The sequence below is a fragment of the Campylobacter concisus genome (assembly GCF_002092855.1).
Classification (GTDB): domain Bacteria; phylum Campylobacterota; class Campylobacteria; order Campylobacterales; family Campylobacteraceae; genus Campylobacter_A; species Campylobacter_A concisus_AI.
The window spans coordinates 519,043-575,969 of sequence record NZ_LVLC01000001.1 but is presented as its reverse complement, the minus strand read 5'-3'; the positions used below and the strand labels follow the sequence as shown (position 1 = coordinate 575,969).

The window sequence follows — 56,927 nt, the reverse complement described above, 5'->3', positions numbered from 1 at the left end:
TGGCTCACAGCAGTCGCTTTTAAATACCGAGTCTATAACACTAAGCATCTCTCTTTTTGAGCTTAAAAATATGATCGGTCAAGATATTGCTAGAAATGATGTCGTTAAAATTTTAAAGAAACTTGGCTTTGAGATCGCAGTAAATGTTGAGCAAGAAAGCTTTAACGTAAAAGTGCCGTTATTTCGCCATGATATAGTAAATTCTCACGATGTTTGCGAGGAGATCGTAAGGATAGTAGGCATAGACAATATTGCCTCAAAACCACTAAATTTCTCTGAGAAAAATAGGCTAAATAAGACATATTTTGACTATAAAAACGCCCTAAATTTAAGGCGTAGAGCAGCTAATAATGGCTTTTTTGAAAGTGTGCACTATGTCTTTGATAGTGAGGATGAGCTTAGCGAGTTAAATTTTAAATCATGCAAAGTTAAGATACTAAATCCTATAAATAACGAGCTAAACACGCTTAGACCGACACTTGTTAATCACCTTCTAAGCTCAAGCGAGAAAAATATCAAAAACTCGAAACGCTCAGTTAGACTATTTGAGCTTGGAGAAATTTTTGATGAAAATGCAAATCAGGGCTTAAATTTAGGCTTTGTTGTGTCTGGACTTTTAAAAGAGCCGACTCTGATAAACGGTGCAAAAGGTGAGGAGGCAAATTTCTACGCATTTGCATCGATGGTGCAAAACGTCATAGGTAAATTTGAGCTAAAACCTTGCCAGGGCATCTCATATCTTAGCCCATACGAGCAAGCACACATCTATCAAAATGGCGAAAATATCGGCTATATCGGTAGAGTTGACGCAAGAGTTGAGGCAAAGAGAGATCTGCCAAGAACATATGTTTGCGAGATTGATTTTGCTAAGCTTAAATTTGAGCCAATTTTGGCAGTGCCTTACTCTAAATTTCAAAGCACAACAAGGGATCTTAGCCTTATTGTGCCTGAAAATTTCGAGGCTGGACAAATTTATGAGTGCATAAGAGGGCTAAATCTAAAAGAGCTAAAGGAATTTTTACCAGTTGATATCTACAAAGATGCAAAGCTAAATGGCTCGATCAGTCTTAGCCTTAAATTTACATTCCAAGATATGGAAAAAACACTCGAGGATGACGATATAAACGCACTTATGGATAAAATTTTAAGCGAGCTAAAAGAGAAACTAAATATCGGAATAAGATGAGAATTTATCCATTAGAAAAAAGTCTAAATTTAACCATCGACGACATTGCAGCCGATAAGTCTATCTCGCATAGATGCGCGATCTTTTCGCTTTTAAGCGACAAACCATCTCACGTTAGAAACTATCTAAGAGCAGGCGATACGCTAAATACCTTAAAAATAGTCGAGCTTTTAGGCGCAAAAGTTGAGGACAATGGTTTCGAAATAACGATCACACCGCCGCAAAAGATAAAAGAGCCAAATGAAATCTTAGAGTGTGGCAACTCTGGTACGGCGATGAGGCTTTTTATGGGATTATTAGCCGCACAAGAGGGCTTTTTTGTGCTAAGTGGTGATAGATATTTAAACTCGCGTCCAATGGCTAGAATAGCAAAACCTCTAAATGATATGGGTGCAAAGATAGATGGTGCAAACAACGCAAATAACGCTCCGCTTTGCATAAGAGGAACAAAATTTGAAAGATTTAGTTTTGAGAGCAAGATCGCCTCAGCTCAGGTAAAAAGTGCGCTTTTACTAGCGGCTCTTTACTCAAATGGCTGCAAATTTAGTGAGCCAGAGCTAAGCAGAGATCATACTGAGCGTATGCTAGCTGGCATGGGAGCTGATATAAAGCGTGACGACCTAGAGATCACACTGGAACCGATGAACTCGCCACTTGCGCCACTTGATATAGACGTGCCAAATGACCCAAGCTCGGCATTTTTCTTCGCGGTCGCAGCTTTAATCATCCCAAATTCGCATATCATTTTAAAAAATATCTTGCTAAATAAAACTCGCATCGAAGCTTACAGGATTTTAGAAAAAATGGGTGCTGAGATAAAATTTCACAAAACCTCAAGTAAATACGAAGATATCGGTGATATCGAGGTTGAATACTCACCAAATTTAAAAGGTATAGAAGTTAGCGAAAATATTTCGTGGCTTATCGATGAAGCCCCAGCTTTAGCCATCACATTTGCCTGCGCCAAAGGCCAAAGTAAGCTAATAAATGCCAAAGAGCTTCGTGTAAAAGAGAGCGATAGAATTGCTGTCACGATAAATGCTTTAAAGCAGTGCGGCGTTGATGCTAGCGAGCTTGAAGATGGCTTTATCATAAATGGCTCTGAGGCTAAATTTGCCACGATAGATAGCCACGGAGATCACAGGATTGCTATGAGCTTTGCTGTGCTTGGACTAAAATGTGGCATGCAGATAGAAAAGAGCGAATTTATCGCCACCTCATTCCCAAATTTTGCTGAAATTTTAAAGAAAATGGGAGCTAAAATTGAAGATTGAGCTTGCTAGTAGTTATGGATTTTGCTTTGGTGTAAAAAGGGCGATAAAGATTGCTGAAAATGCAGGAGATGCTGCGACCATTGGGCCACTCATTCATAATAACGAAGAGATAAACAGGCTTGAGAAAAACTACAATGTAAAAACACTTGAGGGCATAGATGAGCTAAAAGATGAGAAAAAGGCTATCATCCGCACTCATGGCATCACTAAAAATGACCTTGCGGAGCTAAAAAAAACCGATATAAAAGTGATCGATGCAACTTGCCCATTTGTGACAAAGCCACAACAAATTTGTGAAAAAATGAGTGAAGAGGGCTATGACGTGGTGATCTATGGTGACGTGCACCACCCTGAAGTAAAGGGCGTGAAGTCATATGCCAAGGGTAACGTCTACGTCGTGCTTGAAGAGAGCGAGCTAGAGGGTATTAAATTTAAACAAAAGGTTGCACTTGTTAGCCAAACGACTAGAAAAGTTGAGAAATTTATGCAGATCGCAAACTATCTCATGCTTCATGTAAAAGAAGTGCGCGTTTTTAACACCATCTGCAACGCAACATTTGAAAACCAAGAGGCTGCTAAAAATTTGGCAAAAAGAGCTGATGTGATGATAATAATTGGTGGAAAAAATAGCTCAAATACAAAACAACTCTACCTAATATCTAAAAATTTCTGCGAAGATAGCTACCTGATAGAAAGCGAAGAAGAGCTTGAAAAGTCATGGTTTGATGGCAAAAATTTGTGTGGCATAAGTGCGGGTGCAAGTACGCCTGACTGGATCATACAAAAAGTCGTTGATAGAATCAAAAAAGTATAAAATTTATCCTAGCTAAAGCCACAATTAACTATAATAAGCCAATTTGCCTCTACTGGCATAATAAAATTTAAAGGATCAAGATGGCTGTGAACAAAAGTGTTCAATTAGGAAAAGCAAAAGACGAAGATATCGAAGATATCGATTTTGCTGCGATGTTAGAGGAGTCTTTTAAAAAGACTGAAGAAGATAGTGACGCAAAGATCGTCAGTATCAATGGCGATGAGGTTTTAATCGACGTTGGCAAGAAATCAGAGGGCATTTTAAATGTTTCTGAGATCACTGATGCAAATGGCAACCTGACGCATAAAGTTGGCGATACGATCAAAGTTGTAATAACTGGATCAAGAAATGGAAGACCTATAGTGTCGCACAAAAAAGCACTTAGAAAAGAGAAAGTTAAAGCTTTCATCGAAGCTTACGATCCTGAAAATTCTGGCGAAATCGACGTAAAAGTAGTTGGAAAAAATAAAGGTGGCTTTATCACTCAAGATGTAAATGGCGTGGAATTTTTCTTACCAAAAACTCACAGTGGCTTTAAAAATGCTGAAGGAGTAATTGGTAAAACATATAAAGTAAGAGTTATAAAAATTGATAAAGAAGAAAATAGCATAGTTGTCTCTAGAAAGAAAATTTTAGATGACGACCGCAAAAAGCGTAAAGAAGCTCTATCAAGCATAGTAGAAAATGATAGCGTTATAGAGGGTACAGTTAAAAAAATCACAACTTATGGTATGTTTGTTGATGTTGGTGGAGTCGATGGGCTTGTGCATTACAGTGAGATAAGTTATAAAGGCCCAGTAAATCCTAGTTCACTATATAAAGAAGGCGATAAAGTTTTAGTTAAAGTTATCAGCTATGACAACGAAAAACGTCACTTGTCTTTATCTATCAAGGCAGCTACTCCAGATCCTTGGGAAGAGATCATAAATGATGGACTAGAGGTTGGTGACACTATCAAAGTTACAGTTAGTAATATTGAGCCTTACGGCGCATTTGTTGATCTTGGAAATGATATTGAAGGATTTTTACATATATCTGAAATTTCATGGGACAAAAATATCAAAAATCCAAAAGATCACATCAGCGAAGGCCAAGAGATTGATGTTGAGGTTATTGAGATAGATGCAAAAGGACACCGCCTAAGAGTAAGCCTTAAAAATTTACTTCCAAAGCCATTTGATGAGTTTAAGGCAAAACACAAAGAGGGTGACGTAGTAAAAGGCGTTGTGACAACTATCACAAATTTTGGCGCATTTGTTAGAGTGGGTTGCGTTGAAGGCTTGTTGCATAACGAAGACGCATCTTGGGATAGAAACGATAAATGCAAAGATATGTTTAAAGCTGGTGACGAGCTTGAAGTAAAAATCATCAAAATCGATAGTGCTGAACAAAAAGTTTCACTTAGCCTAAAAGACCTAAAACAAAGTCCAGTTCAAGTATTTGCCGATAAATTTAATGTAGGCGATATCGTAAAAGGAACAATTCGCGACATTAAAGACTTTGGTGTGTTTGTAGAGCTTGGCGATAACGTTGATGCACTAATCCGCAAAGAAGATCTAGGTGGTGTAGATGTTAGCACACTTAAGATCGGCGATGAGATCGAAGCAGCTATCGCATTTATCGATGAGAAGAAAAATAGAATTCGCCTGAGCATACGTCGTTTAGCAAAACAAAAAGAGCGTGAAGTGTTAAATGAGATCAATGATAATGATGATAAAGTAACACTTGGCGATATCATAAAAGAACAATTACTTTAGTTTAAATGGGCAGACGCGTACTTTTATTAGTAGTTGTCCTGCTATTTGTAATATTGGGATTGGTTGGAATTTCTCTTGTTAAATTTGCAAGTGTAAATTTCAGCCAGATACATGAAGAAAATATCACAAATGAGCAAAATTTAACCAAAAATACAACCAGCAATATTAACTGGATGAGTGAGCTAGCAACTATTAGAAAAAGAGATTATGTGCTGCCTGTAAATGAAATTTTTATAGAATACAACCGACCCAAAATAGAAAAACCAAAGATTACTGCATATGAGCTTTTGATAGATAAAAATGATATCTATTCAATGTTTTGTTTGATGCAGACTTTAAGAAAAAGTGAGGTTGATTTTACTGTTGTAAAAGATGGTGCAAAAAGCCAGATATTTTTAAATACTCAAGACTCTAAGCTTCTACAAAATATCATTTTAGAACTAAGAGTTTATGATATCCACTCAAGTGTGAGAGAGGTAAAATTATGAAGACTATCATTGTTTGCGATGCGATACATCCAGTAGGTTTTGAACTTTTAAAGAAAGAGCAAGATATAAACGTAATAGACGCAGTTAATACGCCCAAAGATGAACTTTTAAAAATTTTAGGCGAGGCTGATGTTGCTATAACAAGAAGCTCAACTGAAGTAAACGAGGCCTTTTTAAACGCTGGTAAAAAACTAAAAGCTATCGTTAGAGCTGGTGTTGGTGTAGATAATGTCGATATAGAAGGATGCTCAAGGCGTGGCATAATAGCTATGAACGTTCCAACTGCAAACACTATTGCCGCGGTTGAGCTAACAATGGCGCATATGCTAGCTTCAGCTAGATCCCTTGAATACGCTCACAACGATCTAAAACTAGATAGAATTTGGAAACGCGAGAAGTGGTATGGGGTTGAGCTTTTTAAGAAAAAGCTTGGTGTGATCGGCTTTGGAAATATTGGCTCAAGGGTAGCCGTTCGTGCAAAAGCTTTTGGTATGGAGATCATTGCTTATGATCCATATATTGACCCATCTAAAGTTATCGATATGGGCGGTACTTACACTAAAAATTTTGATGATATTTTAGCATGTGATTTTATCACGATCCATACACCAAAGACTAAAGAGACAACCAATATGATAGGCGCTAAAGAGATCGCAAAAATGAAAGATGGTGTAAGACTTATAAACTGTGCTAGAGGTGGTCTTTATAATGAAGAAGCGCTTTATGAAGGACTAAAAAGTGGCAAGATAGCATTTGCTGGTATTGATGTTTTCACAAGAGAGCCAGCAACTGATCATCTACTTCTTGATCTAAACAATGTAAGCGTCACCCCACACCTTGGAGCAAATACGCTTGAATCACAGCGAAATATCGCAGTTGAGGCAGTCGAACAAGCTATTTTAGCAGCTCGCGGTATAAGCTATCCAAATGCGTTAAATTTACCTATAAAAACAGAAGATCTACCGCCATTTGTTGAGCCTTATATCGATCTTACAAGTAAGATGGCATTTCTTGCTGCACAGATAAATAAAAGCGTTATCAAGGCTATCCGTATAGAAACTCACGGTCAGATTAGCGAATATGCAAATTCAATGCTAACTTTTGCAATCGTGGGCGCCTTAAAAGAGAGTCTTGGTGATGCGATAAATTATGTAAATGCTAAATTTTTATGCGATGAAAAAGGCATAGTGACCGAAACTAGCCTTGGCGGAGATAGCATTTTTAAAAATAAAATCACAGTTCGCTTAACTACTGAAAATGGCATTGTAACCGTTGGTGGAACGGTATTTGGTGAAAATCAGCAACGCATCGTAACGATAAATGGTTTTAAGACTGACTTTAAACCAAAAGGTAAGATGATCATCTTTAAAAATCATGACGTGCCAGGCGTTATCGCTCAGATTAGTAAAATTTTAGCTGATGAAAAGATCAATATCGCAGACTTCCGCCTTGGTAGAGATGATCACAATATGGCACTTGCTGTCATCTTGGTTGATGAACATATAAAAGCAGAAACGTTAGAGAGGCTAAACGCACTTGAAGCTTGCGTTTGGGCTCAATACGCAGTTATATAAAATTTTGAAAGGATAAAAAATGGCTTCATATTCAATGGGCGATCTAAAAAAAGGGCTAAAGATCGAGATCGATGGCGTTCCTTATAAAATCGTAGAATATCAACACGTTAAACCGGGCAAGGGTGCAGCTTTTGTTCGTGCAAAAATCAAATCTTTTATCGATGGAAAGGTGCTTGAAAAGACTTTTCATGCAGGCGATAAATGCGAGCAACCACATCTTGAAGAAAAAGAGATGCAGTATCTTTATGATGATGGTGAGTATTGTCAGTTTATGGATACGGTTACTTATGAACAAGTTGCTATTAGCGATGAGGATGTGGGTGATGTTAAAAAATGGATGATCGATGGCATGATGGTTGAAATTTTATTTCACAATGGCAATGCAATCGGCGTTGAAGTACCGCAAGTAGTTGAGCTAAAGATAGTTGAGACTCCACCAAATTTCAAGGGTGATACACAAGGCGGTAAAAAGCCAGCTACTCTTGAGAGTGGTGCGGTAGTTCAGATACCATTTCACGTACTTGAAGGCGAAGTTATCCGTGTGGATACTGTTCGCGGCGAGTATATCGAGCGTGCGAATAAATAAAGCAGTTTAATCTTTCTTACTAAATTTACGTTTAGTAAGCCTAATTCTTAGCTAAAGTCACTATTTAAAAAGTATTGGCTTTAGCAAAAAACTTCATTTCATACATTGTAAAATTTCAAATAGTGTTAGCTTAGAATACACAAAATTTTTATATTTTATAAAAATCCAAATATAGTCAAACATCGGCTCGTAAAATCTTTAAGAATCAAAAAATATATAAAATAATGAAAATTCTTAGCGAGATAGGCTAACGCTTTAACTATAAAATTTTTATATTAGGATAGTAGAACCATAAGTCAAAAATAGGGAAAAACGAGACGGTTTCCCGTCTCGGTAGCTAGCATTAAGCCGACTTTTCTTTGAGATATTTGTTTATAAGAGTTGTGATCTCTTCACCGTGAGGAAATCTCGCTTCATCATTTCCGATGCGATCTTTCTTAGAAAATATAACATCTCCATCAATCTCGACGATGAAATTTCCACCATCACCTATAACCTTTTCGACTCTTGCATCACTAAAGTTCGCTTTTATTTCATCTTCTACACGAGAAGCTACCGGACGATAGTTTCAAGAGTTGCAGTAAATAATTTTTACTTGCATGCTCTGTCCTTTCTTGTGAAATAAGCCAATATTATATAAAATTTTACTTAACAAATAAAACATATTATTGTAAAGGATAAATTTATGAAAAAAGTTGCTGTGATTTTAGCTGATGGATTTGAGGAGATAGAAGCACTAACTTCTGTTGATGTTTTACGTAGAGCTGGAGCGATAGCTTCTATTGTTGGGCTAAATGACGTAAACATCAAAGGATGTCACAATATAAGTGTAAAGGCTGATGTGACACTTCGCGAGATGAAGGAGCTAGACTACGATGCGATCGTCCTTCCTGGGGGACTTCCAGGAGCTAGCAATCTAGCAAACGATACAAGGCTCAAAGCAATTTTGCAAAATTTTGATAAAAGCAATAAGCTTATTTGTGCCATTTGTGCTGCTCCTATGGTACTTGAGAGTGCTGGTGTGCTAAAAGATCATTTTGTTTGTTATCCAGGATTTGAAGAAAATGTAAGAAGTGATAAAAGGGGCTATGATAACGGCAAGAGTGTATTGAGGGATCAAAATATTATTACAGCAAAAGGTCCTGCTGTTTCAATGGAATTTGCACTTTTTATAGTTAAAAATTTACTTGGCGATGAAGCCTATCTTCAAGTAAAGAATGATTTACTTTATAAATAGCTTATAAAGATAAAATAATTTTTTATTTAATTATTCTTTTTAAACTTAAAATTAGATTTTGTTTAGTGATAGTTATAGAAGCTCTATATATACGAGTTTGTATCTTTTAAGAATATTTTTCAAAAAAATATAATAAATTTTTGATTTTTTACATCTTTTTGACGAAAATTAGCTATTATCACACTAACCGAATAAATCGGTAATTTTTTTAAGGAACACTCCTGTGAATATTTATGTAGGAAATTTGTCGTATAGAACGACAGAGGCAGAATTAAAGGAAGCCTTTGCACAATTTGGTGAAGTAAGGCGAGCAAAAATAGTAAAAGATAGAGAAACTGATCGTTCAAAAGGCTTTGGATTTGTTGAAATGGACGATGCAAATGAGGGACAAAAGGCTATAGACGCGCTAAATGAAAAAGAACTAGGCGGACGTACTTTAAGGGTAAATGAGGCTAGACCAAGAGATTAATGACTATTTGCCACCAAATGGTGGCATAGCATCCCGCATAGCTCCTACTCCTAGTGGTTTTTTGCATGCTGGCAATGCTTATAACTTCATCCTGACTTATCTTTTGACACGTTCGGCAAGCGGCGTTTTGCACTTACGTATTGATGACTATGACCTTGGTAGATACCGGCAAGAATTTGTTCAAAATATCTTTGATGTTTTAGAATTTTTAGGGCTTGAATATGATAAAGGGCCAATTAGCGTAAGTGACTTTGAGCGTAATTTTAGCTTTAAAGTAAGAGCTAAAAGATACGAAGATGTACTTGAAAAATTAGATGAAATTTATATCTGCGAGTGTTCAAGAACTACAAAAAATGCCTATAAAAACGGCATTTACACTAAAATTTGTAAAAATAAAAACCTAAAATTTATAAAAGACAAGACCGCGATTAGACTAAGCGTGAATGAGGGCGACCCTCTTGGTAGGCTTTTGACAGAGCAAATGGGCGATTTTGTGATTTATAAAAAAGATTTTACTCCGGCTTACAACTTTGCAAGTGTGATAGATGATGAAGATATGGGCGTAAATTTGGTTATTAGAGGGGAAGACCTGCTATCTTGCACGCTAGCTCAAAGATACCTTGCAAAAAGGCTAAATTTTAGATTTTTTAATGCTAATTTTATTCATCATAAGCTACTTTTAAAAGATGGCAAAAAGCTCTCAAAAAGCTCAAAATCACCGCCAATTAATCTAAAAGATAGCCCGCAAATTTATTACAAAATTTTGGCAAATGATCTTGGTTTAGATATAAAATCAGCGGACAAAATCCAAAATCTACTTTATGAGTTTAAGCTAAAAAATATTGCAAAAAATTTTTGCAAAGTATGAGCTAAATTTATACTATATATGCAGTTTGTCCCCGCCTTAATATTTTGCTTTGATTATCTAAGCTTTGTCTCGAAAAATGCGTTAAAAAGCGAGTTTATGCCTTGCTTTGTAAATTTCTCCATTATCTTTTCGATCTGCGGTTTTTCTTGCCAAACTGGCTCATCTACGAGGCTCATTTTTACTAGCTCGTTTTGAGCGTCCATGTAGCTACCGAGGCTATCAATTAGTCCCATTTTTAGGGCGTTGTGTGCCAAAAAGACCCTTGCATTTGCCCACTCATCTTTTTTCTTGATATCTAAATTTCTAGCCTCTGCCACGTCACTTACAAAGAGCATGTAAGCGTCATTTACGAGCCCTTGTAAGCTCTCACGCTCTTGCTTGCTCCAGCTCCTCATAAAGGTGCCAGCCTCTTTAAACTCGCCAACCTTCACCACCTGCTCGCTCACTCCTAAATTTTTGGCTAAATTTTCGATGTTTGCCCCTTGCATGATGACGCCAATGGAGCCGATGAAAGCGCCTGGGTTTGCGACGATAGTATTAGCATTTACGCCAGCGTAGTAGCTGCCGCTTGCCATGTTTCCAGCTGCGTATGCGAGTACTTTTTTGCTCTCTTTTAGTCGCTTGACCGCCATGGCTAGCTCCACGCTAGGACTTAGCGCGCCGCCTGGACTATCGATGTAGAGTAGCACGCCTTTGATGTTGCTATCAAGCCTTGCTTTTTCTAGCGCATCTAAAATTTCGCTTGTGTCCATTATCGTGCCGGTGATGTCTATGCGGGCTAAATTTGGCTCTTTCATCTTGCCATCTGGCGCGAAAATCAAAAATAAGATCAGCAAAAATACGAGCGCCTTAAAGTAGTTATTGATAAATTTAAAAATTCCCAAAAATCCTTTAAAAATAAGCCTTAAAATTTGCAAATTTTACCTCCGATATATAGTTTTTTTGCTTCATTTGTGTGAAGTATGAGCTGAAGTATTAGCTCGCTATCATCGCACTCTTGATCGCTATAGACTGCAAGATTAGCAGCAAGCCCAGCCTTTATCTCGCCGTTATTTGTCCTAAGTGCCTTTGCTCCACCATGCGTTGCAGCAACAAAAAGCCTAGTGGCAAGCTCGTTTAGATCAAGGCTGGCGTGGGTAAATAGGGCAGCTCTTAGTTCATGCCAAAAATTTAGGCTGATATTTGAGCTAAGGCCGTCTGTGCCGATATTTAAGTTGACATCATTTTTAAAAATTTCTTTTAAATTTAGCGCCTTTTTGCCAAGTAACCTATTTGAAACGGCGCAGTGCGTCACGCTGTGATGCGGCTTAAATTTAGCAAAATCGCTCACATAAACGCAGTGCGTAAATAGAGTATTTATCTCACGAAACATCGCAAAGTAGCCATTTGCGTCATACATCGGCTTTGGATCTTGGCTAAATCTTAAAAGATGCTTTTTAAAGCCACCGCTGCCGTGCTCTAGCCACTGCTTTTCAGCATTGCTCTCTAAAAAGTGCGTGCTAACAAGAAGATCGTCTTTTTTGGCTATCTCAAGGGCGGCTTTAGCGAGCTTTGGGTGCACAGAGTAGGGCGAGTGCAGCGAGATAGCTGGGGTAAAATTTTTACTTTTATAGCCCTTTGTTTTTTCAAATTTAGCTAAGAAATTTTGCAAATTTTGCTGAACCATTTGCTCGCTTGAGCCTAAAATTTCACTAAAAAGTACGACTTTTAGAGGGCTAGCGGCTAAAATTTCAAGCTCCGAGCCAAAGCTAGATATCTCGCCAATGGTGCAAACTCCACTTTTTAGCAGAGAATTTATGGCCTCATTCATTGCTTTTTTAGCGTCCATTTTGGCTAGCTCGCCACCTTTATCGATGATAGAGCCAAGCCACTTTATAAAATCGCCATATTTTAGTGTGCTAACGTTTGAGCTAAACTCCAAATGAACGTGCGTATTTACAAAGGCTGGGGCGATCACACTATCACCAAAGTTAAAAATTTTCGCCTCTTTAAATTTCTTTTGCGCCTCTTTTTCGCTTGTAATTTCTAAAATTTTATCATTATCAATGACGACACAAGAATTTCTTAAAATTTTTGGATTTTCTCCGCCAGTGATGATCTTTTTTGCTTTTAAAATTTCCATTTCTAGCCTTAAATTTTTGTTATTGTAGCGAAAATTTAGGAACGAAAATGTATAATTTGGGCTATTTAATCAAAAAGGAGTGACATGGATAAGAAGCTAAAAATAATGGTTATCCAAGGCCCAAATATCAATATGCTTGGTGCTAGAGAGCCAGGAATTTACGGCGTTATGAAGATGGAGGATATCCACTCTCAAATGAAGATCGTTGCCGATCAGAATGACGTTGAGATCGAGTTTTTTCAAAGCAACCTTGAGGGCGAGCTAGTCGATAAGATCCAAGAGTGCTTGGGCGATGCTGATGGCATCATCATAAACCCAGCTGCTTACACTCACACATCTATCGCTATCCGTGACGCGCTAAGTGCGGTTGCGCTGCCAGTTATCGAGGTGCATATCAGCAACGTTTATAGAAGAGAAGAGTTTCGCCACAAAAGCCTCATTGCACCAGTTGCAGCAGGCCAGATCGTGGGCTTTGGACCAGTTGGCTATCATTTGGCGATGATAGGCATGCTTCAAATTTTTGAGCAAATCAAAGCAGTAAGAGCAAATCAAAAAGCACAATGAATTTCATCTTAAAGGACGAAAACGCCGTATTTTATGAGTGCGGTTACAGCTGCGATAATGAGTTTTTGCTATGCCTTGATGGCGTAAAATACTTTTTTACGGATGCGAGGTACTATTTTGAGGCAAAAAGCTGTGTAAATACAGGTGTAGTCGTTCTTTTAGCGCAGAGAAATTTAATAAGCGAGGTGCGGGCATTTTTAAGAAAGATGAAGCCAAGCAGCCTTGTTTTTAACCCTGATGAGCTAAGTTTAAGTGAATTTAACGCGCTTAGCAAGGGCTTTAAGATAAATTTCAAGCCAAAGGCAAATTTCTCTAGGCTAAAGAGAATTTGCAAAAGCGAAGATGAGATAAAAATTTTAAAAAAAGCTAGCGAATTTGGAGCTAAATGCTTTGATGAATTTGCTAAATTTGTGCGTGAAAATGGCGAGGGGATGAGCGAAAAAGAGCTTCATTTTAACGCCTCGCTCATCTTTAGACAAAAAAACGAGCTAGGTCTTAGCTTTGATCCGATCGTAGCTATAAACGAAAATGCCGCAAAGGCGCACGCGCTGCCCGGGGATAAAATTTTAAAAAAAGGCGATTTGCTATTACTTGACGCTGGGGTGAAATTTAAGCGTTACTGCTCTGACCGCACCAGAACTGCTTGCTTTGATGAAAATTTTAACTTCTCAAAGGAGCAAAAATTTAAAAACGCAAAGATGCAAGAAATTTACGAGATCGTAAAAGAGGCTCAGGCTGCTGCGATAAAGGTCGCTAGAGCTGGCGTTAGGGCGTGTGAGATAGACCTTGCAGCAAGAAGCGTGATAGCAAGGGCTGGATATGAAAAGGCTTTTTTTCACTCGACAGGACACGGCGTGGGTGTCGATATACACGAGCTTCCAGTCATCTCAGCAAGGAGCGAAACGCTCATAAAAAAGGGTATGGTCTTTAGCGTGGAGCCTGGAATTTATCTTGAAAATGAATTTGGCGTGCGTATCGAGGACGTGGTGGTCGCAAGAGAAGGTGGGTGCGAGATTTTATGAGGCTAGCTGGAGCAAGAAAGATCGTAAAAAGCCGTTTTTGCCCTAGTTTTTTTCATAAAAGAGATGAGTTTAAGTATGAGGCGCTAGTTGGCATGGGTGGCAACATCGGTGATAGCGCAAAGAGGTTTGATAAATTTATAAGAGCGATTAGCGAAGATAGGCGTTTTCACGTAGTTGAAGTCTCACCTATCCTTATAAATGCAGCTTTTGGCTACGAAGCGCAGGATGATTTTAGTAACGCTGTTATAAATTTACAAACATCTATGAGCCCTCGGGATTTACTAAAAATTTTGGGGCACTATGAGAGTAAATTTAAGCGCGTGAGGATGTTTAAAAATGCACCACGCACGCTTGATCTGGACATTTTGTATTTTAGTAAAAAAGTCTATAAGACGCCGCACCTTATCGTTCCACACCCAGGAGCCGATAAGAGGCTTAGCGTGATCGTGCCACTAGGGCTTATGAGAGGTTAAAAGGATATAAATGGCTACAAAATTTCATACTTTTACAGGCGAGAGCACCATCGAGGCTTTGAAAAAGGCTCAAGAAACGTGCGGTGAAAAAGCCATACTAGTTACTACAAAGCAGATTCAAGCCAAAACGATAAATAAAAAGCCGCTTTATGAAATTTTAGTAAGCGTCGAAGAGGACGATGTAAAGCAGCCCACAAAACCAAATACAAAAGCCATAAATTACGAAAATGCCTATTCTAAATTTAATAAAAACTATGAACCTACTAAGCCAAAATTTGAGATAAAAGAAGAACCGGCTAAATTTGAGGCAAAGACAGCATCACCAGAGCCTTATGATCCAAACGAGAGCGTGCTTTTAAATATCTCAGCTGCTGCAAAAGAGATAAGCACTATCGCAAATGTAAATATCGATGACGTCAAAGATAAAGAGTCAAGCATACCAAACGGCATGAATAAAAAAATAGACGATGTGGCAAAGCAAGTAAGCGCGCTAAGCGAGAAAATAGGGCTCATAACTGACATGATCTGGGACGAAAAAGCCCCAAATCGCAATAATCTCTCGATCCCGCCGGAGTTTGCTAGCATCTATAAACTCGCAAAACAAAGCGGCATGAAAGAGGAGCATTTAGAGGCGATCATGCAAACGACGCTTGAAAATTTGCCAGTCTCGATGAAGAGCAATCCAACCGCAGTAAAGAGATACTTCTACTCACTTTTGCGGAATATGCTACCTTGCAGAAAAGAGCCAAGCGATAAAAAACAACGTATTATGATGCTAGTTGGCCCAACCGGAGTTGGTAAGACGACGACTCTTGCAAAGCTAGCTGCTCGTTTTGCATACGGCAATGAAAAGCGCTATAAAACAGGTATCATCACGCTTGATACATATCGTATTGGAGCGGTTGAGCAGCTATTTCAATACGCTAAAATGATGAAGCTACCTATTCTCGATGTCATTGAGATAGATGACTTTCAAAATGCTATCAAACAGCTTAATTATTGTGATGTGATACTTATTGATACGACTGGAAATTCGCAGTATGACAAAGAAAAGCTTGAAAGGCTTGATAAATTTTTAAAGCATAGCGGCGCAAAGATCGATGTAAATTTGGTCCTTTCGGCTGGCTCAAAGGTTGAGGATCTAATAGAAATTTATAATGGATTTTCATTTTTGGATATTGACACGCTGATAATCACAAAATTTGATGAGACAAAAATTTTTGGCAATGTCTTTTCGCTGATATATGAGACAAACACGCCAGTTAGCTACTTTAGCGTGGGTCAAGAGGTGCCTGATGATCTTGTGGAGGCAAAGAGCGAATTTTTAGTAGAGTGCGTGTTTGACGGCTTTACAAAGCAAAAGGCTAGAGATGAATAATCAAGCGCAAAAATTACAAAGTTTAGTCCAGTCTCAAAGCAAGAGTAAAAATACGCATTTTATTGCGATTACTAGTGGTAAAGGCGGTGTTGGCAAGAGTACGATAAGTGCAAATTTGGCAAATGTTTTATCAAAAAATGGCTACAAAGTAGGGCTTTTTGACGCTGATATCGGCCTTGCAAACCTTGACGTCATCTTAAATGTAAAAATGGGTAAAAACCTGCTTCACGTGCTAAAAGGCGAGTGCAGCCTAAAAGATATCTTGATACCTATAAATAAAAATTTGATCCTCATTCCTGGCGAAAGCGGCGATGAAATTTTGAAATTTAACAATCAATTTTTATTTGAAAGATTTTTAGATGAGGCGAGCGAGCTTGATGAGCTTGATTTTTTGATCATTGACACCGGAGCTGGCATAGGTGGTAGCACGCAGCTGTTTTTAGAGGCAGCTGATGAGGTCGTGGTGGTGACTGTGCCTGATCCTGCGGCGATAACCGATGCATACGCTGTCATAAAGATCGTCTCAAGGTTTAAAAATAGCGAGCTTTTGCTCTTAAATATGGTAAAAAATGAAGCAGAAGCGACTAGAATTTATGAAAATATCAAACGTGTTGCTAATGCAAATATCGGGCCTAGCTTAAATTTAGAGCTTATAGGATTTGTGACTTCTGATAAGAATGTTTCAAGAAGCATAAAACAACGAACACTTTTTACAGACGATGCTGCTTATGCTGAGCCTAGTGCTCAGATAAAACAAATAGCTTCGAATTTACTTTATAGGTTGGAACGAAAAGTGCTTAACGATGAGCAAAGCAGGAGCTTTGGGGGCTTCTTTAAGCGTTTGATAGAACAATTTTAATGGAGATTGAGCTTTGCGTGCAGAAAATTTTATAGCATTTTTTACGGTTTGTGGTTTTTTTGTAGGTATAGTTTTTACCTTGCTAAAGGTGAGTGAGCCTATCGAAATGCTTGTTTATACACTAGTTATTACTTTGTTTTTTTATCTTATAATTCACATTGTTATCATGAACTACATCGATGTAAAAAGGGCTTTAACTAAAATTTTTGACAAACAAAAACACGAAGAGATCGCAGACTATCTCATCTCTGAGCTAAATACTAGAGAAAAGCGTATGGAAAATATAATGGTAAAAATGACTGCTGAAAATTTTGATTCTGGTAAACGAAATGCACGAGTTAAAGCAAAAGCAGCTTAACGCTTATAAAAACACGATAAAAAAGGAACAAGACGAAATCGTCTTAAAATATATGCCAGCACTGCGTGCAATGGCGTTTAGGCTTAAAGAGAGGCTACCATCAAGTATAGATACAAATGACCTAATAAGCATTGGTGTTGAAGAGATGATAAAACTTAGCAGGAAGTATGACAAGGAGCAAAATGACTCTTTTTGGGGTTATGGCAAAAAGAGAATTTATGGCTCTATGCTTGATTATCTAAGGACGCTTGATGTTGTTAGCAGAAGCGATAGAAAGCTAGTAAAGAGCATAAATAGCGAGATAGATAACTACTTTAATGAATTTGAAGAAGAGCCAAGCGATGAGTATTTGGCCGAAAAGCTTAATGAAGATATTGAGAAGATAAGAGAGGCAAGAGGCGTTAGCGGTATCATTACTATTTTGCCAATAGACGAGCAAATGGAGCTAATTGGTCAAAATGATGTCGAGAAAAGTATTGAGAGAGAGGATCTCATTTTAAAAATAGAAGAAGCTTTAAAAGATTTTGACGAAAGAGATCAGATGTTGGTTCAGCTTTACTATTATGAAGAGCTAAATTTAAAAGAGATAAGCCAGATCATGAATATCAGCGAGAGTAGAATTTCACAAATTCATAAACGTTTGCTTGATCGTATCAGGCGCAGCTTGGGGGTTTAATGGCTGATATTTTAAGTCAAGAAGAGATAGACGCGCTACTTGAAGTTGTTGATGAAGACGGCGATACGAGTAATATCGAGGTTGAAGAGAGATCGCAAGGCGAACAAAAGCAGATTATTATTTATGATTTTAAGCGTCCAAATCGCGTTAGTAAAGAGCAGCTTCGTGCGATAAAAGGCATCCATGATAAGCTTGCTAGAAATTTAGCTAGTCAAATTTCTAGTGTTATGAGAAGTATTGTCGAGATCAGACTTCACAGTGTTGATCAGATGACTTATGGCGAATTTTTGATGAGCTTGCCAAGTCCAACGAGCTTTAACGTCTTTTCTATAAAACCGCTTGATGGAAACTGTGTTTTGGAGATAAATCCAAGTATTGCCTTTCCGATGATAGATCGTTTGCTTGGGGGAACTGGTGAAAATTTTGAGGCAAATAGAGAGCTAACCGACATCGAAGTAAATTTGCTTGATGCGGTGCTTAGAATGATCATGCAGCGTCTAAAAGAGAGCTGGTCGATGATAACTGATATGTATCCAAATGTGGAAGCTAAAGAGAGCAGTCCAAATGTCGTACAGATCGTCTCTCAAAACGAAATCGTCATCATGGTCGTTATGGAGATCATAGTTGGTGGCTCAAGCGGTATGATAAATTTATGCTATCCAGTCATCTATCTTGAACCGATACTCTCACGCCTTGCAAATAGAGACATTATGCTTGGCGAAACAAGTGCAAAAAAAAGTAGAAATAAAGAGCTAAAAACACTTATCGGACGAGCAGAAATTTTATATGAAGCCATACTTGGCAAATCGATCATCAGCGTAAATGAGTTTTTAAATTTAAAAGAAGGCGATATTTTAAGGCTTGATAGAGGAGCTGATGATAAGGCGATCGTTTGTATCGATAAAAAAGAAGTTTTCTTAGCTGAAGTTGGGCTTCATAGATTTAGAAAATCTATAAGGATTGAACAATTAATACGCTCTGATAAAGATGAGATCAAAAATATCTTAGAAAAATACGAAGAAGAGCGAAAAGCAAAGCTAATGGCGTATGAAGCTAATGAGCGCAAAATGGAAGAAGAAGAGGACGATGAAGATGATGAATGATTTTTTTAATATATTTTCTAACGAATTAAAAGCTACTATCGAAGGACTTACGGGTAGAGCTCCAGAGGTTGGTGAAAGAAATGAATTTGACGCACCAACACAAAATGGCATAAAGCCACCAGTAGTGATGGCCAATATCTCTTTAAGTGGCGATATCAATGCTAAAACAGAGATAGTATGTACTCCAGTTTTAATAAGTGCCATTAGCGAATGGATGATGGGCGAAGAGGAAATTTCAAAGAATGAAAATTTAGGCAGTGATGAGCTTGACGCCGCAAAAGAGATATTTTCAAATCTTTTTAGTGCTTTTAGTACATCCTTGGGCGCTCAAAAGGGCATGCCAAAGATAAATTTTGAAGTAATAAATGTAAATTTTTTAGATGAAAATTCTTCGCTTGATTTTAGTGTTTATGAAAAGCTATTTTTATTTAATGTCAAAATCGAAGATTTAAGTGAGCATATCGGTTTTGCTTGCGATCATTCGTTGATGAAATTTTTTGAGCCAACAAAGACTGAAGCCCCAGCTGCACCAGCGAGCACTCCTCATGCAGCTAAGGGCGATTTTAGCGCTGAAGAGATGAGAAATATCGGACTTATAATGGATGTTAGACTACCTATTCGTGTTCGTATCGGCTCAAAAAGAATGCTCTTAAAAGATGTACTTACCATGGATATTGGCTCAGTTATTGAGCTAAATCAATTAGCAAACGATCCACTAGAAATTTTGATCGGTGATAAGGTAATAGCTCTTGGCGAAGTTGTCATAATCGATGGAAACTTTGGCATCCAGATCACTCAGATAGGCTCAAAACGTGAGAGGCTTCAACAATTAAAATAATGAATAATGAATTAGTTAGCGATCTTTTAAATTTTCCAAACGTCTTAAAATATAAAAATAAAAATGTTACCTTCTTTGGCTCGGCTAGATTTGATGAAGAAAATTTCTACTGCAAAAAGGCTTATGAATTAGCTTATAGGCTAAACGAGCTGGGATATGCCATCTTAACTGGTGGCGGGGACGGCATAATGAGAGCTGCAAACAAGGGCGCGTTTGACAGTGCAAAATCGCCAAGCATAGCCCTAAATGTGAGGCTTCCGTTTGAACAAAATACAAACCCTTACGTTACGGCAAAATATCTCTTTTCAAATTTAAGCCCAAGAAAATTTGCACTTACCGATCGGTCAGTCGCATTTGTCGTCTTTCCGGGTGGCTTTGGCACTCTTGATGAACTTTTTGAAATTTTAGTACTTGCTCAAGTTGGTAGCAAAAAAGTAAAAATTTTTCTTTTTGGGAGCGAGTTTTGGCAAGGGCTTGATGAGTTTATAAAAAATACGCTAGTTAGCCAAAAAACAATAAAAAAAGAAGATATAAATTTATACAAAATCACCGATGATTTAGAGTTTATTGCAAACGAAATTTTGGCTATTTAAAAATAAGATATAAAATATCCCCTTTTAAATTTCAAAGAGGTAAAAAATATGAAAGTAATGGTCGCAATGAGCGGTGGTGTAGATAGCACTATGACGGCTAAATTTCTGCAAGAAGCTGGTCATGAAGTGCAAGGTTGCTATATGATGCTACATCAAAAGCCAGGATATCACGAAGAAAATATCAGAAAAGTAAAAAAAGTAGGCGAGTATCTTGGCATAAAGGTGCATATTTTGGATCTGCAGGATAAATTTAATGAGTTTGTCTATGATCCTTTTGTGAAGCTCTATAAAGAGGGCAAGACGCCAAATCCTTGTGCTTTGTGTAATAAATTTATAAAACTGGGTGCGTTGCTTGATTTTGCAAAGGCAAATGGCTGTGAGAAGCTTGCTACTGGGCATTATGTGCAAGTTATTGATGGATTTATCACATGTGCAAAAGATCCTAGCAAAGATCAAAGCTACTTTTTAGCCCAAGTGCCAAAAGAGATATTAAAAGATGTTATTTTCCCGCTTGGTGATAAATTTAAAAAAGATATAAAAGAGCTTGCAAGAAGTGTAAAAGTGCTTGAAGAATTTGCTACGCAGGCAGAAAGTAGTGAAATTTGCTTTGTGGAAGATACTTATATCGAGGTTTTAAATAAGCATTACAATACAAATTTGCCAGGAAACGTAGTTGATAAAGACGGCAAAATAATCGGTCGCCACCAAGGCTATATGCACTATACTATCGGCAAGCGCCGTGGTTTTGAGGTTTTTGGCGCCCATGAGCCACATTTTGTTATAAAGATAAATGCCGATAAAAACGAGATCGTCGTAGGAACAAAAGATGACTTGGCTCAAAAGGTAGTCGAGCTTGAAAACGTAAATTTATTTATAGATAAAGATAAATTTGAGTGCGAAACCAAGATAAGATATAGAAGCCCTAAACTTGATGCTTTTGTTGAGGTTGATAAAGAGAATAAAACGGCAAAATTAACGCTAAATCAAAATGCACTTGGTGTGGCGCAAGGTCAGCTTTGTGTTATGTATGATGGCGATAAGGTTATTGCAAGTGGATTTATAAAAGGCTAGTTTTAGCCTTTTATAAAAATTTATTGGGCTCTGTACAATTTTTTATAAATTAAGCTAAAATTTATTGACAAAACATATCTTTTCGTCTATAATACGAGCTCTTTTCAAGTGTTCCGGATTAGCTCAGCGGTAGAGTAGGTGACTGTTAATCACTTGGTCGCTGGTTCGAACCCAGCATCCGGAGCCATTTATATTCAAAAATCCTTTTAAAACCCCGATTTTAACGATGTTTTAAGAACTTTAAGTTTTCTTAGTTTTATAAAATTTGTTCCCTATTTGTTCCCGAAATTTTTTAATATTCCAATTTCTCGCCATGTTTTCTAAGTCAATCTAAGATGCTTTATTTTTGTTTTTAAAAACAAGAAAACATTTTTTATCCTAAATTACTCTAAAATACCCTAAGGAATCATAGGGTATTAAAAATTTTTCAAAAACTATCCAAAAACTACTCAAAATAGCAAGAGTAAATGAAAAGTACATATAATTAGTTATATAAGAATAAGCATAAGGAGAAAATGGGATGCTTAACGAACTATATAACGATGTAGAGTACAAAACGCTTCTTGAGCACATATCTAGCCAATATAAAGGAAAGGTAGTTCTAGACAGAAAGCAAACCGCAGGGGTTCTTGGCATCGGCGTATCTACTCTTGATCTTCGTATATCGCAGAGCAGAGATATTCCGCGTTATATAAAGATGGGAGATGCAAAGAATTCTCGCATAGCGTTTGCGATAACGGACATTGCGACTTATATTTTTCAAAAAAGGGTTAAAACATGCTCTTAATTTCTATAGTAGATAATAAAGAAAAGGACTAAAAATGAGTGATGCTCTTCAAATAGGCGGACACAGCCTAGTTCTTTGTGTAAGAAGCGAATTCTTGACGCTCAAAAAGGCTATTATAAGGTATGAGCACAATGTTAGAGAGGTTAAGCACGCCTCTAAGATCGGATATCTTAGAGGCAACAGCCGTAATAATAGATACATAGTGCTTAGCGAATATAACGATAACGGCAATATGCGAGAGATGCCTAATAGCGATAGGGAATTTAGCGATAGAAAGTATATAAAAGCACTCTTGAAAAAATACCACGAAAAAATGAAGGCCGACTACGAAGCCTAAACTAAAATCTATAAAAACGGCAAGGTGGTAAAGAATCGTTGGCGAGAAAATATGGTTGGGTTTTCCGAAATAGTCATAAGTTTCGGCAACGATCGGAATAAAGAATCCAAAGAAGGGCTAAATAAAACCGAAGTAAATTTTATCAACGCTCAGGTCTCGCTCGACAGAGTTAGAAGATTTGCAAACGATTATTGCGCTAAATACGGCGTTAAATGCCTGCTAATCGCTGAGCACAACGATGAGAAAACTAAGCATTATCAGCTTATTTTTACGAATTACCAATTTGAAAACCATAAAAATCTTAGGTTTAACGGCAAGGGCGAAACGCTAAAATTCGGCAGAAGTATGCAAGAAATGGGAGGGGCGGCGTTTAAGGGCATAGCATTGCGCGGCGAGCTAGGCTCTAAGATGAGGCATAAAAATATAAAACAAATGCACAAAACCGAAAAAGAGTATAGTAATGAGCAAAAGTTTAAAAATAAAATTAGACAATCCATAGTCGATGAAGCAAGAAAGTATATAAAAAAGAAAGAGTCTATGTTCGGCAAAGACTATTTGAGATTGGAAATCGAGGACGATAAGACTTTTATAACGAGTCTTACGAATTTAGTATTAGATCAAATGCAAAATAATATAAGTATAGTTACCGACGTAGAACTAAAACAAAGGGTTTACGAGCTAACGAATCAACTAATAAACAAGGGTGAGATAATTGCAAAAAATAACGAGCTGGATCAATCCAATGAAAATCTAATCCAAGAAAATAAAAATCTAAAAGAGATTAACGCAAACCTAAACAATCAAGACAATATTATAAAAGATAGGAATTTGCAAATAAGCAACCTCTCGGCCGAGCTAATCCAAAAAGAAGATGAAAACAATAAATTAAAAAGCCGATTAGAAAATATTGAAGCTGATGTAGCGCAAATAGATAAACTAAAACAAAAAGCCGATCAAAGCGATGCCCTACAAATCAAGCTCGAAGAAGCTAATACAGATCTAGAAAGCAAAGAAAAAACAAATCAGTCTTTGAAACAAAGAAACGAAGAGCTGGAGGCGTCGTTAAGTAACGAGAATGCCTTAAAGGAAGACGATGATAGCAAGCTACTACAAATCGTTAAACTACAAACTTCTTATAAATGGCAAAGTTCAAAGAATATCTGAGCTAGAAGAAGAAGTAAAAGTTAAAGACGAAAGGATAGAAAATTTACAGGATAAGTTAACTATATTAGAAAGCTTTAAAACGAAGGTTATTAATTTTATCTCAAAAATAAGCAATTTAATACCGAATTTTAGTAAGCTACTGGATGATGAGCCTACAGAGATAAAAAATGAGATAAAAGGCAAGGCATACAGTAGGGATGGGATGGAGATATAAGCAAGTTATCGGCAGCGAGAAATCTTTAATAGATTGTTATAGAGTGGGTACCGGTAGGACAAATTTTATCAAAATGACTAATATGTGATTTTTGCTTTCAAAATACGATTTTAAAGGCAAATTTAGCCAAAAAAGGAATATTCTAAATTTACATATTACTTAAATAATTCTTAAAAAAATATACTAATTTTAAAACTAAATTTATATTTGCAGTTGTATAATAATCTCATAATTTTCAGTAATACTAGAAAGGAGCAAAAATGGAAGAGATCGTAAAGACTACCTGTCCATATTGCGGTACGGGCTGCGGCATCGATCTTATCGTGCAAAACGGTAGAATCGTAGACGCCAAACCTAGCAAAGACCACCACGTAAACGACGGCGAGCTTTGCCTAAAAGGAATGTTCGGATGGGAGTTCGTAAACTCTCCTAAACGCTTAAGCCGTCCGATGATGAGAAAGCTAAACGGCGTCTACGACAAGCACGGAGAGCTTGAAGAAGTGAGTTTTGAGGAGGTTTATGATTTCCTCGCGGATAAATTTAAATCCACCGTCGCAAAATACGGCCCAAGCTCGATCATGGGCTTTAGCTCTGCGCGCTCAAATAACGAAGATAACTACGTTTTCCAGAAATTTTTCCGCGCCCAGGACAGTAACAACGTCGATCACTGCGCCCGTCTTTGACACGCTCCTACAGTGGCAGGTCTTGCCAGCACGCTAGGAAACGGAACGATGACGAACGATTTAGTCGAATTTGCGACCGATACGGACGTATTTTTACTCATCGGTACCAACACAAGCGAGTGCCACCCGATCATCGCTATGCAGATGCAGCGCGGACTTCAGCGCGGCGCAAAGATGATCGTCGTAGATCCAAAGCGCACCGATATGGCCAAAAAAGCCGATATTTTCTTGCAAATCCCGATCGGAGCGAATATCAAAACGCTAAATACGATGATGCACGTAATCATCGCCGAAAATTTGCAAGATAGCGAATTTATCGAGAAGTACTCCGAGGGATTTGAATATCTAAAAGAAGCGGTTAAGGACTTTACGCCTGAGCGTTTCGAGCGCGAAACCGGCATAAAAAAAGAGCTCATCATAGAGGCAGCTAGGATGTATGCTAAAGCAGGCGCGGCGGCGATTTGCTACACGATGGGTATCACGCAGTTTAGCGACGGCACGTCAAACGTCTTTTCACTATCAAATTTAGCCGTTTTAACGGGAAATTTAGGCAAAAAGGGTGCGGGCGTAAATCCACTGCGCGGTCAAAACAACGTCCAAGGCGCATGCGACATGGGCGCGCTGCCTAACGTAATCCCGGCCGGCGCGGTAAATAGCCCTTACGCGCAGGAGCAAGCGCGCAAAGTATGGCACTTTGAGCTAAATCCGGTTCCGGGCTTTAAGCTAACGCAAGCACCCGATAAAATGGATAGCGGCGAGCTAAAAGTTCTCTACGTCTACGGCGAAAACCCCGTAATGAGCGACCCTTGGACCGAGCACTTCGCCCACGCCGTGCATCATCTAGACTGCTTTATAGTGCAGGATTTGTTTTTCACAGAAAGCGCGCACAAGGCCGACGTTGTATTACCTGCCGCTGGCTGGGGCGAAAAGGACGGAACGTTTATCAACACCTCTCGCCGCGTCCAACGCACGCGAAAGGCTAGCGAGCCCGTTAGCGGCGTGGAGCCTGACTGGAAAGTCGTTTGCAACATCGCAAACCGCATGGGACTAGAGGGATTTGACTTTGCGAGCCCTGAGCAAATTTGGAACGAGCTAAGGGAGCTCATGCCTAAATTTTTCGGCGGCATAAGCTATTATAGGCTAGGCAAGCTAGGCGGTATCAGCTGGCCGTGCCCAGACGAGGAACACCCTGGCACGCCGGTGCTTTACGCAGATCGCAAGTCCATGCTGCCGGGCGGCAAATTCCGCTTCGCGCCGGTGCTTTACGTAGACGATAAAGAGGAGCGCGCAAAGGCCGAGGCCGAATTTAGAGCCAAGATGAATATCCCGGACGGCTACCCAGTCGGTAGCGGCGCGCTTAGCGAGGTGCCTGATGAGGTATATCCGTGCCTATTTACGACCGGACGCAAGGTCTATCACTACCACACCGGCACGATGACTAGAGAGTGTCCGGCTCTTGAATACGGTGCTGGCATCGAGGGCGCGCTCATCGAGGTAAGCCCCGATATCGCTCGCGAGAGGGAGCTAGAGGAGGGCTGCTACGCGCTCGTGCAAAACAAACGCGGACAGATCGCGGCAAAACTGCGCGTAAATCCGGATCTAAAAGAAGGCACGATATTTACGACCTTCCACTACAGCGAGGCCGACGGTAACGAGCTAGCAAACGCCGGCGATCCCGATCCGCTCTCAGGCATCACGCCGCTAAAGATGACGATAGCAAACATCAGGCGTCTAAGCGAAGAGGAATTTATCAAATTTAGAGAGCAAAACGAGATGTCGATGCACTCGGCAAATCCGTATTTGTCTCCTATTAGAGCGTAAATTTAGGGCGGGAGACCGCCCTTTCTACTTAAATTTATCCATTTTTATTTTAAATTTACCCGCATTCAAATTTGACGAACTACCCATGTAAAATTTAATGAAATCAAAGAAGCGTGAGTCAAATTTGACGCAGACAAACCGCGTCAAATTTGATGAGATTGCTCGCTCCCGCAATCTCGGCAAGAGCGAGCTAAATTTTAAGATTTTATTTTAAGCCTATCGCCAGCATAGTAGGCGAGCTTCCAGGTCAGAGTTTGTTTTAGGTCTTTAAAGCCGTAGCCGCGAGCCTTGACTCTATCGCCGTAGATTTTTTCTATCATTGCAGATTCGCCTACTAGCAGCGCCTTTGTCGAGCACATCGCCGCACAAACCGGCACTTTGCCTTCGGAAATTCTATCCTGGCCGTACTCTTCGCGCTCGGCTTCGCTATTCGTCGGTAGCGGACCGCCTGCGCACATCGTGCACTTATCCATCGAACCTTTGGCGCCAAAAACTCCCTCGCGCGGGAACTGAGGCGCACCGAACGGACACGCGTATAGACAGTATCCGCAGCCGATACAGATATCTTTGTCGTGTAGTACGATACCATCGCTCCTGATATAAAAGCAATCAACCGGGCAAACCAGCGAGCACGGCGCGTCCTCGCAGTGCATGCAGGCTATCGAGGTTGAAATTTCCTTACCTGGTACGCCTTCGTTTAGCGTGATGACGCGGCGGCGGCGAATGCCAAGAGGCAGCTCGTGAGCCTCGTCGCAAGCTACCGCACAGCCGTTACAGTCGATACATCTATCGTCGTCGCAGTAAAATTTAAGTCTATTGTTATCGTTAAATTCGCTCATTTTACGCCTTTTCTATGCGGCATAGACCGCTTTTGGTTTCAGGTATTTGAGTGACTATATCGTAGCCGTAGTTAGCGACGGTATTTGCGCTCTCGCCTACCGCATAAGGCTTGGTGCCTTCTGGGAAATTACCAGTCATATCGATGCCTTGCATGTATCCAGCCCAGTGAAACGGCAAGAATATAGTATCTAGTTTGACCGACGGTACGACTCTAGCTCGTACCTTGATTTTCGTGCCTTCAGGCGAATGAATCCATACGAAATCCCAGTTTTTAATGCCGTGTTTAGCCGCAAGCTCAGGATGGATATCCGCAAACATCTCAGGCGTGATACGCGATAGATACATACTAGCGCGTGTCTCCATACCCGCGCCGCTAAAGTTTACAAGGCGTCCCGTAGTCAAATTTATCGGGAATTCTTTCGAGAAGTCCTTACTTAGCTGCAAGCTCTTGTATTTCGTAAATACGCGGTAGTGATTCGGCTTATCCTCAAAGCTCGGATACTTCTGCGCAAGGTCTTGGCGAGGCGTATGTAGCGGCTCTCTGTGCTGCGGTATCTGATCGACGAAGGTCCAAACTACCGCTCTAGCTCTTGCGTTGCCGTACGGTGCAATACCCTTTTCCATACATTTTTCTGCGATTATACCGCTACCGTCCGTGGCCCAAGTAGCGCCCATTTTTTCGCGCTCTTCATCCGTTAGCTTGATGCCTAGTATCTTTTCGATGTTATCTTTTTTGATCTCCGGATATCCGCCGCTTTGAGCGCCGCCTACAGGCGCGCTACCGTCGGCGGCTAGCTGATTTACGCCGTTGTGCTCTAGGCCGAAGCGGTTTCTAAAGCCCATGCCGCCTTGCATTACCGGTCTACTTATATCGTATAAATTTGGACTGCCAGGGTGTTTTTCCGTCCAGCAAGGCCACGGCAAGCCGTAGTATTCGCCCGCTACCTCGGTGCCCTCTTTGCCCATTAGCGTTTTTTCGTCAAATTTATCCCAGTTAGCCTGATGGCGTTTTAGACGCTCCGGCGTCCAGCCAGTTAGGCCGATGCTTTTTACGATGCTAGCGATCTCGCGAGTAGCAGCCTCCGGCCACTCGATCTTACCCTCGGAGTCTCTGATCGTGCGAGTTAGCTCGTCGTAAAAGCCTATTCTCTTTGCTAGCTCAAATAAAATTTCGTGATCGGGCATACTCTCAAACAAAGGCTCTACGACCTGGCTTCTCCACTGGCCGCTGCGGTTTGTGGCTACGACCGTGCCGCTACCCTCAAACTGAGTCGCCGCAGGCAGTAGATAGACGCCATCTTTTTTATTTGTTATAACGCCGGCGTCGTTTACAAAAGGATCAAGCAGTACCAAAAGCTCAAGGCCGTCAAGACCCTCTTGAACTTTTACTTGTTGAGCTGTCGAGGTGATACCGTTGCCGATGACGATTAGCGCTTTTAGGCTATCGCCTGCGTTTTCAACCGGGTCATTGCCGTTTTTACCGTCAAGTACGCCAGCCCACCAGCGAGCTAGGGTAAATCCCGGCTTAAACATCCACTCTGGTTTTACGAAATTTCCTTGTAGCCACTCGTAGTCTACTTTCCACATCTTAGCGAAGTATTTCCAGGTGGCTTCGTTTTTAGCGTAGTATCCAGGCAAGCTATCGGGCGCGTTTGCCATATCGCTAGCGCCTTGGACGTTGTCGTGACCGCGCAGGATGTTGCAGCCGCCGCCTGATACGCCCATATTTCCTAGTACTAGTTGCAGGATCGGAGCGATACGAGTGTTTGAGCTACCTATGGTGTGCTGAGTTAGACCCATCGCCCAAACGACCGAACCAGGGCGGTTTTTTGCAAAAACTTCGGTTATCTCTTTTAGCGTCGCAGCCGGTACTCCGGTTACGTCTTCTACCACTTCAGGCGTCCATTTTGCAGCCTCTTTGCGGATCTCATCGATACCGTATGTGCGGTCTTCTATAAATTTCTTATCTTCCCAGCCGTTTTCAAAGATGAGATTCATCATGCCATACATAAAAGGTATGTCCGTACCTGGGCGAATTTGAGCGAAATAATCAGCCTTAGCCGCAGTTCTCGTGTATCTTGGATCGACCACGATCAGCTTCGCGCCGTTATTTTCTTTCGCTTTTAGAAAATGCCTAAATCCTACCGGGTGGTTTACAGCCGGATTTGCGCCGATTATAAAGATAGACTTCGCGTTTTGGATATCTCCAAGGTGATTAGTCATAGCTCCATAACCCCACGTATTCGCCACACCGGCGACTGTTGCGCTATGTCAAATTCTAGCTTGGTGATCTAGGTTGTTCGTCCCAAACATCGCGGAAAATTTGCTGATGTAGTAGCTTTGCTCGTTGCTGTCTTTTGCAGAGCCTAGAAACATCACTTGTTCAGGGTTTTTCTCGCGATACGCCTTTAGTTTGGCGCCGATCTCGTCAAGCGCGTCTTTGTAGCTGATGCGTTTCCATTTGCCGCCTACTTTTTTCATCGGGTATTTCACGCGGCAGTGAGAGCGCACCATATCGATGACGTCGCTGCCCTTACAGCAGTGGCCGCCCGCGCTTACCGGGTGATCTTGGGCTACTTCTTGGCGTACCCAAACGCCGTTTTCTACCTCGGCGCGCACTCCGCATCCAACGGAGCAAACCGTACAAACGGTTTTTACGATTTTAGAGTTTGGAAACGGATTTGCCATTTCTTCTTTTGTGGCGCTTCTAGTTACGCCGCTAGCGGCCAGCCCGCTCATGCCGCCCGCTACGCCTGCTAGCGCGGCCATTTTTAAAAACGATCTTCGCCCGACTGCGTTTGAGTGGGGCATAAGACGTAAATTTGCCTCAGACATATTTATCCTTTCTTAAATTTTATTATTTCGCTTGTTCGTAGTATAGATCCCAGTTTTTGCTTCTTTTATAAAGCACTTCGGTCTTTTTGCTTTTACCGTATTTTAGGTTTGACGCCGCTGCCGTCGCTACTCCGGCCGTAGCCGCTGCCGCGCCGACTAGCCCCGCCTTTTTTAAAAATTCTCGCCTATTTTTTTGCATTTTCTTCCTCCATAGCTTTTAGCTTTCTCACTCGGTTTTTTTGCCTTCTTATGGCCTCGGATCTTGAAACTCCGTCCAAGGTCTTTTTGTTTTTACCTTGATTTATAGGACGCGGCGCGCTTAAAACTACGCGTTCAAACTCTATAAATCCTTGCAGAAGTACCGCTACGTCTTTGTAAATTTCGCTGCTTTTGTGATTAAAAAGATTCTCTATAAACTCGTCGATGTTTGGATTTATGATCTCTTTAAAGAGCTGCTCCTCAAGCTCGCCGTATAGCTCCAGCTCGCTCTCTCTCGCGATAAATTCGCTCATTAGCGCAAACACGAAACCCACGTTGTCTTCGTTTTCTTTAAATTTAGCCTCGTCGCGCCTAATGTCTGTGCGGGCTAAAATTTTACGCACTTTTGCGCAGGCGTGTCCGACCTCGTAGCCCTCGTCGTAGTAGGATAGCGAGTTTCTGAGCGGACTTGGTAGAGCGTGGAAAATTTCATCGAATTCATCCGCTAAATTTTGCGAATTTTTCTCGTCGAATTTTACCTGTATGCGCATTATCGCGGCGGCCGATTCCTCGTTTAGAGCGTGCGCCGAGGCAAGGCCTAACATCGCGTTTACGCCGCTAAATCTATCGGCTTCTTGGCTAAAAACGAAAAAACGCGAAAATAGCGAGTAGTAAAGCCCACGTCCCGCCGCAAATTCGCCCTTGCTAGTCATCGCCTTCCTTTATCATTTTTGTCTATTTTTTGAGATTTTTCTCGATTGTGAAACTATACTACTTTTTGGCTTATTTCTTATACTTAAAAAAAAATAAATCAAAAAAATTAATATATGCTTAAATATGCCTTAGTTGCATATTGCTTACGGCGAATTTTAGGAGGTAAAATAAATATGAAATTTCAGCATATATATTGCATTTACGCTTCATTTTGATATTTACTTTTAACTAGGCTATTTTAACGGGCGTTAAACGAGCCTAAATTTAAAATCAGGAGCGAAATTTGCAAAATTTCGGGGCTCACTCAAGCCCCAAAAACGCTCCTTCGTCAAATTTAAAATAAATCCTCTCGCCGACATTAAAATTTTGCGAATTAGGCGCCAGGGTTTTTATCAAAAAGTCGCCGATTTTGATTTTTACCAAAAGCTCTTTGCCAAGATAGAGCGAAACCGAGTGCAAGATGCCGCCCAAATACCCATCTATCGGCGTTTTGCTTAGCGTTATTTTGCTTGGATTTACGGCGATCTTTACGGCGTTACGTAAATTTTGCGGCAAATTTACGCTTGCGTTTTCGTCAAATTTTAAAACCCCGTCCCGCGCGTCGAAAATATTTTTGTACTCAAATTCGCACACGCGACCTTTGTGTAAAAAGACGTTTTCTTCGGCGACCGCGCTTAGCCATTTGTCGTCGTGGCTAGCGATCACAAAGCCGCAGCCGTATCTTTGCCGCATATAAAGTACCGCCTTGCCAAACAGCTTTGAGGTGCCAACGTCCACGCTATTTGTCGGCTCGTCGAGTAGATAAAGCCGCGATCTGAGCGCCAAATTTAACGCAAAGCTAACGCGCTGCGTCTGTCCCGAGCTAAGCTCAAAGTGGCGCTTGTTTAAAAAGCTCTCGTCAAGTCCGACCAAATTTAACGCCTCGCTCGCCCTTTGCTCAAATTCCGCCAGCACTCCGCGGCTTTTTAAAATGGCTCTAAAATTTTCCCTCACGGAGCGTTTTAAAAGCGCGGGTTCCGGCAACAAAACGCTAACGTCGCGCAGCAAATTTAGACTCGGCACGCTGCTCCCCCACAGCCGCACTTCGCCGCTAGTGGGCTTTTGCAAAAACGACATCACTCGCATCAGCGTGCTTTTGCCGCTGCCGTTGCTACCAGTTAGCGCGGTGATTTTGCTAACGTCGATATCAAGGCGCGGGATGTTTAAAATCTCGCTCGCTCCGTAGTTTAGGCGTAAATTTCTAACGTTTATCACTTTGCGCATTTCTCGTTAAATTTACGAAAAGACTCAAGTTTGACGCGCCTAGCGCGCTTTTTGCGAGCGTAAATTTTTCAAATTTGTCAAATTTCATCGGTCAAGCCTTTTTAGCGCGTGTATCGCCAAATTTACGGCAAACGCGATAAAGATGAGCACCAAAGCCAGCGCGATACCCATGGCAAACTCGCCTTTGTTCGTCTCCAGCGACACTGCAGTCGTGATCGTGCGGGTGAAGTATTTGATATTTCCGCCGATCATCATCGCCACGCCGACTTCGGCTACTATGCGCCCGTACGCCGTCGCTACGACCACCATCAAAGCGTATCTTAGCTCGTAAAGCACGCAGCCAACGAGCCTAGGCGCGCTCAGACGTAAATTTAGGATGGTTAGATAGTGCTTTTTGTCCATGTTTTCCACGACGCTAGCGCTTAGCGAGATGATGATAGGTAGTGCTAGCACAAACTGCCCCAGCATCACGGCCTTTAGCGTAAAAAGCAGCCCAAACTCGCCAAATGGGCCGTTTCGCGTGATAAAGGCATACAAAATAAGCCCAATCGCAACTGTCGGCATCGCAAGCGCCGTATCGCTAAGCAATCGTAATACTCGCCGTCCGTGAAAATCGTAAAATCCCAGCGTAAATCCGAGCGGAAAGCCGACTAAAATCGCAAAAAATATCGAAATGCTCGAAGTGTAAAGCGTCGCCCTGATCGCCGAATACGTTTCCTCATCGCCGCTAAAAAGCAGCCTAAAGGCCTCTAAGAATCCGTTTAGTAGAAAGTCCAAATATTATTTCTCCGTATGTTTATATGGTTAATTTAATATGCTATAATAGCATACTTTTAAAAAAGGAGAAAAATGAAAAAAGTAATATTAGGCTCGCTAATCGCGAGCGTTTTGGCGTTTGCGGGCGATAGCGAACTCATCATGGCTACCACCACCAGCACCGATAACACTGGGCTACTAGACGCGATCTACCCTGTGTATAAGGCAAAAACCGGCGTCGATATCAAATGGACCGCCGTAGGCACGGGCGCTGCTTTAAAACTTGGCGAAAACTGCGATGCGGACATACTTTTCGTGCATTCGCCAAAAGTTGAGAAAGAATTCGTAGAAAAAGGCTTTGGCGTCGAAAGAAAAGCCGTAATGTACAATGATTTCGTCGTTATCGCCGATAAATCTATCGCCGATAAATTTAAAGGCAAAGACATAAAAGAGAGCTTTGAGCTGATCAAAAAAGAGAATATCAAATTTTTCTCTCGCGGCGATAAATCAGGCACTGACAACAAAGAAAAAGGTATCTGGAAAAAAATCATCGGCGAAGTGCCTGAAAAAGACGGCTGGTATATGCAAACCGGCCAAGGCATGCTAGCTACCATCAACGCTGCAGCCGAGCAAAAGGGCGTGACGTTCACCGATCGCGGCACCTACATCAAGTACGAGGACACCAAAAAAGGCGCGCCTGAGATGGTCATCATCAACGAGGGCGACAACGACCTAAAGAACTTCTACTCGCTAATCGCGGTAAATCCGAAGCACTGCGCTAAGGCCGACATCGAAAATGCAAATAAATTTATAGAGTGGGCGACGAGCGAAGAGGGTCAGAAATTTATCGGCGACTTTAAGCTGCTAGATAAGCCGCTTTTCACGCCTGACGCGAATACTCGCAAAAACTAATTTTATTTACGCGCAAATTTGAGTCGAATTTATGGCTTAAATTTGCGTGATTCGGGCGCGCTTTGCGCCCTTTTTTATAAATCAAAATCTATTTTACCTCTTATTCAAATTTAAACTCACCGACGTTATTTTTAAATATTTCAAAACACTTATTACTAACCACCTCGTCTTTAGTATATGCTTGATATAATTTTAGTAATTCTAAAGTCGTTATTATTAATATACCTTCACTTTTTGCATAACTTATTTGATTGGCATGTATCGGCTCTCTTTTGCTAGGATCTATGTCGCGTTGAGGATTAATTATCAGTAGTCCCTTTACGTTATCAGGAGACATAGTATTATCTTCGGCTATTAAAAAATCAGTTACATGTTTCTTGCATTGTGCTATATTGCTATTTTTAACGTTTGTGTTTATCCCTTTTATTTCTACTATAAAGTTCATATCTCCACATTCGAATCTAAAATCTTCTTTTTTTACATCTATAAAATAATCATCTTGCAACTTAAAAATATCTACTAAAATTTCCTTTACCACACCAATCAACTCATCTCCATTTGAATATAGGATTGATTTAAATCTATTATTTTTATCAATTTGCCCGTCTATATCTTCAATTTGCCGATACATATCCAATAATTCACTACGCTTATTTTTTAACGCAGCATCATCAAAGTATTCCAAACTGTTAAACCAATCAGGAACATCGGATTTTTTAAATCTAGAAAGAATAAATGATATTAAAATTCCTAAATCGTTGGCTGTATTTTTTATGAGAAGGGTAGTAGAATATAGTCTTTCATTATGTTTTATTATTGTGCTTTTACCACCATTAGACCGCTTGATAGTTTCGTAATCTACATCGTCAAATACAAAATCCGAATAAAAATCCTGTTCGTCTATGGTTGTTGTACTTATTTCATATCTTAGCCGCACGTCAGACAAAGTTAATTCACGCAATCCATAATTAATTTGATTGATAATATCTTTAATTAAAATAGTTTGAGTAGTTAAGCCTCCAGAACGAAGCAATGATACTTTTGTGTTCGTAGGCATTAATATGATAGACATGCTTTTTTTAGAGTTCTCCATAATTTCTTTTAATGTTTTAATACAATATATGGCCCTGTTGCATTTTTGGTCTTCAAGACTGAAACTCCACAATTTGGGACTATTTAAATCTATAATATTTAGATCAAACTCATCAAAGCTTCTCGGACGATCAAAAGTACTAATGGTCTGAGATATATGCGGATCATTTATTTTAAATATTGTGGAGTAAGATATTATTTGAATTTTCATTAGTTGCGCCTCTTTAAATTTATTTATTTTGCTTCTAATTAACCACTATCATAAGGCTAAATCTTCCCGCTGAACATCTCATACATCGCCTTTTCCTCGCCCCAAAGGTCACGGTGCTTTTTGATGCAGGATTTTATCGCGCCCGTGAGATATAGCACGTCCTGCTCGGTGTGCGTGTAGTGCAGGCTTACGCGCACAAAGCCGGGCTTGCTTTCCGGCATACGCCCCTCCTTGATACCCAGCAGATCGTGAGCGTACGGCCCCGCGCACATCACGCCCGCGCGCGTCTGGATACCGAAGTCATTGCTAAGGCTCGCGGCGAGATCATACGCCGAGACGCCGCGCACGTTAAAAGAAATTATCGGCAGCCGCGGCGCGCCCTTTGGAGCGTAGTTTATGACCTCATCTATACTATCAAGCTCGCTCTCAAAAAGCCGCGCTAGCTCGTCCTCGGCGCTTTTTATCCTCTCAAAACCGATCTCGTTTCGCAGAGTGTAGGCTAAATTTGCCCGCATAAGCCCGATAATAGGCGGCGTACCGCCTTCTTCTAGCTGCTCGGGATTTTTCAAAAACACGTGCCCTTCGCGGCTAGCGTAGGCGACCGTTCCGCCCGCGGCAAATGTTGGCACATCGCTGTTAAACAGCTCCTTTTTGATCGCCAAAAGCCCGCAGCTAGCAGGTCCGCCGAGCAATTTATGCGGCGAGAGAAAAATCGCGTCGAAGTAATCGCAATCTAAATTTGCGTGAGAGCTCAGCGCCGCGCAGTCAAAGGCCACGATACCGCCCGCGGCTCTGATTAGCTCGCTGATCTTTTTATAGTCGCTAATGACGCCCGTGACGTTTGATGCGGCGCTAAACGAGCCGATGATGCGGCGTCCGGCATTTAGCTTCAGGATGCGCTCAAGCGCTAGCAGATCGATCTTGCCTGATTCACTAAGCGGCACGCGCAGGTAGTCGCAAAGCCCCTCGCGAAAGCTAAGTTCGTTTGAGTGGTGTTCGTAGGGCGAAACGAGTACGAGCGGAAGCTGTGCGGCGCGTAAATTTGCCTCGCCGATCGCGCCTCTGGTCGCAGGCGGCAGGTAGATGCCTAGTAGCTCCTGAAATTTCTTGATCGCAGTCGTCGCGCCCTGCCCGCAGGCGATGAGGCAAAACCGCTCGTCAAGGCCTAGCAGCTTTTTTAGGCTCTCGCGCGCACCCTCGTAGCACCGCTGCGTGATGATGGCGCTCGAGCTACTGTCGGAGTGTGTGTTGGCGTAGGTTTTGAGAACATCTGCTATCTCGCGCTCTACGGGCTCATAAGCAAGCCCGGAAGCCGCGAAATCAAAATAATGCACGCCCGGTTTTAGGATGATATTTTTTCTTATTTCGTCTAAATTTGCCATTTTTTACTCTTTAAATTTGATACAGTAATTATAGTAAATTTTCACAAATTTCGGGCTTTTGCTGTGGAAATGATTTAGTAAATTTGGAGGTTAAATTTGAACAAGCTAAATTTAACCGCAAAGCGGCAAATTTAACTTGATAAAGCACAGAAGCGCGAGCCACAGAGGCTCACGACCATTTTATTATTTGTTTATAAAATTTTTCTCTAGCCACTCAATGGCTTTTGCCTCGGTTTCGAAGCGTCCGCTTTTAGCGACCTGATTTTGCCCCTCGTAGAAGCGAATCCTGATACCGTCTTGGACGCTATCTACCTTTATTCTAGTGATCTTGTCTTTGTTTAGATAGACCCTATCGTTTAGTTTTACGTACATTTTTTCTCCCTTAAATTGATTTTTTTATCTTTTTTGTCGTCTTTAGTTGCGTCATTTTTTTCGCCGTCTTTTTTCAAGAACAACTCCTTAAAGCGCTTATCCGCAAAATCCTCGATGTCGTTTTGAAGCTGCCTATAGGCGTTTATGAGCTCATGCGCGCGCTCGTTTAGCGTCGTACCGGCATTTTCGCCGCCGCCTTGCCTAGTCGTAAAAAGCTCCTCTTTTAGATTTTTTTGCAAAATTTGCAGATGAGTCCAGCATTTTTTATAGTTCATTCCTAGGATTTCGGCGGCCTTTGAGATCGAGCCGACCTCGGCGATGACGTCTAGGACTTCGGTTTTGCCCTTACCGAATATCAGCTCGCCCTCGTCGTTTTCTATCCAAGTTTTGGTTTTTACTCTCATCTTTTTTCCTTTTTTCTCCTTAAAACACCTCAGCTGGCAGTATTTTACGTCGATTTTATAGTCTTTTAGCGTAGAGCGGATCGTCTTTAGCCCTACGCCCGCAGCTGCGTCTCTAGCGTCTTTGCACAGTATTCTGCCCTTTTCGTCGGTCATTTGTTTTAGCTGCGTCATCACGGTGTATTTGCTGCGTCCGTTTTCTAGCCCGCCAAACTGTCCCAGCTCGCAGTTGTCGATCTTTACGCCCATTTTTTCAGCCTCGTCGCTAACCTCGCCGATCTCTACGCCTAGCTTTGCGGCGATCTTAAACGCCGCGCCGCAGTCTAGCCTGCCCTTTGGATTTAACAGTTTTGTTATCAGTTCGCGGATTTGCTCACTCATAGATTCTCTCTGCGCCGCTATACACGTTTATGTTTTCGCCGCGAGCAAAGCCGCACAGCGTTAGGTTAAATTTACGCGCTATCACGACGCCAAGACTAGTCGGAGCCGTACGCGAGACGAGCACTGGGATGCCGTGCATGACGGCTTTTGCGACCATTTCGGAGCTGAGCCTGCCGCTCACCATCAAAAACGAATTTTGCAGCTGCGCGCCGGCTAGTATAGCTTTGCCGACGGCTTTGTCTATGGTGTTATGCTGAGCGATATCCTCGCCGATGTAAAACTGCTCACCGCTAACAAAAAGCCTGGCCGTGTGCACGCAGCCAGTCATCTCGTAAAGCTCGCACTGCGTGTAAAACTGCCCCATCTGGCGCAAAATTTCGTCTTTATTAAATTTAACGTCGCCCTTTATCGAGCGCGCCGCCATAGCCTCAGGATCGATGTTTGCCGTCGAGCTGCGTCCACAGCCACTGATTATCACCTTTTCCTCATCAAACTGCTCGAGGCGTTTTTCGTTTATTTTAGCCTTTACCCGCACGCTTAAAGCGTCGCCTGAAAGCTCTATACTCTCGATATCCTCAGGACTTGCGATCAAATTTTCGCTGATGAGATAGCCAGCAGCCAGCGCCTCCTGATCGGTCGGAGTCGCCATGAGCGCGCCGAAACGCTTGCCGTTTATGTAGATCTCAAGCTTGATCTCGCGCACCAAAATATCATCAACGGCGCTTTTTTGCGCGCCTTTAAATTTGGTGATTTGGGTCGTAAAAATAGGTTGCATGATTTTCCTTAATTTTTGCGAAATGATAGCTTGAAAATCTAAATTTAAGATTTGATTGTAGTGAATTCTTGCTTAAATCAAGCAAAAACTTAAACGTATTTTAGCGCGTTTTTATCGGTATCTGATGATGATTTGTATATGCGAATTTAGCATATATCTTAAGATATTTTTGACCACGATTTTATCATTATCTATCATTTGAATAAGAAATGAAGGAATGATAAAAAAAATAGTATAAGGCTAGAATTAGATCGCACATAACTTGCCGCATATGTAGGTTAAATCTTGAAAAATCATAAATATAATTTGCGGCCTGACGTAAGACCGAGAAGGAAATTTATATTATAGAGTCGAGTCAAAAAACTAATTTTATCAAGCCGTATTTTACTGTTATATGGCCCGTGCATGACTCAAACACGCCGACCGTATATAAAAAGTCCTTAATTATATTCATTAAGGGCTTTTTATATGAAAACTTAGACATTTTGCCGATGAAAAATCATTTTCGAGCGATAAAGTTTCGTCTAAGTTTTTATATTTTTCTTTTGCCTAGACAAAGAAAAATATCGGCCGTCTGCCAAGACCTTACAGCAAACTCATTTGAGTTTGCTAAGTAAGTATTAACATATTGTCCTATGTAGAGGTTATTTATTCTTGATGTTTTGATAAATGATATTAAGTTCTAAAACTGTACGATGGAATTAGAAACTGTTATTTTTTATTAAGTTAAAGTAAATTTTGGTTTATATGGAAATTTACTTTTGTTTTTTTATTTGGTATTTTAGCACAAATTTTAAAATTGAGATTTTGTTGGTTTTTATATAGCATAAATAAAGATTAAAGTAGAGATTGTTTTTTGAGCAAGAAATAAAAATCAAAAAGAAGAGTATTTTTGTGTGGGATTAAGATTATTTAATAAAACAAGCATCGTTATAATATAGCCGTATTTATTTTTGTAGACGTATTAAAAATCTCGATTTTATCGTGTTAAAAATATATTTATACCATAACGATCTTATTTTTTCCAAATTACTAACAGTCGTATTTGCAAAAAAGCCCCGATTTGATAATCAACAAAGCTTAATATTTTCTTCTGTATTGACTTGAGTATTTGCTAGATAATTAATCTCACTCAAACTATCGCCACTCTTTTACCGCAAGCTTTTATGTAGTTAAAGAATGTTTTATACTTGATATTATACGCTCCGCTTTCTATCCTAGCTACGGCTGATTGGGTTATGCCCATCCTTTTAGCTACCTCGCTTTGAGTTAGCCCGGCTTCGCTTCTGGCGTCTATTAAAGCTTCTATGGCTTTATATTCGTCCTCTAACGCATCGTATTGCGCTTTAAATTCCGGATTTTTTAGCTCTTCTTTTAAAACTTCTCTAAAATTAACGGTTCTCATCTTTAAACTCCCTTAATCTTTGTTCCGCCAAATTTAGTATGCTTTTTGGCGTTTTTTGCGTTTTTTTGACAAAAGTTAGCAGGATTATTATCCTTTTGCCGATTTCATAACAATATATGCTTTTAGCTATACCTTCATCCGACTTTATACGTATCTCAAATAGTCCGTCATTTACGATCATTAGCGCCGTAAGCGCGGTGGTAAAAGAGAAAATGGACTCAAATCCAGCCTTTTATAAATCAATAGCGCAGCAGATACAAGATATCATCGACGAGTATAAAGCAAAAAGGCTAAGTGAGGAAGAAAAACTTGCCAAAGCAAAACTGCTAAAAGACCTTATAACTGGTGCTTTAAAGCCAAATGAAGACAGGTATCCAAAAGAATTTAATGGTAAGAAAATTTTATTTGCCATTTATGATAATTTGCTTGACATTTTGGCAGATGTGGAGCTTATGGATGTTGAAACGGTCGCTAAAAATTTGAGCATGAAATTTTATGAAATTTACGAAGAGGCCTCAAAAAAACCAGAATGGCACAAAAATAAAGACGTAGAAAATGAGATAACAAGCGCTATGGAAGACGCTCTTTGGGAGATAGAGGACGAATATGACGTTTCTATCGATGAGAAGGAGAAAATTTACCAAACTATCCGTGGAATAGGGATAAGCTTTTATGTCAAATGAGGTGAAAATCATCAAAAAAGAGGTGAAAAATATCACCTTAAAAGTTAGACCAAATGGCGAAGCTATCCTAACCGCGCCAAAGTCGGCAAGCGATGAGCATATAAAATTTATCATAAAAAAAAGAGCTAAATGGATAGCGCAAAAGCGCGCTTTTTTTGCAGCATTTAAGACGAGCCAAAAAGAGTATGTAAGTGGCGAGGACTTTAAATATCTTGGGCGAAGCTACCGGCTTAAAGTGGTGCAGTCTAAAGAGGAGCACGTAAAGCTTCAAAGGGGCTATCTTGAGCTCTTTGTGAAAGATAAAAGCAACCTAGAGCGAAAAGAAAATTTAGTCTATGAGTGGTATCATGAAAAGGCGACGTTATATTTTTTTAATATCTTGCAAGAATTTAACAAGATAGTAAAACAAGATATCAAAAGCGTAAAAATAAGGCAGATGAAGACGAGATGGGGGAGTTGCAATCCTTATAAATCATATATAAATTTAAACATAGAGCTCATCAAAAAGCCAAAAGCATGCATCGAGTATGTCGTATTTCACGAGCTTACTCACCTGCTGTATCCAAATCACTCAAAGAAATTTTATGACTATCTAACGCTTTATATGCCTGACTGGCAAAAACGCAAGGAAATTTTAGAGAGAGTTTAGAAAATTTGGCTTAAATTTTGGACTATTAAACATTTTTGTATTTTAAAAGTATTTTAAAATCTAAGGAAAAGTGATGAAAAATTTTTAATTTTTTAATGTTGATAAAGTAGCTGGTGGGTTCACCAGGACTCGAACCTGGGACCATCCGGTTATGAGCCGGATGCTCTAACCAACTGAGCTATGAACCCGCAGTTGAAAGAAAATCGTATTATACAAGAAAAAGCTTATCTAAATATAAAAAATAGTCTTTTTTATGTGGAGTGTAAAACGAATAAATTTAAAAAGAAAAAGCCCTAAAATAGGGCTTATAAATTATTTATAATTTTTTATCGCAGCGTCTAAAATCTCTTTTGCAGCATTTGCATCTTTAAATTCTTTCACCTTAACCCATTTGTTTGGCTCAAGAATTTTATAAGTTTCAAAGAAATTTTTGATCTTATTTAGTGTCGCAGTTGGCAAATCTTCGTAGCTTTTTATCGCCTCATATCTTGGATCGATCTTTGTAACTGGCACAGCCAAAAGCTTCTCATCCATACCTGCTTCATCCTCCATCACTAAAACGCCTATCAAACGGCAAGGGATAACGCAACCAGCTTGGAGTGGATACTCGTTTAGCACCAAAATATCAGCTGGATCGCCGTCAGCTGCAAGTGTGTTTGGCACAAAGCCGTAGTTTGCTGGGTAGAACATCGCTGAGTAAAGCACGCGATCAACTACGACTGCACCGCTATCTTTATCGATCTCGTATTTGATATTTGAGCCATAAGGTATTTCTATTACAGCATTGATTTTGTCTGGGTTTGAGCCAAATTTGATCTTTGAAACGTCCATATATTTGTCCTTTACGTTAGAATTTTTCGTGATTTTAGTATTTTTTGCATTAAATGCGTGTAAATTTTTAACTACCTTATGATTTCTACTCTATCTACGTCGATTTCTGTTTTTGCGAAGTCTTTATCCACTTCGCCTCTTATCCTTAAAGGCGTATCTTCGTTGGCTTTTATGTCACCCCATTTTTTGTCGTCAATCTCAACAACGATGACATCTCCATTTTTATCAACAAATTCATACTTATCTGATTTGATGTGTGACTTTATTTTGCCCTCAAGCACGACCTTTGCGTCATCATTTAACTTTAATGCCTCTTTTGCACTTATCGTTTCACTTGAGTGCTTTGATGTGAAGCCTCCAGCCATCGCAATGCTAACAGATATTGCAGCGATTATGATCTTTTTCATTTTTATCCTTTAAAATTGGTTGTGAAATTTTAAGGGATAGTACATTTATGATATTAATAAAAGGTAAGTTTTTACATAAAATCTTTTGTAACAATCTTATAGATGTTTTTAGCGGTAATCGGTAGCGCTCTATCTGCGCTACCACCAAGAAAGCCATATCTAATCTCGACAGTAACGTTAAATTTGGCTACCTCTTTACCATTTTGATCAACTAAATTTATGACTGCGAGAGTTTCAGATTTACCTGCACCACCTATACCTAGGGTTAAGTGCCTAAGGATCCTAACTCCATTTTTTGTTATTTGTATATCGCATTTTATGATTAGGTCGTCACCGTATTGGTTTTTCTTTTTTAAAAATGTATTTATGTGTCCTTCTAGCTTTTTATCAAGTTCAGTTTCGCCACAAACCGCTTTAGCACTGCTGTACTTATATGTGGTATCCTTTTCAACCATTTCTATATACTTTTTTGCACATCCTGTAAAAGTAAAAATGGCTATGATCGCAAGTAGTATTGTAAATTTAAATTTATGCATAATTTTATCTTTGTTTAGGTCTGTTAAAAATAGGTTTAGAATTGTAGGGAAGTTACATTTAAAATAAAATTAAAAATAAGTATATTTGAATGATATTTATTTGGGACCTTGCACATTTTTATGCAAGGTCTGTAAATTTATAAAAGTTTAGCTAGTAAATTTTTGATATCAGCCACGATCTCGTCAATGCTACGCTCGCCATTTACTACGTGAAGTAGCTCTTTTTCGCTATAAAATTTGCGGATAGGTTTGATCGGATCAAGATATACTTTCATGCGGTTGTTAAAGACTTCGTTATTATCGTCAGCGCCTCTTGCACGGCCAAGCACTCTTGCTCTTGCCACATCTTCGCTAACATCTACTTCGATGACGCCTTTTAGAGAAATTTCTTTTTGCTCGCTTAATACCTTGTCAAGCTCTGTCATTTGTTCAACGCTTCTTGGGTAGCCATCTATTATGATATTTGATTTATTTGAGCTTTTGATAGCTGAGACGATCGCATTTACGACGACGTCAAGTGGGACCAAATTTCCTTTTGAGATAAAGCCGTCTATTAGTTTGCCAAGCTCGCTACCACTTGCGACTTCAGCTCTTAAAAGGTCGCCAGTTGAAAAGTGAGCAAATTTCTCATCTTGCTGTGCGATGATCGATGCGTCTGTCGTTTTTCCGCTACCTGGAGCGCCAATGATTAAAAATAAATTTTTCATTCTTTCCCTTTTTTATATTTTTTGAGCACCTTTGAATGAGTTTGAAAATTTCACCCTGTAGCAGACTATATGTCTAGCTTTGGGATGAAATTTTCTGTACAACATCCAAAATCATCTCAAAAATTTAATCTTTAAATAAAATAACTCAAATTTAGACATCTAAAAGTCTAAATTTATTGCAAAAATTTTAATTCTTTTGCTCTTTTTCTCTTATCCTTAGTCCTAGCTCCCTAAGCTGTTCATTGCTAGCGTGGCTTGGTGCCTTTGTTAGTGGGCACTGAGCACGTTGTGTTTTAGGGAATGCTATGACGTCACGGATCGAGCCTGCTTTATTTACGAGCATATTTAGCCTGTCAAAGCCGATCGCGATACCACCATGTGGAGGCGCGCCAAATGTCAAGGCATCAAGCAAGAAGCCAAATTTCTCACGCTGCTCCGCTTCATCTATGCCAAGAAGTTTAAAGACCTTTTGTTGGATGTCGTTTTTGTGAATTCTTATACTTCCGCCGCCAAGCTCAAAGCCGTTTAGTACGACGTCGTGAGCGATAGAAAGGATATCCTCAAGATCAGGCTCGTCTATATTTTTTGGCATAGTAAATGGATGGTGCATCGCAGAGTAGCTTCCATCGTCATTTTGCTCAAACATTGGGAAGTCAAGCACCCATAAAAACTCAAGCTTGTCTTGGTCGATGATGCCCATTTGCTCAGCTAGAAAAATTCTAAATCTTCCCATATAATCAAGCACGATCTTTTTCTTGCCAGCACCAAAGAATACAACGTCGCCAACTTTTAGTTCACATCTTGAGACGATCTCGTCAAGATCGCTTTGCTCGAAAAATTTGCAAAGTGGGCCTTTTAAACCATCTTCTTTCATCTGGAAGTAGCCAAGACCTTGCGCGCCAAATTTACGTACAAATTCCTCAAATCTATTCATCTCGCGCTTGCTAAAGATGTTGTCGCCATTTGGCACTTTTAGCGCTTTGATACGATTTTTCTTCTTATCTTTTGCGATAGAGCTAAAAATTTCATTGCTTGAGCGTTCAAAAATATCGATCACATCGATCATTTTTAGATCGTATCTAAGATCAGGCTTATCTGAGCCATAAGTCTCAGTCGCCTCTTTGTAGCTCATACGTCTAAATGGCGTTTTGATATCGTATCCGCAGGCTTTAAATATATCTTTTAGCATCGTTTCAGCCATATTTATGATATCTTCTTGTTCGACAAAGCTCATTTCGATATCTATTTGAGTAAATTCTGGTTGGCGATCAGCCCTTAAATCTTCGTCGCGGAAGCATTTTGCGATTTGGAAATATTTATCAAAGCCCGAGCACATCAAAAGCTGCTTAAATAGCTGTGGGCTTTGTGGGAGCGCATAAAATTGACCCGGATATACACGGCTTGGCACTAGGTAGTCTCTCGCTCCTTCTGGGGTTGCGCGTGTTAAAACTGGAGTTTCAAACTCGATAAAGCCCATTTTATCTAGGCTGTTTCTAGCTGCGATCGCTGCGCGGGAACGCATTTTAAAGATATTTTGCAAACGCTCGCTTCTAAGGTCTAAAAAGCGGTATTTTAGCCTAATGTCCTCATTTACGCTCTCATCGCCTATCATAAATGGTAGCGGCTCGCTTGGATTTTCGATGATGAGCTCGCTTACTATCACCTCTATCTCGCCAGTTTTTAGCTTTAGGTTGGTTAGTCCTTCGCCTCTAGCTCTTACTTTTCCTTTTGCTTTTAAGACATATTCATCTCTTACTTTTGCAGCAATATCATGTGCTTCTTTGCTATCAGCCGGATCGCAAACTAGTTGTATAAGCCCACTAACGTCTCTTAAGTCGATGAAAACAACACCGCCGTGGTCTCTATATGTGTTTGCCCAGCCACAAAGTATTACTTCTTTGCCGATATCAGCTTTGCTAAGATCGGTGCAATAATGACTTCGCATAAAATGCTCCTTTGCAATGTTTTTTAGGCAATTATAATCGCTTTTTTCTTTTGAAAAGCTTTGTTAAAATAAAATATGTTACAATCATTTACATGAAAAATGAACAAAAATTTAATACTTTTTGCACAAAAAAAGTAGGACTTATTGCTAAAGATTATCCATTATTTAGGCAAGATTTAGAAAAATTAGAAAAAATTTTAAAAAAGTATAACGCAGAAATTTTGCTTGAAAAAAACTGTGCAAAACAGGTAGAAAAAAGTGGCTTTGAGCTGATAAAACTGGCCAAAGAGTGCGAATTTCTTATCACGCTTGGTGGCGATGGCACGATCATCTCAACTTGTAGAAAGCTAGCTTACATCTCGCCGCTAATACTAGGCATACACGCTGGCAGGCTCGGCTTTTTGACAGATATCACGATAAATGAGAGTGAGAAGTTTTTTAAAGACTTTTTTGATGATAAATTTGAGATAGAAACGCCTTTTATGCTTGATGTGACGCTTCATAAAAATGATGGCAAAACTGAGCAAAAGATAGCTTTTAATGACGCGGTCATCGTTAGTAAAAATGGCGGCTCGATGACGCATATCGAGGCACTTTTAAATGAAAAGTATTTTAACTCATATTACGGAGACGGCGTCATAGTGGCAACACCAGCAGGAACTACGGCATATAATATGAGCGCAAATGGCCCTATCATATATCCGCTAAGCGAGGTCTTTGCGCTAACTCCCATCTGCTCGCACTCACTCACGCAACGTCCAGTCGTGCTTACCAAAAATCACACGGTTAAATTTAAAACAAAAAGCGATGCGATTTTGGTACTTGATGGTCAAGATAGGTTTGATATGAGTAAAATTTCAGCCGTCAGCATGAGCCTTAGCAACAAAAAAGCTAGACTGATACGTCATATTGGTAGGGATTATTTTCAAATTTTAAAAGAGAAACTTCACTGGGGTTATAATGATTGATCGAATTTTGATTAAGGATTATCTAAATTTTAAAAATGTCGAGCTAAATTTCAAAGAAGGACTTAGCGTATTTACGGGCGTTAGCGGCGCTGGCAAGTCTGTGCTAATGAGCGCTATAATGGCTGTTTTTGGGCTAAAAGACAGCGAGGCAAGGCTGATAGAAGCTGACGTGGAGCATAAATTTGAGCTTGACGAGTTTGGCATAGAAAATGAAGAGGTCAATATTTTCAAGCTTTTAAAAGATAAAAGCACGAGATATTTTATAAATCAGCAAGCCATCTCAAAGAAAAATTTAGCCCAAGTGGCGCGCGAGCACATCAAATACCTCTCAGCAAAAGAGGCAAATGAATTTGAAAATGAGAAATTCCTAAATTTGCTTGATAGGCTGGAAATTTCGAAAAATGAGAAATTTAAAGAGATAAAGCAGGAATTTGAAGAAGCGTTTTTGGAATTTTCTAAAATTTCAAAAGAGCTAGCCACTATAAAAGAGGAAGAGAAAAAGGTTGAGGAGCTAAAGGAGCTTGCTAGCTTTGAGATCGAGAAGATAAGAAGCGTGGGGCCTAAAAAAGGCGAGTTTGAAGAGCTTATGGAGACTAAAAAAAGGCTTAGTAAAAAGGATAAGATAAATGAGGCGTGGGCTAGAGCTGAGCGGATATTTGAGCTAGAGCACAGCGTAAATGAGGCTCTAAGTATCAGTGACCTTGACAATGGCTTTTTTGAAGATGCGATGAATGAGCTTAGGGTCGCAAGAGATAGCCTAAATATGGAGGAGCTTGACGATATCGACGTAGAGAGCGTGCTTGATAGAATAGAAGCTCTTAATGCCATCATTAGGCGATACGGCAGCGAGGAAGAGGCATTAGAAGCGCTTGATAAAAAGGAAAAAGAGCTTGCCAGATATGAAAATTTAAGCTTTGAAAAGAGCGAGCTTGAGAAGAAATTTGAAATTTTAAGCAAAAAGGCAAATGCGCTAGCCAGCACTTTAAGCAAGGCAAGGGGCGTAAATTTAAAAGAGCTTGAGGCGATGATAAATTTATACCTAAAAGAGCTTTATATGCCAGATATCACGCTAAGGATCGAGGGCAAAAAGCTTGATATCTTGGGAGTTGATGAAATTTGTCTAAATTTAAATGAGACTTCGCTTAAAAATTTAAGTTCAGGTGAGCTAAACCGTCTAAGACTGGCCTTTATAGCTGCCTCTAGTGAGATCACAAAAACGGGCGGTGATGTCATCATACTTGATGAAATAGATGCAAATTTAAGCGGAAAAGAGGCGATGAGTATCGCAAATGTTTTGCTTAAGCTTGCAAATTTTTATCAAATTTTTGCCATTTCACATCAGCCGCAGCTTAGCTCAAAGGCAAATTCTCACTTTTTGGTAGAGCGTCACGAGGAAAACTCGGTCGTAAGAGAGCTTGATAAAGATGAACGAGTGAGCGAATTAGCACGTATGATAAGTGGTGAGCACATAAGTGAAGAGGCAATAAATTTTGCGAAAGGGCTTTTAAAGTAGCTTAATTTAAATTATTAATTTAAGCTTTATAAATAAATTTATTTGATAAAATTGCCACTAATTTGATAAAAATTTTTGTAGGAATAATATGGAAAGAATCCTTGTAGTTGATGATAATAAGGCGTTAGCAAAGCTGATTGTTATGCAAATGGAAAAGACTATTGATGAGATGGCAATTGATGTCGCATATAGTTTTGCCGAGGCTCAAATGCTAATTAATGAGCATGACAAAGATTATTTTATGACTATTTTGGATTTAAATTTGCCAGATGCTCCAAATGGAGAGATCGTTGATTATGCACTTTCCAAAGGACTTTCAGCTATTGTTTTAACAGGTAGCATTGATGATGAAACAAGGCAAAATTTTATAAATAAAGATATTGTTGATTATGTTTATAAAGGGAATATGGACGATATCAACTATATCTTTCAAATGATAAATAGACTGAGCAAAAATAGACAATACAAGGTTTTGGTTGTCGAAGACTCGCTCCCTTTTAGAAATATGATAAAAAAGATATTAACTAGCCTTCAGTTTAAAGTTTTGGCTGCGGCTCATGGCGAAGAGGCAATGAGTTATTTTGCAGATAATCCTGATATAAATCTTATAATAACTGATTATAGAATGCCAGTAAAAGATGGCCTTGAAGTTTTAAAGGAGGTTAGAAAAGAAAAAGATAAAAATAGTCTTGGCGTAATCGTTATGACATCTCCTAGCGAAAAGACTGACGCATCAATATTTTTAAAAAATGGTGCGAGCGATTTTATAGCAAAACCATTTTCAAAAGAAGAGCTAATATGCCGTGTTAATAATACGATCGAAGCGATGGAAAATATAAACAAGATAGCAAATTTTGCAAATCGCGACTTCTTAACAGGAGTTTATAATAGAAGATTTTTTTATTCTGACGTAGAAGAGTATGTTCAAGTAGCTGAAGAGACTAATGAGCCTTACGCTTTTGCAATGATTGATGTTGATTATTTTAAGAAAATAAATGATAAATATGGCCATGATGGCGGAGATAAGGTACTAAAATCAATCGCAAAAATTTTAAATGACAATACAAAAGGAAGCGATATCGTTGCTAGATTTGGTGGCGAAGAATTTTGCGTTGTCCTTAAAAAGATAAATAAAGAAGAAGCTGTTAAATTTTTTGTAAATTTGCGAGCCAAAGTAGCTGAAAATAAAGTAACTATAAAAAAGGAAAAAGTAAAAGTTACTATATCAATAGGCGTATCTTTTGGCAATGGGTATTGCGAGATAGACGATATGCTTGAGGCTTGCGATTCAGCGCTTTACACCGCAAAAGAAAATGGTAGAAACAGAGTAGAAATAGCTTTATGATTATAGATACACATTGTCATTTGGATAGTAAAGTTTATGATCCTGACCTTGATAAAATTTTAGATGAAGCTAGAAATTTAGGGCTAAAAGGCTTTATTATCCCGGGAGCTGATATCAATGATTTACCAAAAGCGGCTAAAATAGCGCATGAAAATTCTGACATTTTCTTTGCCACCGGAGTTCATCCATATGATAAAGAGAGTTTTGATATTGAAATTTTAAGAAATTTTGCTAAAGATGAAAAGTGTGTGGCGATTGGTGAATGCGGTCTAGACTACTTTCGCTTACCGAAAGATGAAAATGAAAAAATAAAAGAAAAAGAGGATCAAAAACGTATTTTTTTAGCTCAACTTGATTTGGCTGTTGAGTTAAAAAAACCCGTTATTCTTCACATTAGGGAGGCTAATGAGGACTCTTTTAATATCTTAAAAGAGTATGCACCAAAGCTTGAAGCTGGAGCGATTTTGCACTGTTATAATGCTTCGCCACTCCTTTTAGAGCTTTGTAAATTTGGGAATTTTTACTTTGGCATAGGCGGTGTTTTAACATTTAAAAATGCTAAAAATTTAGTCGAAATTTTGCCAAAAATCCCATTTGATAGGATAGTTATTGAAACTGACGCTCCTTATCTCACGCCAGAACCGAATCGTGGCAAGAGAAATGAGCCAGCGTTTACGACATTTGTTGCTAAAAAGATAGCTGAAATTTTAAACCTTGAGTTTGAAGTTGTTTGTGAAAAAACTTCAAATAATGCCAAAAGGTTGTTTAAGTGCTTTGCTTAAATTTTGGGCATTGCGCTTGTTTAAGATGCTAGCATCTTAAGTTTTGACACGAAAAAGGATAGAAATGAAAGCAATGCTTAAAATATTTTTAATGTTTGCATGTAGTACCTTGCTACTAGCAAATACACCTGAAAAGAGCTCATACGATACTCAGGTAAAAATTTTAAAAGAGCTGGATATTGACGCTAGCTTTATGAAGACTTCTCACTATGCAAAGATGAGACAAGGTATCAAACAATCACAACTTGAAACATTTACAGAAGCTCTAAAAAATGGTTATATGTATATACCGATGGTAAAAGAGCAGATCAAAAAATCCGGCGTACCTGAGTCATTCTTTTATCTAGCTATGATAGAATCAGGCTTTTCAAATCACACAGTCTCAAACGCAAAAGCTACTGGCATGTGGCAGTTTATGGAGCAAACGGCTAGACTGCATGGTCTAAAGGTAGGACAGTATGTCGATGAGAGAAAAGATCCAGTAGAGTCTACTATTGCAGCAACAAATTATCTAAAGTCGCTTAAAAATCAATTTGGCAAGTGGTATCTAGCAGCTATGGCCTATAACTGTGGCGATGGAGCCTTAAAAAGAGCTATACAAAAAGCTGGTACAGATGACCTTGTAACGCTTCTTGACGCAGAGAAAAAATACCTTCCAGCCGAAACTAGAAATTTTGTTATTAAAATTTTAAGAGCAGCATATACCGCAAAAGACGCAGACTTCTTGATGTCTAAAGATTCATCTTTGTTAAACATAAACGGAGGACTAAAGCTTGTAAAAGTAAAAGTGCCTGGCGGTACAAATTTAGCTCAAATAGGCGATAGTATCGGTCTTAGTACAAAAAAGATGAAAAATAACAACCCGCATTTAAAATTTGTATTTACTCCGCCAACTCTAAAAGATTATTATGTTTATATCCCTGAAAACAAAAAACAGCTTTTTGCAGAAAATTTCAAGCCATTTAATGGCAAAAATAATTTTTATACCTACGTTGTAAAAAAAGGCGAAACATTACTTTCTATCTCTAAAAAAACAGGTGTTAGCCATAGAGCGATCAAGGACTACAACGAGCTTAGCACAAATGCCGTAAGCTATAATCAAAAACTAATTATTCCATTTTCCGCACAAAATAAATCTCAGAACTATATAGTCCAAACTGGTGACACGATAGCTTCTTTATCTAAAAAATTTAATGTGAGTGAAAAAGATTTAAAAGATGCAAATTCTTTTGCTAGTTCAAATTTAAATGTTGGAGCAAATATTGTCATACCATAAGAGCCTAAAATTTTATATAGGACTAAGTTTTACGCTTCTAGTTACTGGTTGCTCTTGGAGCGGGGCACCATTTACACCAAGTGGCCCAACTAATGTAAGGGGCAACAATTCAGCTTCTATCCAAAAAGCAACAATGAGACCTTACACGATAAATGGCAAAACATACTACCCAACCGTTGTAAGCGTGGGTGATAGGGCAAGTGGCACAGCAAGCTGGTATGGTCCAAATTTTCATGGTAAAACAACCTCAAACGGCGAAATTTATAATATGTACAACATGACCGCAGCACACAAAACTTTGCCGATGAATACGATCCTTAAAGTAACAAATTTAAGAAATCAAAAAAGCGTCATTGTTCGTGTAAATGATCGTGGACCTTTTGTGGCTGATAGAGTTTTAGATCTTTCAAAGGCGGCTGCAACTAAACTTGATATTATCGGTACAGGCACAGCTCCAGTTAGTATGGAAGTCATAGGCTTTAATGAAGATATAAATGCTATTGCAAGCATTAACGCTCAAGCAAAACCGACAAGCACTGGCATAAAAGTGCCAAATCCAGTCTCTCCGACAGCTCCAACTGGAGGCATTATTATTTCGTCAGAGCAACGAGTCGTGGGTGGAGATTTTATGGTACAAATTGGCTCATTTAAAAACCTTGAGGGCGCAAATAGATATCAAAGAGAGCATCAAAGCATAGATGGTTACAAGTCGGTAGTCAGGACATTTACTATAGATGGCTCGACCATTTATAGAGTATTTTTAAATGGCTTTAGAAGTGAGGACGAGGCTAGGGATTATGCAAGAAGTGGTAAATTCCAAGGTGCATTTATAGTAAGAGGTTAGGGCGTGAGAGAAGAAATTTTAGAACTAACTAGAAACACAAAAGAGACGCAAATTTCTATGAAGCTTAAAATTTATGGCTCTGGTGTTGCAAAGATAGATACTGGCATTGGCTTTTTTGACCATATGCTTGAAGCTTTTACAAAGCATTCTTTGCTTGATCTTGAAATTTCATGCAAGGGCGACACGCATGTGGATTTTCATCACAGCGTTGAGGATGTCGGCATAGTTTTGGGTCAGCTTTTAAAAGAGGCCTTGTATCCTTTAAGTGGCGTTGAGAGATTTGGTGAGGCAAGCGTCGTTATGGACGAAGCTGCTGTTTTTTGTGCGCTAGATCTTAGCAATAGAGCCTACCTTGTCTATGAAAATTTTAATGAAAATGCCAAAGTAGGGGAGTTTGACACTGAGCTTGTGGAGGAATTTTTTAGGGCAGTTGCTGTAAATTCTGGTATCACTCTTCATCTAAATCAAATTCGTGGCAAAAACACTCACCATATCATAGAAGCAACTTTTAAATCATTTGCTGTAGCACTTCGCAGAGCGCTTGCTAAAAATGCAAGGATCGGCACACCAAGTACAAAAGGTGTTTTATGATAGAGATTATATTTTTAGATGTTGATGGTTGCCTCACTGATGGCAAGATCATCTACAATGCAAACGGCGAAGAGCTTAAATTTTTTGATGTAAAAGATGGCTACGCGATAGAAAGCTGGCTAAAGCTTGGTAAAAAAGTAGCTATCATTACAGGCAGAAAGTCAGCCATCGTTGAGCGAAGGGCTGAAGATCTAAAGATAAATCACGTCTATCAAGGTGTTAGCGATAAATTTGAAGTGGCGAGTGAGATATTAAAATTTGAAGGGCTTAGCTTTAAAAACGCAGCAGCTATCGGTGATGACTACAATGACTATAAAATTTTAAATGCAGTTTCTTGGAGCTTTAAGCCAAAAGATGCGATAAAAGAGCTTGATGTAAAGACAAAGCTAAAGCACAAAGGTGGCAATGGCGCGGTTAGAGAGATGATCGAGCTTATTATAAAATCAGAAAATTTATATGACGAGTGGTCGAAGCGTTGGTTGTAAAAATTTTTTACTTCGTCGTGGCCATTTTTAGTGTCGTGATGATATTTTTGGCGGCTCAAGATCCATACCTTGCAAATGTTTTAAAGATCGACACAAAGATATCAAATATGCAGATAAATGACGTGATAGATTATGAGATAAATTCCACGAAAATAAGCGGAGTCTACGAGGCTGATGAGCTAAATAGATACAATGATAAAGATGAATTTTTGAGTTTTAAAGCAAAAATTTTAAGAGGAAATTTAAAACATTTTCTAAGCTCAGACAAAGCAATCTCACAAAATGATGAAATCATCTTTCAAAAGAATGCGAACTATGAAAACAACGATAGTTTGAGATTTATAAGTGACGAAGTGATATATGGAACAAAAACAAAAATAGTAAGATCTGAAGCAAATTTCACGCTCATAAGAAATAATGATAAGGCACTGGGCGAGAGTGGAAGCTATGATCTTGCTAAAAAACAAACGCAGGTAAAAGGGCTAAGGGCATGGGTAGAAGAAAATCAGCGATTTTAGCGGTGATATTGGGTTTTACATTTTTAAATGCAGAGCAAGTTGAAATCACATCAAATGATTTTTTTGCAGATGAGAATAAGCAAACTAGTGAATTCATAGGTAATGTAAATATCAAAAAGGGTTCATTTGATGAGCTTAAGGCAGATAAGGTGGTTGTCTATTTTGACAAAAAACGCCAGCCTATAAAATATGTGGCCACTGGCAATGCTAGAGCTAAAATTTTTATAAAAGATAAGCACTACGACGGCAAAGGCAATACTCTTACATACGAGCCAGCAAAACAGGTCTATACTGTTAGTGGAAATGGCTATTTGCATGAGGTAGAAACTGATAAGAATGTTTATGGTGAAAAGATCGTTGTCAACCAAAAAGATGGCACATATAGTGTAAATAGTGATGAAAAAAAGCCTGTTAAGTTTATCTTTCAGGTAGAGGAAAAAGATAAGTGATAAGGCCACTAGGTGCTAAATTTATCACATCAAGTCCAAGTATAAAAGAGGCTCCAAGCTTCGTAACAAGCGAAGTTGTCTTTTTGGGTAGATCAAATGTTGGTAAAAGCAGCCTCATAAATACACTTGTAAATCAAAAAAATCTAGCCAAAAGCTCATCGACTCCTGGCAAAACTCAGCTTATAAATTTTTTTGAGGCCGAGTTTTGTGAGCAAAAAGATGAGCAGGAAGAAAAAGATAAATTTAAGCTCATTTTTGTTGATTTGCCAGGCTTTGGCTATGCAAAAGTGGCAAAGTCAAAGCATGATGAATGGCGTAAAAATTTAGATGAGTTTTTGAAATTTAGAAGCGACATTAGACTTTTTATACACCTAATTGATGCTAGACATTTTGATTTAGACATAGACGTAAATGTGGATGCTTATCTAAAAAGCTTTTTAAGAGCTGATCAGAAAATTTTAAATTTATATACAAAAAGCGATAAGCTAAATCAAAGCCAAAAGAGTGCGGTAATGAAATTTGACCCAAGCGGCATCTTGGTCTCAACTCTTAATAAAAGCGGTATCGAAAAGGCTAGAGAAGCTATCATAAATAACGCTCTTGGTAGATAAAATGCAAACCATAAGCAGCTTAGATATTAAAATTTTTAAAGAATTTTGGTGGGCTGTTTTTTTATTCTCATATGAGATCGCAACTACGCAATTTGGCTTTTTGCCACCACTCATTGGTATTTTTTTTACTTATATGATTTTGGAGTATTCAAGAAAACAAAAGCAATACGACGAGTTTAAGCACAATTGGTACTTTGCGATAATTTTTATAATATTTGCTGAGCAAATTCATGGATTTCATCTTTTTTCAACGATTATTGCTTTTTTACTTTTTTATAATTTTATTTTAGACTGGCTCTATACCACGATGAAGTGGCGAAACTGCCTACTTATCATCTTTGTAGCAGCTGGATACGCTTTAACATTTCTTGTAAATAATCTATTTGCTTACGTTTTAAATGAGCAAAATTTAGCATTTTCGACTGAATATCTATTTTTTATAGCATTTGAAAGTATCCTTGCTATCGTTCTTTTTAGGGATAAAGTGCTATGAGGATGCGCATCGTCTTTAGTGTAATCGCTCTTTTTTGGATTATACTTTTGGGACGAATTTATCATCTAAGCATAAACTCAAATACTTACTACAACGAAATTGCAGAACAAAACGCGATAAAAACTATTTATACTCCGCCAGTTAGGGGTATCATCTTTGACGCACATGATAAGCCAATGGCTGTTAATCGTCTTGGCTTTTCAGTATCCATTAGACCTCATTTAAGTGCTAATAAAAAGGTAAAAATTTTAGATGATGAGCTAGCTTACATTGGCTCACTATTTAGTGATCTAAATGTTACAAAGCTTAAAAATGAATACATAAAAAATGACTCAGCTTATAACCAAGATTTTATAAATGTGGTCGAATTTATTGATTATGATAAATTTTTGCCATTTTTTGCATCACTTTCTTTGCGTGAAAATTTAGAGATAAGGCCCGCTTCAAAACGCCACTATCCGTATAACGATCTGGCTTCTCACATTATCGGCTACGTCGGTAGGGCAAATCAAAAAGATATGGACAATGATCCTTTGACAAAGCTTACAAACTACATTGGAAGAAGTGGTGTGGAGAGGTTTTATAATCCGATCTTACAAGGAATTCAGGGATTTAAAAAGATAAAGGTAAATGCCTTAAATGAAGAGATAGAGCAGATAAGCTATCAAGCGCCACAAAGTCAAAACATAAAGCTCGCCGTCGATCTTGAGCTTCAGCAGTTTGTCTCTGATGTCTTTGGTAAGGATGCAGGAAGCGTCATAGTTATGAGTCTAAAAGACGGTGCTATCATAGCTGCTGGTAGCTTTCCAGAGTACGATCTAAACCCATTTGTGCTTGGAATTTCTCAGCCTGAATGGGAAGAGCTTGTAAAAAATGTCGATCATCCTTTTACAAATAAGCTAATAAACGGCCTTTATCCGCCAGGATCTGTCGTAAAAATGGGTATGGCACTTGCGTTTTTGGATAATGGCATGAGCAAATACGATAGCTTTTTTTGTAGTGGCTCGTATGAGCTTGGAGGGCGTAAATTCCGCTGCTGGAACTCTCACGGACATGGAAATGTTAATATGAATACGGCAATTAGAGAGAGCTGTGATGATTATTTTTATAAAGGTAGTCAAAAGATAGGGATTGACGCTATCGTGCCGATACTTGAGCGTATGGGATTTGGTAGAAAAACCGAGGTTGATTTGCCAAATGAGTTTGTGGGGACTTTGCCAAGCAGAGAGTGGAAGATGAGAAAGTATGGCAAAGCGTGGTTTCAAGGTGAGACCCTCATCACTTCTATCGGCCAGGGAAATTTCTTAGTCACGCCTATGCAAGTGGCAAAATATACAGCAGGCCTTGCAACTGGGCTAAATGTGACTCCACATTTTTTAAAGAGCATTGATGACAAGGATGTTGATTTTACACCAACAGATGATGCTTTTACGCCGTTTGA

General features: G+C 39.4%; 63 protein-coding genes and 2 tRNA genes (2 of these 65 only partly in view). 43 read left to right on the top strand and 22 right to left on the bottom strand.

The genetic code is table 11. The annotated features are described in order from the left end of the window. The 7 genes from pheT to efp all read left to right on the top strand — a co-directional run. Positions 1–1,186 carry the 3' portion of a phenylalanine--tRNA ligase subunit beta gene (gene pheT / locus A3223_RS02930; protein ID WP_084108697.1) on the top strand. It extends 1,151 nt beyond the left edge of the window, so 1,186 of the gene's 2,337 nt are visible here — the last part of the coding sequence; its start codon lies beyond the left edge, outside the window; its stop codon occupies positions 1,184–1,186. After that, a complete protein-coding gene (aroA, locus tag A3223_RS02925; RefSeq protein ID WP_084108695.1) occupies positions 1,183–2,460 on the top strand; it encodes a 3-phosphoshikimate 1-carboxyvinyltransferase in 1,278 nt (425 codons plus the stop codon). Before pheT ends, aroA begins: the two co-directional genes overlap by 4 nt. Next, positions 2,450–3,274 carry a 4-hydroxy-3-methylbut-2-enyl diphosphate reductase gene (locus A3223_RS02920; RefSeq protein ID WP_084108692.1) on the top strand — a complete coding sequence of 275 codons (825 nt, stop codon included), beginning with the start codon at positions 2,450–2,452 and terminating at the stop codon, positions 3,272–3,274. The genes aroA and A3223_RS02920 overlap by 11 nt, the downstream gene beginning before the upstream one ends. An 80-nt stretch (positions 3,275–3,354) precedes the next feature. Continuing rightward, positions 3,355–5,031 (top strand): 30S ribosomal protein S1, encoded by a 1,677-nt coding sequence (locus A3223_RS02915; protein ID WP_084108689.1) that lies wholly within the window; start codon positions 3,355–3,357, stop codon positions 5,029–5,031. Between the two features lie 59 nt (positions 5,032–5,090). Continuing rightward, positions 5,091–5,519, top strand: a complete 429-nt coding sequence (locus tag A3223_RS02910; RefSeq protein WP_257639231.1) for a hypothetical protein — start codon at positions 5,091–5,093, stop codon at positions 5,517–5,519. Further along, entirely contained in the window at positions 5,513–7,093 is a 1,581-nt protein-coding gene (serA, locus tag A3223_RS02905) for a phosphoglycerate dehydrogenase (RefSeq protein ID WP_257639249.1), read from the top strand. The genes A3223_RS02910 and serA overlap by 7 nt, the downstream gene beginning before the upstream one ends. Before the next feature lie 19 nt (positions 7,094–7,112). After that, a complete protein-coding gene (gene efp / locus A3223_RS02900; protein WP_021090997.1) occupies positions 7,113–7,679 on the top strand; it encodes an elongation factor P in 567 nt (188 codons plus the stop codon). 343 nt (positions 7,680–8,022) lie between these two features. Here efp and A3223_RS02895 read toward each other — a convergent pair whose 3' ends face one another. Then, positions 8,023–8,280 carry a SelT/SelW/SelH family (seleno)protein gene (locus tag A3223_RS02895; RefSeq protein ID WP_257639230.1) on the bottom strand — a complete coding sequence of 86 codons (258 nt, stop codon included), beginning with the start codon at positions 8,278–8,280 and terminating at the stop codon, positions 8,023–8,025. Between the two features lie 84 nt (positions 8,281–8,364). On the opposite strand from A3223_RS02895, the gene A3223_RS02890 reads away from it, so the two are divergent. From A3223_RS02890 to A3223_RS02880, 3 genes are all read left to right on the top strand, one after another. Beyond that, entirely contained in the window at positions 8,365–8,916 is a 552-nt protein-coding gene (locus tag A3223_RS02890) for a DJ-1 family glyoxalase III (RefSeq protein ID WP_084108684.1), read from the top strand. Between the two features lie 223 nt (positions 8,917–9,139). Then, positions 9,140–9,385, top strand: coding sequence for an RNA recognition motif domain-containing protein (locus tag A3223_RS02885; RefSeq protein WP_009294719.1), 246 nt, complete (start codon positions 9,140–9,142; stop codon positions 9,383–9,385). After that, positions 9,363–10,253, top strand: coding sequence for a glutamate--tRNA ligase family protein (locus tag A3223_RS02880; RefSeq protein ID WP_084108681.1), 891 nt, complete (start codon positions 9,363–9,365; stop codon positions 10,251–10,253). The genes A3223_RS02885 and A3223_RS02880 overlap by 23 nt, the downstream gene beginning before the upstream one ends. A gap of 53 nt (positions 10,254–10,306) precedes the next feature. Here the strand turns inward: A3223_RS02880 and sppA are convergent, their stop codons facing one another. Both sppA and mqnF read right to left on the bottom strand, forming a co-directional pair. Beyond that, complete coding sequence (gene sppA, locus A3223_RS02875) at positions 10,307–11,170, bottom strand: signal peptide peptidase SppA (RefSeq protein WP_084108678.1); 864 nt, start codon at positions 11,168–11,170, stop codon at positions 10,307–10,309. Next, on the bottom strand, positions 11,158–12,375 hold the full coding sequence (mqnF, locus tag A3223_RS02870) for an aminofutalosine deaminase family hydrolase (RefSeq protein ID WP_084108675.1): 1,218 nt from the start codon (positions 12,373–12,375) through the stop codon (positions 11,158–11,160). The genes sppA and mqnF overlap by 13 nt, the downstream gene beginning before the upstream one ends. An 84-nt stretch (positions 12,376–12,459) precedes the next feature. Between mqnF and aroQ the strand changes: the two genes are divergently transcribed. The 17 genes from aroQ to A3223_RS02790 all read left to right on the top strand — a co-directional run bounded on the left by aroQ (position 12,460) and on the right by A3223_RS02790 (position 26,316). After that, positions 12,460–12,939, top strand: coding sequence for a type II 3-dehydroquinate dehydratase (gene aroQ / locus A3223_RS02865; RefSeq protein ID WP_004317604.1), 480 nt, complete (start codon positions 12,460–12,462; stop codon positions 12,937–12,939). Further along, on the top strand, positions 12,936–13,961 hold the full coding sequence (locus tag A3223_RS02860) for a M24 family metallopeptidase (RefSeq protein ID WP_084108672.1): 1,026 nt from the start codon (positions 12,936–12,938) through the stop codon (positions 13,959–13,961). Before aroQ ends, A3223_RS02860 begins: the two co-directional genes overlap by 4 nt. Continuing rightward, positions 13,958–14,434 (top strand): 2-amino-4-hydroxy-6-hydroxymethyldihydropteridine diphosphokinase, encoded by a 477-nt coding sequence (gene folK / locus A3223_RS02855; protein ID WP_084108669.1) that lies wholly within the window; start codon positions 13,958–13,960, stop codon positions 14,432–14,434. The genes A3223_RS02860 and folK overlap by 4 nt, the downstream gene beginning before the upstream one ends. 10 nt (positions 14,435–14,444) lie before the next feature. Further along, positions 14,445–15,812: a flagellar biosynthesis protein FlhF gene (flhF, locus tag A3223_RS02850; protein ID WP_084108666.1), complete on the top strand. Its 1,368-nt coding sequence runs from the start codon at positions 14,445–14,447 to the stop codon at positions 15,810–15,812. Further along, positions 15,805–16,671, top strand: a complete 867-nt coding sequence (locus tag A3223_RS02845) for a P-loop NTPase (RefSeq protein WP_084108663.1) — start codon at positions 15,805–15,807, stop codon at positions 16,669–16,671. The genes flhF and A3223_RS02845 overlap by 8 nt, the downstream gene beginning before the upstream one ends. Before the next feature lie 13 nt (positions 16,672–16,684). Then, entirely contained in the window at positions 16,685–17,029 is a 345-nt protein-coding gene (locus tag A3223_RS02840; RefSeq protein WP_021090750.1) for a hypothetical protein, read from the top strand. Beyond that, entirely contained in the window at positions 17,001–17,705 is a 705-nt protein-coding gene (locus A3223_RS02835; protein WP_021090868.1) for an RNA polymerase sigma factor FliA, read from the top strand. Before A3223_RS02840 ends, A3223_RS02835 begins: the two co-directional genes overlap by 29 nt. Then, a complete protein-coding gene (gene fliM / locus A3223_RS02830) occupies positions 17,705–18,808 on the top strand; it encodes a flagellar motor switch protein FliM (RefSeq protein WP_054196277.1) in 1,104 nt (367 codons plus the stop codon). Before A3223_RS02835 ends, fliM begins: the two co-directional genes overlap by 1 nt. Then, the gene (gene fliY, locus A3223_RS02825; protein ID WP_084109271.1) at positions 18,798–19,646 is read left to right on the top strand and encodes a flagellar motor switch protein FliY; all 849 of its coding nucleotides are present in this window, start codon (positions 18,798–18,800) and stop codon (positions 19,644–19,646) included. The genes fliM and fliY overlap by 11 nt, the downstream gene beginning before the upstream one ends. Continuing rightward, a complete protein-coding gene (locus A3223_RS02820; protein WP_084108660.1) occupies positions 19,646–20,239 on the top strand; it encodes a TIGR00730 family Rossman fold protein in 594 nt (197 codons plus the stop codon). The genes fliY and A3223_RS02820 overlap by 1 nt, the downstream gene beginning before the upstream one ends. Before the next feature lie 48 nt (positions 20,240–20,287). After that, positions 20,288–21,310, top strand: a complete 1,023-nt coding sequence (gene mnmA, locus A3223_RS02815; protein ID WP_084108657.1) for a tRNA 2-thiouridine(34) synthase MnmA — start codon at positions 20,288–20,290, stop codon at positions 21,308–21,310. A gap of 112 nt (positions 21,311–21,422) precedes the next feature. Beyond that, positions 21,423–21,497: transfer RNA gene (locus A3223_RS02810), tRNA-Asn, on the top strand. A gap of 333 nt (positions 21,498–21,830) precedes the next feature. Continuing rightward, the gene (locus A3223_RS02805) at positions 21,831–22,097 is read left to right on the top strand and encodes a hypothetical protein (RefSeq protein ID WP_084108654.1); all 267 of its coding nucleotides are present in this window, start codon (positions 21,831–21,833) and stop codon (positions 22,095–22,097) included. A 34-nt stretch (positions 22,098–22,131) separates the two neighbouring features. Next, positions 22,132–22,434: a hypothetical protein gene (locus A3223_RS09775; RefSeq protein WP_257639229.1), complete on the top strand. Its 303-nt coding sequence runs from the start codon at positions 22,132–22,134 to the stop codon at positions 22,432–22,434. 51 nt (positions 22,435–22,485) lie between these two features. Continuing rightward, entirely contained in the window at positions 22,486–23,598 is a 1,113-nt protein-coding gene (locus tag A3223_RS02800; protein ID WP_257639228.1) for a hypothetical protein, read from the top strand. After that, a complete protein-coding gene (locus tag A3223_RS09770) occupies positions 23,528–23,812 on the top strand; it encodes a hypothetical protein (RefSeq protein WP_257639227.1) in 285 nt (94 codons plus the stop codon). The genes A3223_RS02800 and A3223_RS09770 overlap by 71 nt, the downstream gene beginning before the upstream one ends. 260 nt (positions 23,813–24,072) lie before the next feature. Next, positions 24,073–26,316, top strand: coding sequence for a molybdopterin oxidoreductase family protein (locus A3223_RS02790; RefSeq protein ID WP_257639226.1), 2,244 nt, complete (start codon positions 24,073–24,075; stop codon positions 26,314–26,316). A gap of 197 nt (positions 26,317–26,513) precedes the next feature. On the opposite strand, the gene fdh3B is transcribed toward A3223_RS02790, so the two are convergent. From fdh3B to tupB, 6 genes are all read right to left on the bottom strand, one after another. Further along, on the bottom strand, positions 26,514–27,155 hold the full coding sequence (fdh3B, locus tag A3223_RS02785; RefSeq protein ID WP_084040953.1) for a formate dehydrogenase FDH3 subunit beta: 642 nt from the start codon (positions 27,153–27,155) through the stop codon (positions 26,514–26,516). 1 nt (position 27,156) lies between these two features. Then, positions 27,157–29,967: a formate dehydrogenase subunit alpha gene (locus A3223_RS02780; RefSeq protein ID WP_103618289.1), complete on the bottom strand. Its 2,811-nt coding sequence runs from the start codon at positions 29,965–29,967 to the stop codon at positions 27,157–27,159. 46 nt (positions 29,968–30,013) lie between these two features. Next, positions 30,014–30,190, bottom strand: a complete 177-nt coding sequence (locus A3223_RS02770; protein WP_084040950.1) for a twin-arginine translocation signal domain-containing protein — start codon at positions 30,188–30,190, stop codon at positions 30,014–30,016. Continuing rightward, complete coding sequence (locus A3223_RS02765; protein ID WP_084108641.1) at positions 30,177–30,902, bottom strand: TorD/DmsD family molecular chaperone; 726 nt, start codon at positions 30,900–30,902, stop codon at positions 30,177–30,179. The genes A3223_RS02770 and A3223_RS02765 overlap by 14 nt, the downstream gene beginning before the upstream one ends. Before the next feature lie 301 nt (positions 30,903–31,203). Further along, positions 31,204–32,166 carry a tungstate ABC transporter ATP-binding protein TupC gene (gene tupC / locus A3223_RS02760; RefSeq protein ID WP_257639225.1) on the bottom strand — a complete coding sequence of 321 codons (963 nt, stop codon included), beginning with the start codon at positions 32,164–32,166 and terminating at the stop codon, positions 31,204–31,206. A gap of 84 nt (positions 32,167–32,250) precedes the next feature. Beyond that, positions 32,251–32,943 carry a tungstate ABC transporter permease TupB gene (gene tupB / locus A3223_RS02755; protein WP_084108638.1) on the bottom strand — a complete coding sequence of 231 codons (693 nt, stop codon included), beginning with the start codon at positions 32,941–32,943 and terminating at the stop codon, positions 32,251–32,253. Between the two features lie 72 nt (positions 32,944–33,015). Between tupB and tupA the strand changes: the two genes are divergently transcribed. Next, on the top strand, positions 33,016–33,834 hold the full coding sequence (gene tupA, locus A3223_RS02750; RefSeq protein WP_084108635.1) for a tungstate ABC transporter substrate-binding protein TupA: 819 nt from the start codon (positions 33,016–33,018) through the stop codon (positions 33,832–33,834). Between the two features lie 100 nt (positions 33,835–33,934). Here tupA and A3223_RS02745 read toward each other — a convergent pair whose 3' ends face one another. From A3223_RS02745 to A3223_RS02710, 7 genes are all read right to left on the bottom strand, one after another. Then, on the bottom strand, positions 33,935–35,137 hold the full coding sequence (locus tag A3223_RS02745; protein ID WP_084108632.1) for a hypothetical protein: 1,203 nt from the start codon (positions 35,135–35,137) through the stop codon (positions 33,935–33,937). A 56-nt stretch (positions 35,138–35,193) separates the two neighbouring features. Continuing rightward, positions 35,194–36,519 (bottom strand): aminotransferase class V-fold PLP-dependent enzyme, encoded by a 1,326-nt coding sequence (locus A3223_RS02740; protein WP_084108629.1) that lies wholly within the window; start codon positions 36,517–36,519, stop codon positions 35,194–35,196. Between the two features lie 183 nt (positions 36,520–36,702). Then, the gene (locus tag A3223_RS02735; RefSeq protein ID WP_002951016.1) at positions 36,703–36,891 is read right to left on the bottom strand and encodes a hypothetical protein; all 189 of its coding nucleotides are present in this window, start codon (positions 36,889–36,891) and stop codon (positions 36,703–36,705) included. Beyond that, positions 36,882–37,673 (bottom strand): winged helix-turn-helix domain-containing protein, encoded by a 792-nt coding sequence (locus tag A3223_RS02730; RefSeq protein ID WP_084108626.1) that lies wholly within the window; start codon positions 37,671–37,673, stop codon positions 36,882–36,884. Before A3223_RS02730 ends, A3223_RS02735 begins: the two co-directional genes overlap by 10 nt. Further along, positions 37,666–38,448: a formate dehydrogenase accessory sulfurtransferase FdhD gene (gene fdhD, locus A3223_RS02725; protein ID WP_084108623.1), complete on the bottom strand. Its 783-nt coding sequence runs from the start codon at positions 38,446–38,448 to the stop codon at positions 37,666–37,668. Before fdhD ends, A3223_RS02730 begins: the two co-directional genes overlap by 8 nt. 1,132 nt (positions 38,449–39,580) lie before the next feature. Beyond that, positions 39,581–39,853, bottom strand: coding sequence for a helix-turn-helix domain-containing protein (locus tag A3223_RS02715; protein ID WP_084108620.1), 273 nt, complete (start codon positions 39,851–39,853; stop codon positions 39,581–39,583). Next, complete coding sequence (locus A3223_RS02710) at positions 39,840–40,034, bottom strand: type II toxin-antitoxin system RelE/ParE family toxin (protein WP_084108617.1); 195 nt, start codon at positions 40,032–40,034, stop codon at positions 39,840–39,842. Before A3223_RS02710 ends, A3223_RS02715 begins: the two co-directional genes overlap by 14 nt. Between A3223_RS02710 and A3223_RS02705 the strand changes: the two genes are divergently transcribed. Then, entirely contained in the window at positions 39,970–40,536 is a 567-nt protein-coding gene (locus A3223_RS02705) for a hypothetical protein (protein ID WP_257639251.1), read from the top strand. The genes A3223_RS02710 and A3223_RS02705 overlap by 65 nt on opposite strands. Beyond that, complete coding sequence (locus A3223_RS02700; RefSeq protein WP_084108615.1) at positions 40,526–41,185, top strand: M48 family metallopeptidase; 660 nt, start codon at positions 40,526–40,528, stop codon at positions 41,183–41,185. Before A3223_RS02705 ends, A3223_RS02700 begins: the two co-directional genes overlap by 11 nt. Before the next feature lie 111 nt (positions 41,186–41,296). On the opposite strand, the gene A3223_RS02695 is transcribed toward A3223_RS02700, so the two are convergent. The 6 genes from A3223_RS02695 to aspS form a co-directional block, all read right to left on the bottom strand. Then, positions 41,297–41,373 (bottom strand) — tRNA-Ile (locus A3223_RS02695). Positions 41,374–41,497: 124 nt separating this feature from the next. Next, positions 41,498–42,016: an inorganic diphosphatase gene (gene ppa, locus A3223_RS02690; RefSeq protein ID WP_084108612.1), complete on the bottom strand. Its 519-nt coding sequence runs from the start codon at positions 42,014–42,016 to the stop codon at positions 41,498–41,500. A 71-nt stretch (positions 42,017–42,087) separates the two neighbouring features. Then, positions 42,088–42,423 (bottom strand): NirD/YgiW/YdeI family stress tolerance protein, encoded by a 336-nt coding sequence (locus tag A3223_RS02685; protein ID WP_084108609.1) that lies wholly within the window; start codon positions 42,421–42,423, stop codon positions 42,088–42,090. Positions 42,424–42,494: 71 nt separating this feature from the next. Next, positions 42,495–42,959, bottom strand: a complete 465-nt coding sequence (locus tag A3223_RS02680) for a hypothetical protein (RefSeq protein WP_084108606.1) — start codon at positions 42,957–42,959, stop codon at positions 42,495–42,497. A 137-nt stretch (positions 42,960–43,096) separates the two neighbouring features. Next, complete coding sequence (locus tag A3223_RS02675; RefSeq protein ID WP_084108603.1) at positions 43,097–43,666, bottom strand: adenylate kinase; 570 nt, start codon at positions 43,664–43,666, stop codon at positions 43,097–43,099. A gap of 187 nt (positions 43,667–43,853) precedes the next feature. Next, complete coding sequence (gene aspS, locus A3223_RS02670) at positions 43,854–45,611, bottom strand: aspartate--tRNA ligase (RefSeq protein WP_084108600.1); 1,758 nt, start codon at positions 45,609–45,611, stop codon at positions 43,854–43,856. Between the two features lie 92 nt (positions 45,612–45,703). Here aspS and A3223_RS02665 point away from each other — a divergent pair, with 92 nt between their 5' ends. From A3223_RS02665 to mrdA, 13 genes are all read left to right on the top strand, one after another. After that, a complete protein-coding gene (locus A3223_RS02665; protein WP_084109267.1) occupies positions 45,704–46,579 on the top strand; it encodes an NAD(+) kinase in 876 nt (291 codons plus the stop codon). Then, positions 46,572–48,092, top strand: a complete 1,521-nt coding sequence (locus A3223_RS02660; RefSeq protein ID WP_084108596.1) for an AAA family ATPase — start codon at positions 46,572–46,574, stop codon at positions 48,090–48,092. The genes A3223_RS02665 and A3223_RS02660 overlap by 8 nt, the downstream gene beginning before the upstream one ends. Positions 48,093–48,180: 88 nt before the next feature. Continuing rightward, complete coding sequence (locus A3223_RS02655; RefSeq protein ID WP_084108593.1) at positions 48,181–49,437, top strand: GGDEF domain-containing response regulator; 1,257 nt, start codon at positions 48,181–48,183, stop codon at positions 49,435–49,437. After that, entirely contained in the window at positions 49,434–50,219 is a 786-nt protein-coding gene (locus A3223_RS02650) for a TatD family hydrolase (RefSeq protein ID WP_084108590.1), read from the top strand. The genes A3223_RS02655 and A3223_RS02650 overlap by 4 nt, the downstream gene beginning before the upstream one ends. Positions 50,220–50,283: 64 nt before the next feature. Beyond that, the gene (locus A3223_RS02645; protein WP_084108587.1) at positions 50,284–51,495 is read left to right on the top strand and encodes a lytic transglycosylase domain-containing protein; all 1,212 of its coding nucleotides are present in this window, start codon (positions 50,284–50,286) and stop codon (positions 51,493–51,495) included. Beyond that, a complete protein-coding gene (locus A3223_RS02640) occupies positions 51,482–52,339 on the top strand; it encodes a septal ring lytic transglycosylase RlpA family protein (RefSeq protein WP_084108584.1) in 858 nt (285 codons plus the stop codon). Before A3223_RS02645 ends, A3223_RS02640 begins: the two co-directional genes overlap by 14 nt. A 15-nt stretch (positions 52,340–52,354) precedes the next feature. Continuing rightward, positions 52,355–52,930, top strand: a complete 576-nt coding sequence (hisB, locus tag A3223_RS02635) for an imidazoleglycerol-phosphate dehydratase HisB (protein WP_180378693.1) — start codon at positions 52,355–52,357, stop codon at positions 52,928–52,930. Further along, positions 52,927–53,415, top strand: a complete 489-nt coding sequence (locus A3223_RS02630; protein WP_084108579.1) for a KdsC family phosphatase — start codon at positions 52,927–52,929, stop codon at positions 53,413–53,415. Before hisB ends, A3223_RS02630 begins: the two co-directional genes overlap by 4 nt. Further along, positions 53,406–53,933 carry an LPS export ABC transporter periplasmic protein LptC gene (locus A3223_RS02625; RefSeq protein ID WP_021090489.1) on the top strand — a complete coding sequence of 176 codons (528 nt, stop codon included), beginning with the start codon at positions 53,406–53,408 and terminating at the stop codon, positions 53,931–53,933. Before A3223_RS02630 ends, A3223_RS02625 begins: the two co-directional genes overlap by 10 nt. Continuing rightward, entirely contained in the window at positions 53,906–54,382 is a 477-nt protein-coding gene (lptA, locus tag A3223_RS02620) for a lipopolysaccharide transport periplasmic protein LptA (RefSeq protein ID WP_021090473.1), read from the top strand. Before A3223_RS02625 ends, lptA begins: the two co-directional genes overlap by 28 nt. Beyond that, positions 54,379–54,993 (top strand): ribosome biogenesis GTP-binding protein YihA/YsxC, encoded by a 615-nt coding sequence (gene yihA, locus A3223_RS02615; protein WP_084108576.1) that lies wholly within the window; start codon positions 54,379–54,381, stop codon positions 54,991–54,993. The genes lptA and yihA overlap by 4 nt, the downstream gene beginning before the upstream one ends. A 1-nt stretch (position 54,994) precedes the next feature. Then, positions 54,995–55,486 carry a hypothetical protein gene (locus A3223_RS02610; protein ID WP_084109265.1) on the top strand — a complete coding sequence of 164 codons (492 nt, stop codon included), beginning with the start codon at positions 54,995–54,997 and terminating at the stop codon, positions 55,484–55,486. Continuing rightward, a protein-coding gene (gene mrdA, locus A3223_RS02605) for a penicillin-binding protein 2 (protein ID WP_084108574.1) crosses the window boundary here: on the top strand, positions 55,483–56,927 show its 5' portion. The gene runs 394 nt beyond the window's last position; only the first 1,445 of its 1,839 coding nucleotides appear in the window; the start codon lies at positions 55,483–55,485; its stop codon lies beyond the right edge, outside the window. The genes A3223_RS02610 and mrdA overlap by 4 nt, the downstream gene beginning before the upstream one ends.

What these genes read in the sequence shown, in the direction of transcription:
- A3223_RS02860 (WP_084108672.1), top strand. Translation starts at nt 12,936, where the DNA reads ATGAATTTCATCTTAAAGGACGAAAACGCCGTATTTTATGAGTGCGGT.
- flhF (WP_084108666.1), top strand. Translation starts at nt 14,445, where the DNA reads ATGGCTACAAAATTTCATACTTTTACAGGCGAGAGCACCATCGAGGCT.
- A3223_RS02845 (WP_084108663.1), top strand. Translation starts at nt 15,805, where the DNA reads ATGAATAATCAAGCGCAAAAATTACAAAGTTTAGTCCAGTCTCAAAGC.
- A3223_RS02880 (WP_084108681.1), top strand. Translation starts at nt 9,363, where the DNA reads ATGAGGCTAGACCAAGAGATTAATGACTATTTGCCACCAAATGGTGGC.
- A3223_RS02835 (WP_021090868.1), top strand. Translation starts at nt 17,001, where the DNA reads ATGCACGAGTTAAAGCAAAAGCAGCTTAACGCTTATAAAAACACGATA.
- aroQ (WP_004317604.1), top strand. Translation starts at nt 12,460, where the DNA reads ATGGATAAGAAGCTAAAAATAATGGTTATCCAAGGCCCAAATATCAAT.
- tupA (WP_084108635.1), top strand. Translation starts at nt 33,016, where the DNA reads ATGAAAAAAGTAATATTAGGCTCGCTAATCGCGAGCGTTTTGGCGTTT.
- A3223_RS02710 (WP_084108617.1), bottom strand. Translation starts at nt 40,034, where the DNA reads ATGATCGTAAATGACGGACTATTTGAGATACGTATAAAGTCGGATGAA.
- fdh3B (WP_084040953.1), bottom strand. Translation starts at nt 27,155, where the DNA reads ATGAGCGAATTTAACGATAACAATAGACTTAAATTTTACTGCGACGAC.
- A3223_RS02745 (WP_084108632.1), bottom strand. Translation starts at nt 35,137, where the DNA reads ATGAAAATTCAAATAATATCTTACTCCACAATATTTAAAATAAATGAT.
- A3223_RS02890 (WP_084108684.1), top strand. Translation starts at nt 8,365, where the DNA reads ATGAAAAAAGTTGCTGTGATTTTAGCTGATGGATTTGAGGAGATAGAA.
- A3223_RS02915 (WP_084108689.1), top strand. Translation starts at nt 3,355, where the DNA reads ATGGCTGTGAACAAAAGTGTTCAATTAGGAAAAGCAAAAGACGAAGAT.
- A3223_RS02770 (WP_084040950.1), bottom strand. Translation starts at nt 30,190, where the DNA reads ATGCAAAAAAATAGGCGAGAATTTTTAAAAAAGGCGGGGCTAGTCGGC.
- lptA (WP_021090473.1), top strand. Translation starts at nt 53,906, where the DNA reads ATGGGTAGAAGAAAATCAGCGATTTTAGCGGTGATATTGGGTTTTACA.
- A3223_RS02650 (WP_084108590.1), top strand. Translation starts at nt 49,434, where the DNA reads ATGATTATAGATACACATTGTCATTTGGATAGTAAAGTTTATGATCCT.
- ppa (WP_084108612.1), bottom strand. Translation starts at nt 42,016, where the DNA reads ATGGACGTTTCAAAGATCAAATTTGGCTCAAACCCAGACAAAATCAAT.
- A3223_RS02675 (WP_084108603.1), bottom strand. Translation starts at nt 43,666, where the DNA reads ATGAAAAATTTATTTTTAATCATTGGCGCTCCAGGTAGCGGAAAAACG.
- A3223_RS02805 (WP_084108654.1), top strand. Translation starts at nt 21,831, where the DNA reads ATGCTTAACGAACTATATAACGATGTAGAGTACAAAACGCTTCTTGAG.
- A3223_RS02715 (WP_084108620.1), bottom strand. Translation starts at nt 39,853, where the DNA reads ATGAGAACCGTTAATTTTAGAGAAGTTTTAAAAGAAGAGCTAAAAAAT.
- A3223_RS02820 (WP_084108660.1), top strand. Translation starts at nt 19,646, where the DNA reads ATGAATAATGAATTAGTTAGCGATCTTTTAAATTTTCCAAACGTCTTA.
- A3223_RS02740 (WP_084108629.1), bottom strand. Translation starts at nt 36,519, where the DNA reads ATGGCAAATTTAGACGAAATAAGAAAAAATATCATCCTAAAACCGGGC.
- A3223_RS09770 (WP_257639227.1), top strand. Translation starts at nt 23,528, where the DNA reads ATGATAGCAAGCTACTACAAATCGTTAAACTACAAACTTCTTATAAAT.
- fliY (WP_084109271.1), top strand. Translation starts at nt 18,798, where the DNA reads ATGATGAATGATTTTTTTAATATATTTTCTAACGAATTAAAAGCTACT.
- A3223_RS02700 (WP_084108615.1), top strand. Translation starts at nt 40,526, where the DNA reads ATGTCAAATGAGGTGAAAATCATCAAAAAAGAGGTGAAAAATATCACC.
- fdhD (WP_084108623.1), bottom strand. Translation starts at nt 38,448, where the DNA reads ATGCAACCTATTTTTACGACCCAAATCACCAAATTTAAAGGCGCGCAA.
- A3223_RS02685 (WP_084108609.1), bottom strand. Translation starts at nt 42,423, where the DNA reads ATGAAAAAGATCATAATCGCTGCAATATCTGTTAGCATTGCGATGGCT.
- aspS (WP_084108600.1), bottom strand. Translation starts at nt 45,611, where the DNA reads ATGCGAAGTCATTATTGCACCGATCTTAGCAAAGCTGATATCGGCAAA.
- A3223_RS02680 (WP_084108606.1), bottom strand. Translation starts at nt 42,959, where the DNA reads ATGCATAAATTTAAATTTACAATACTACTTGCGATCATAGCCATTTTT.
- A3223_RS02705 (WP_257639251.1), top strand. Translation starts at nt 39,970, where the DNA reads ATGCTTTTAGCTATACCTTCATCCGACTTTATACGTATCTCAAATAGT.
- A3223_RS02800 (WP_257639228.1), top strand. Translation starts at nt 22,486, where the DNA reads ATGGTTGGGTTTTCCGAAATAGTCATAAGTTTCGGCAACGATCGGAAT.
- mqnF (WP_084108675.1), bottom strand. Translation starts at nt 12,375, where the DNA reads ATGGAAATTTTAAAAGCAAAAAAGATCATCACTGGCGGAGAAAATCCA.
- A3223_RS02660 (WP_084108596.1), top strand. Translation starts at nt 46,572, where the DNA reads ATGATTGATCGAATTTTGATTAAGGATTATCTAAATTTTAAAAATGTC.
- A3223_RS02735 (WP_002951016.1), bottom strand. Translation starts at nt 36,891, where the DNA reads ATGTACGTAAAACTAAACGATAGGGTCTATCTAAACAAAGACAAGATC.
- tupC (WP_257639225.1), bottom strand. Translation starts at nt 32,166, where the DNA reads ATGCGCAAAGTGATAAACGTTAGAAATTTACGCCTAAACTACGGAGCG.
- A3223_RS02630 (WP_084108579.1), top strand. Translation starts at nt 52,927, where the DNA reads ATGATAGAGATTATATTTTTAGATGTTGATGGTTGCCTCACTGATGGC.
- A3223_RS02645 (WP_084108587.1), top strand. Translation starts at nt 50,284, where the DNA reads ATGAAAGCAATGCTTAAAATATTTTTAATGTTTGCATGTAGTACCTTG.
- aroA (WP_084108695.1), top strand. Translation starts at nt 1,183, where the DNA reads ATGAGAATTTATCCATTAGAAAAAAGTCTAAATTTAACCATCGACGAC.
- fliM (WP_054196277.1), top strand. Translation starts at nt 17,705, where the DNA reads ATGGCTGATATTTTAAGTCAAGAAGAGATAGACGCGCTACTTGAAGTT.
- A3223_RS02730 (WP_084108626.1), bottom strand. Translation starts at nt 37,673, where the DNA reads ATGAGTGAGCAAATCCGCGAACTGATAACAAAACTGTTAAATCCAAAG.
- folK (WP_084108669.1), top strand. Translation starts at nt 13,958, where the DNA reads ATGAGGCTAGCTGGAGCAAGAAAGATCGTAAAAAGCCGTTTTTGCCCT.
- A3223_RS02610 (WP_084109265.1), top strand. Translation starts at nt 54,995, where the DNA reads ATGCAAACCATAAGCAGCTTAGATATTAAAATTTTTAAAGAATTTTGG.
- efp (WP_021090997.1), top strand. Translation starts at nt 7,113, where the DNA reads ATGGCTTCATATTCAATGGGCGATCTAAAAAAAGGGCTAAAGATCGAG.
- A3223_RS09775 (WP_257639229.1), top strand. Translation starts at nt 22,132, where the DNA reads ATGAGTGATGCTCTTCAAATAGGCGGACACAGCCTAGTTCTTTGTGTA.
- mnmA (WP_084108657.1), top strand. Translation starts at nt 20,288, where the DNA reads ATGAAAGTAATGGTCGCAATGAGCGGTGGTGTAGATAGCACTATGACG.
- A3223_RS02765 (WP_084108641.1), bottom strand. Translation starts at nt 30,902, where the DNA reads ATGACTAGCAAGGGCGAATTTGCGGCGGGACGTGGGCTTTACTACTCG.
- A3223_RS02665 (WP_084109267.1), top strand. Translation starts at nt 45,704, where the DNA reads ATGAAAAATGAACAAAAATTTAATACTTTTTGCACAAAAAAAGTAGGA.
- A3223_RS02655 (WP_084108593.1), top strand. Translation starts at nt 48,181, where the DNA reads ATGGAAAGAATCCTTGTAGTTGATGATAATAAGGCGTTAGCAAAGCTG.